At 64.5% G+C, this 56,485-nt stretch carries 53 protein-coding genes and 1 riboswitch (1 of these 54 running past the window's edge); of the genes, 27 read left to right on the top strand and 26 right to left on the bottom strand.

Going from position 1 to position 56,485, the window contains the following annotated elements:
- The 9 genes from N826_RS25865 to N826_RS25825 form a co-directional block, all read right to left on the bottom strand.
- Positions 1–140, bottom strand: partial view of a response regulator gene (locus tag N826_RS25865; protein WP_052832060.1) — the start only. The gene continues 391 nt to the left of window position 1, outside the view; 140 of the gene's 531 nt are visible here — the first part of the coding sequence; the start codon lies at positions 138–140; the stop codon falls past the left edge of the window.
- A gap of 17 nt (positions 141–157) precedes the next feature.
- The gene (locus N826_RS25860; protein WP_169789415.1) at positions 158–2,362 is read right to left on the bottom strand and encodes a histidine kinase dimerization/phosphoacceptor domain -containing protein; all 2,205 of its coding nucleotides are present in this window, start codon (positions 2,360–2,362) and stop codon (positions 158–160) included.
- Positions 2,363–2,535: 173 nt separating this feature from the next.
- Positions 2,536–3,777: a phenylacetate--CoA ligase family protein gene (locus N826_RS25855; protein ID WP_044433457.1), complete on the bottom strand. Its 1,242-nt coding sequence runs from the start codon at positions 3,775–3,777 to the stop codon at positions 2,536–2,538.
- Positions 3,778–3,824: 47 nt separating this feature from the next.
- A complete protein-coding gene (locus N826_RS25850; protein ID WP_044433456.1) occupies positions 3,825–4,670 on the bottom strand; it encodes an ABC transporter ATP-binding protein in 846 nt (281 codons plus the stop codon).
- Positions 4,671–4,761: 91 nt separating this feature from the next.
- Positions 4,762–6,042, bottom strand: a complete 1,281-nt coding sequence (locus N826_RS25845) for an ABC transporter substrate-binding protein (RefSeq protein ID WP_044433454.1) — start codon at positions 6,040–6,042, stop codon at positions 4,762–4,764.
- Positions 6,043–6,128: 86 nt separating this feature from the next.
- Positions 6,129–7,196 carry a branched-chain amino acid ABC transporter permease gene (locus tag N826_RS25840; protein ID WP_044433452.1) on the bottom strand — a complete coding sequence of 356 codons (1,068 nt, stop codon included), beginning with the start codon at positions 7,194–7,196 and terminating at the stop codon, positions 6,129–6,131.
- A gap of 16 nt (positions 7,197–7,212) precedes the next feature.
- Positions 7,213–8,106 (bottom strand): branched-chain amino acid ABC transporter permease, encoded by an 894-nt coding sequence (locus N826_RS25835; protein ID WP_044433450.1) that lies wholly within the window; start codon positions 8,104–8,106, stop codon positions 7,213–7,215.
- 334 nt (positions 8,107–8,440) lie between these two features.
- The gene (locus tag N826_RS25830; protein ID WP_044433448.1) at positions 8,441–10,390 is read right to left on the bottom strand and encodes a long-chain fatty acid--CoA ligase; all 1,950 of its coding nucleotides are present in this window, start codon (positions 10,388–10,390) and stop codon (positions 8,441–8,443) included.
- Positions 10,390–11,226: an ABC transporter ATP-binding protein gene (locus tag N826_RS25825; RefSeq protein ID WP_244619502.1), complete on the bottom strand. Its 837-nt coding sequence runs from the start codon at positions 11,224–11,226 to the stop codon at positions 10,390–10,392. Before N826_RS25825 ends, N826_RS25830 begins: the two co-directional genes overlap by 1 nt.
- A gap of 564 nt (positions 11,227–11,790) precedes the next feature.
- On the opposite strand from N826_RS25825, the gene acnA reads away from it, so the two are divergent.
- Together acnA and N826_RS25815 are read left to right on the top strand one after the other, a co-directional pair.
- Positions 11,791–14,499 carry an aconitate hydratase AcnA gene (acnA, locus tag N826_RS25820; protein ID WP_044433444.1) on the top strand — a complete coding sequence of 903 codons (2,709 nt, stop codon included), beginning with the start codon at positions 11,791–11,793 and terminating at the stop codon, positions 14,497–14,499.
- Positions 14,500–14,585: 86 nt separating this feature from the next.
- Positions 14,586–15,002: a hypothetical protein gene (locus tag N826_RS25815; RefSeq protein WP_044433442.1), complete on the top strand. Its 417-nt coding sequence runs from the start codon at positions 14,586–14,588 to the stop codon at positions 15,000–15,002.
- A 2-nt stretch (positions 15,003–15,004) separates the two neighbouring features.
- Here N826_RS25815 and N826_RS25810 read toward each other — a convergent pair whose 3' ends face one another.
- Both N826_RS25810 and N826_RS43360 read right to left on the bottom strand, forming a co-directional pair.
- Positions 15,005–15,772 (bottom strand): sulfite exporter TauE/SafE family protein, encoded by a 768-nt coding sequence (locus N826_RS25810; RefSeq protein ID WP_044433441.1) that lies wholly within the window; start codon positions 15,770–15,772, stop codon positions 15,005–15,007.
- A gap of 114 nt (positions 15,773–15,886) precedes the next feature.
- The gene (locus N826_RS43360; protein ID WP_147040401.1) at positions 15,887–16,162 is read right to left on the bottom strand and encodes a hypothetical protein; all 276 of its coding nucleotides are present in this window, start codon (positions 16,160–16,162) and stop codon (positions 15,887–15,889) included.
- A 742-nt stretch (positions 16,163–16,904) separates the two neighbouring features.
- On the opposite strand from N826_RS43360, the gene acnB reads away from it, so the two are divergent.
- The 5 genes from acnB to N826_RS25780 all read left to right on the top strand — a co-directional run bounded on the left by acnB (position 16,905) and on the right by N826_RS25780 (position 22,346).
- A complete protein-coding gene (acnB, locus tag N826_RS25800; protein ID WP_044433438.1) occupies positions 16,905–19,490 on the top strand; it encodes a bifunctional aconitate hydratase 2/2-methylisocitrate dehydratase in 2,586 nt (861 codons plus the stop codon).
- Between the two features lie 94 nt (positions 19,491–19,584).
- Positions 19,585–20,037 carry an HAD family hydrolase gene (locus N826_RS25795; protein ID WP_044433513.1) on the top strand — a complete coding sequence of 151 codons (453 nt, stop codon included), beginning with the start codon at positions 19,585–19,587 and terminating at the stop codon, positions 20,035–20,037.
- 104 nt (positions 20,038–20,141) lie between these two features.
- Entirely contained in the window at positions 20,142–21,059 is a 918-nt protein-coding gene (locus N826_RS25790; protein ID WP_044433511.1) for a sulfite exporter TauE/SafE family protein, read from the top strand.
- Positions 21,056–21,850, top strand: a complete 795-nt coding sequence (locus N826_RS25785; RefSeq protein ID WP_244619503.1) for a TIGR02186 family protein — start codon at positions 21,056–21,058, stop codon at positions 21,848–21,850. Before N826_RS25790 ends, N826_RS25785 begins: the two co-directional genes overlap by 4 nt.
- A gap of 1 nt (position 21,851) precedes the next feature.
- Positions 21,852–22,346, top strand: coding sequence for a universal stress protein (locus N826_RS25780; RefSeq protein WP_052832054.1), 495 nt, complete (start codon positions 21,852–21,854; stop codon positions 22,344–22,346).
- A 29-nt stretch (positions 22,347–22,375) separates the two neighbouring features.
- Here the strand turns inward: N826_RS25780 and N826_RS25775 are convergent, their stop codons facing one another.
- Positions 22,376–23,578: an adenylate/guanylate cyclase domain-containing protein gene (locus N826_RS25775; protein ID WP_044433436.1), complete on the bottom strand. Its 1,203-nt coding sequence runs from the start codon at positions 23,576–23,578 to the stop codon at positions 22,376–22,378.
- Between the two features lie 108 nt (positions 23,579–23,686).
- On the opposite strand from N826_RS25775, the gene N826_RS25770 reads away from it, so the two are divergent.
- The gene (locus N826_RS25770) at positions 23,687–24,241 is read left to right on the top strand and encodes a NifU family protein (protein ID WP_044433435.1); all 555 of its coding nucleotides are present in this window, start codon (positions 23,687–23,689) and stop codon (positions 24,239–24,241) included.
- Positions 24,242–24,298: 57 nt separating this feature from the next.
- Here the strand turns inward: N826_RS25770 and N826_RS25765 are convergent, their stop codons facing one another.
- The 4 genes from N826_RS25765 to ddpX all read right to left on the bottom strand — a co-directional run bounded on the left by N826_RS25765 (position 24,299) and on the right by ddpX (position 26,841).
- A complete protein-coding gene (locus N826_RS25765; RefSeq protein WP_044433433.1) occupies positions 24,299–24,808 on the bottom strand; it encodes an RES family NAD+ phosphorylase in 510 nt (169 codons plus the stop codon).
- Positions 24,805–25,095, bottom strand: a complete 291-nt coding sequence (parS, locus tag N826_RS25760; RefSeq protein WP_244619504.1) for a type II RES/Xre toxin-antitoxin system antitoxin — start codon at positions 25,093–25,095, stop codon at positions 24,805–24,807. Before parS ends, N826_RS25765 begins: the two co-directional genes overlap by 4 nt.
- A 5-nt stretch (positions 25,096–25,100) precedes the next feature.
- The gene (locus N826_RS25755; RefSeq protein WP_244619505.1) at positions 25,101–26,180 is read right to left on the bottom strand and encodes a polysaccharide deacetylase family protein; all 1,080 of its coding nucleotides are present in this window, start codon (positions 26,178–26,180) and stop codon (positions 25,101–25,103) included.
- A gap of 115 nt (positions 26,181–26,295) precedes the next feature.
- Positions 26,296–26,841 (bottom strand): D-alanyl-D-alanine dipeptidase, encoded by a 546-nt coding sequence (gene ddpX / locus N826_RS25750; RefSeq protein WP_044433432.1) that lies wholly within the window; start codon positions 26,839–26,841, stop codon positions 26,296–26,298.
- 79 nt (positions 26,842–26,920) lie between these two features.
- Here ddpX and tsaB point away from each other — a divergent pair, with 79 nt between their 5' ends.
- Both tsaB and N826_RS25740 read left to right on the top strand, forming a co-directional pair.
- Positions 26,921–27,622 carry a tRNA (adenosine(37)-N6)-threonylcarbamoyltransferase complex dimerization subunit type 1 TsaB gene (gene tsaB / locus N826_RS25745; protein ID WP_044433430.1) on the top strand — a complete coding sequence of 234 codons (702 nt, stop codon included), beginning with the start codon at positions 26,921–26,923 and terminating at the stop codon, positions 27,620–27,622.
- Positions 27,619–28,092: a GNAT family N-acetyltransferase gene (locus tag N826_RS25740; protein ID WP_044433429.1), complete on the top strand. Its 474-nt coding sequence runs from the start codon at positions 27,619–27,621 to the stop codon at positions 28,090–28,092. Before tsaB ends, N826_RS25740 begins: the two co-directional genes overlap by 4 nt.
- On the opposite strand, the gene N826_RS42035 is transcribed toward N826_RS25740, so the two are convergent.
- Positions 28,089–28,331 (bottom strand): sulfurtransferase TusA family protein, encoded by a 243-nt coding sequence (locus N826_RS42035; RefSeq protein ID WP_084721189.1) that lies wholly within the window; start codon positions 28,329–28,331, stop codon positions 28,089–28,091. The genes N826_RS25740 and N826_RS42035 overlap by 4 nt on opposite strands.
- A gap of 102 nt (positions 28,332–28,433) precedes the next feature.
- Here N826_RS42035 and N826_RS25735 point away from each other — a divergent pair, with 102 nt between their 5' ends.
- The 3 genes from N826_RS25735 to N826_RS25725 all read left to right on the top strand — a co-directional run bounded on the left by N826_RS25735 (position 28,434) and on the right by N826_RS25725 (position 30,839).
- Positions 28,434–28,850 carry a Ros/MucR family transcriptional regulator gene (locus N826_RS25735; RefSeq protein ID WP_044433427.1) on the top strand — a complete coding sequence of 139 codons (417 nt, stop codon included), beginning with the start codon at positions 28,434–28,436 and terminating at the stop codon, positions 28,848–28,850.
- A 311-nt stretch (positions 28,851–29,161) separates the two neighbouring features.
- Entirely contained in the window at positions 29,162–29,980 is an 819-nt protein-coding gene (locus tag N826_RS25730) for a GNAT family N-acetyltransferase (protein ID WP_044433425.1), read from the top strand.
- Between the two features lie 16 nt (positions 29,981–29,996).
- The gene (locus tag N826_RS25725; protein WP_044433501.1) at positions 29,997–30,839 is read left to right on the top strand and encodes a lysophospholipid acyltransferase family protein; all 843 of its coding nucleotides are present in this window, start codon (positions 29,997–29,999) and stop codon (positions 30,837–30,839) included.
- 53 nt (positions 30,840–30,892) lie between these two features.
- Here the strand turns inward: N826_RS25725 and N826_RS40515 are convergent, their stop codons facing one another.
- From N826_RS40515 to N826_RS25695, 6 genes are all read right to left on the bottom strand, one after another.
- A complete protein-coding gene (locus N826_RS40515; RefSeq protein WP_052832052.1) occupies positions 30,893–31,423 on the bottom strand; it encodes a phasin family protein in 531 nt (176 codons plus the stop codon).
- A gap of 127 nt (positions 31,424–31,550) precedes the next feature.
- Positions 31,551–32,309, bottom strand: a complete 759-nt coding sequence (locus tag N826_RS25715) for an ABC transporter ATP-binding protein (protein WP_044433423.1) — start codon at positions 32,307–32,309, stop codon at positions 31,551–31,553.
- The gene (locus N826_RS25710) at positions 32,297–33,040 is read right to left on the bottom strand and encodes an ABC transporter permease (RefSeq protein ID WP_044433421.1); all 744 of its coding nucleotides are present in this window, start codon (positions 33,038–33,040) and stop codon (positions 32,297–32,299) included. The genes N826_RS25715 and N826_RS25710 overlap by 13 nt, the downstream gene beginning before the upstream one ends.
- A 66-nt stretch (positions 33,041–33,106) precedes the next feature.
- Positions 33,107–34,129, bottom strand: coding sequence for an ABC transporter substrate-binding protein (locus N826_RS25705; protein ID WP_052832048.1), 1,023 nt, complete (start codon positions 34,127–34,129; stop codon positions 33,107–33,109).
- A gap of 210 nt (positions 34,130–34,339) precedes the next feature.
- Positions 34,340–35,560, bottom strand: coding sequence for an O-succinylhomoserine sulfhydrylase (gene metZ, locus N826_RS25700; RefSeq protein WP_044433420.1), 1,221 nt, complete (start codon positions 35,558–35,560; stop codon positions 34,340–34,342).
- Positions 35,561–35,630: 70 nt separating this feature from the next.
- A riboswitch (SAM riboswitch) is annotated at positions 35,631–35,709 on the bottom strand.
- A 74-nt stretch (positions 35,710–35,783) separates the two neighbouring features.
- On the bottom strand, positions 35,784–36,344 hold the full coding sequence (locus tag N826_RS25695; RefSeq protein ID WP_044433418.1) for a Uma2 family endonuclease: 561 nt from the start codon (positions 36,342–36,344) through the stop codon (positions 35,784–35,786).
- 139 nt (positions 36,345–36,483) lie between these two features.
- Here N826_RS25695 and ftsH point away from each other — a divergent pair, with 139 nt between their 5' ends.
- Positions 36,484–38,385: an ATP-dependent zinc metalloprotease FtsH gene (gene ftsH, locus N826_RS25690; protein WP_052832047.1), complete on the top strand. Its 1,902-nt coding sequence runs from the start codon at positions 36,484–36,486 to the stop codon at positions 38,383–38,385.
- Positions 38,386–38,435: 50 nt separating this feature from the next.
- Positions 38,436–38,819, top strand: coding sequence for an RT0821/Lpp0805 family surface protein (locus N826_RS25685; protein WP_044433416.1), 384 nt, complete (start codon positions 38,436–38,438; stop codon positions 38,817–38,819).
- An 88-nt stretch (positions 38,820–38,907) separates the two neighbouring features.
- Here the strand turns inward: N826_RS25685 and mutS are convergent, their stop codons facing one another.
- On the bottom strand, positions 38,908–41,640 hold the full coding sequence (mutS, locus tag N826_RS25680) for a DNA mismatch repair protein MutS (RefSeq protein ID WP_373866627.1): 2,733 nt from the start codon (positions 41,638–41,640) through the stop codon (positions 38,908–38,910).
- Positions 41,641–41,769: 129 nt separating this feature from the next.
- Between mutS and N826_RS25675 the strand changes: the two genes are divergently transcribed.
- From N826_RS25675 to N826_RS25660, 4 genes are all read left to right on the top strand, one after another.
- Positions 41,770–42,276, top strand: coding sequence for a hypothetical protein (locus N826_RS25675; RefSeq protein WP_044433414.1), 507 nt, complete (start codon positions 41,770–41,772; stop codon positions 42,274–42,276).
- A gap of 110 nt (positions 42,277–42,386) precedes the next feature.
- Complete coding sequence (locus tag N826_RS25670; protein ID WP_044433494.1) at positions 42,387–42,641, top strand: type II toxin-antitoxin system CcdA family antitoxin; 255 nt, start codon at positions 42,387–42,389, stop codon at positions 42,639–42,641.
- Positions 42,641–42,937 carry a CcdB family protein gene (locus tag N826_RS25665; RefSeq protein ID WP_044433412.1) on the top strand — a complete coding sequence of 99 codons (297 nt, stop codon included), beginning with the start codon at positions 42,641–42,643 and terminating at the stop codon, positions 42,935–42,937. Before N826_RS25670 ends, N826_RS25665 begins: the two co-directional genes overlap by 1 nt.
- Positions 42,938–43,095: 158 nt before the next feature.
- Positions 43,096–44,490, top strand: a complete 1,395-nt coding sequence (locus tag N826_RS25660) for an APC family permease (protein ID WP_044433410.1) — start codon at positions 43,096–43,098, stop codon at positions 44,488–44,490.
- Between the two features lie 44 nt (positions 44,491–44,534).
- Here the strand turns inward: N826_RS25660 and N826_RS25655 are convergent, their stop codons facing one another.
- Entirely contained in the window at positions 44,535–44,792 is a 258-nt protein-coding gene (locus tag N826_RS25655) for a hypothetical protein (protein ID WP_044433408.1), read from the bottom strand.
- Positions 44,793–45,043: 251 nt separating this feature from the next.
- On the opposite strand from N826_RS25655, the gene N826_RS25650 reads away from it, so the two are divergent.
- The 8 genes from N826_RS25650 to phoB all read left to right on the top strand — a co-directional run bounded on the left by N826_RS25650 (position 45,044) and on the right by phoB (position 55,309).
- Positions 45,044–47,317 carry an NADP-dependent malic enzyme gene (locus N826_RS25650; RefSeq protein ID WP_044433406.1) on the top strand — a complete coding sequence of 758 codons (2,274 nt, stop codon included), beginning with the start codon at positions 45,044–45,046 and terminating at the stop codon, positions 47,315–47,317.
- A 152-nt stretch (positions 47,318–47,469) separates the two neighbouring features.
- Complete coding sequence (locus N826_RS25645; protein WP_044433404.1) at positions 47,470–48,900, top strand: ATP-binding protein; 1,431 nt, start codon at positions 47,470–47,472, stop codon at positions 48,898–48,900.
- Positions 48,901–49,080: 180 nt separating this feature from the next.
- Positions 49,081–50,118 carry a PstS family phosphate ABC transporter substrate-binding protein gene (locus N826_RS25640; protein ID WP_147040403.1) on the top strand — a complete coding sequence of 346 codons (1,038 nt, stop codon included), beginning with the start codon at positions 49,081–49,083 and terminating at the stop codon, positions 50,116–50,118.
- A gap of 96 nt (positions 50,119–50,214) precedes the next feature.
- Positions 50,215–51,597 (top strand): phosphate ABC transporter permease subunit PstC, encoded by a 1,383-nt coding sequence (gene pstC / locus N826_RS25635; protein ID WP_044433403.1) that lies wholly within the window; start codon positions 50,215–50,217, stop codon positions 51,595–51,597.
- The gene (pstA, locus tag N826_RS25630) at positions 51,590–52,897 is read left to right on the top strand and encodes a phosphate ABC transporter permease PstA (RefSeq protein ID WP_052832045.1); all 1,308 of its coding nucleotides are present in this window, start codon (positions 51,590–51,592) and stop codon (positions 52,895–52,897) included. Before pstC ends, pstA begins: the two co-directional genes overlap by 8 nt.
- 79 nt (positions 52,898–52,976) lie before the next feature.
- Positions 52,977–53,723, top strand: coding sequence for a phosphate ABC transporter ATP-binding protein PstB (gene pstB / locus N826_RS25625; protein ID WP_244619514.1), 747 nt, complete (start codon positions 52,977–52,979; stop codon positions 53,721–53,723).
- A gap of 119 nt (positions 53,724–53,842) precedes the next feature.
- Complete coding sequence (phoU, locus tag N826_RS25620; RefSeq protein ID WP_044433399.1) at positions 53,843–54,568, top strand: phosphate signaling complex protein PhoU; 726 nt, start codon at positions 53,843–53,845, stop codon at positions 54,566–54,568.
- A gap of 27 nt (positions 54,569–54,595) precedes the next feature.
- Positions 54,596–55,309, top strand: coding sequence for a phosphate regulon transcriptional regulator PhoB (gene phoB / locus N826_RS25615; protein WP_044433397.1), 714 nt, complete (start codon positions 54,596–54,598; stop codon positions 55,307–55,309).
- Positions 55,310–55,321: 12 nt separating this feature from the next.
- Here phoB and N826_RS25610 read toward each other — a convergent pair whose 3' ends face one another.
- Complete coding sequence (locus N826_RS25610) at positions 55,322–56,482, bottom strand: pentapeptide repeat-containing protein (RefSeq protein WP_044433395.1); 1,161 nt, start codon at positions 56,480–56,482, stop codon at positions 55,322–55,324.
- Positions 56,483–56,485 lie beyond the last annotated feature (3 nt).

Below are 56,485 nucleotides of genomic sequence, written 5' to 3'. Positions count from 1 at the left end.
GCCGACATGTTTTTGCTGTCCGCGCCCGCTCCAGCAGCGGGAGGAATGAAAGCGCCGCCCTGGGCACTCCCCGCGCTAGCCAGATAGTGCAGTTCCGGATGCATCACGTCGAACTCCGTCGGAAGCGGTGCGCGTTCCAAAGATATTCTCTAACACGTTACACTGGTGGCAGGGAAACGGCAAATCTGGCGCCGCCCACATCGGTAGTGGAGCCAAAAGAAAGGCTGGCCCCCAATTGTAAGCAGAGCGACGTGACGATGGTCATGCCGAGCCCGCCCCGGGACGGCTGAAAATCCGGTTTCAGCCCTGTTCCCTGGTCAGAGACCACCAGAAGATAACCCCCATCCGTCCGGCTGGTAAACGATACCCTGATGGTCCCTTCGGATCCCGGAGGATAGGCGTATTTAAAGGCGTTCGTGACCAGTTCGTTGACGATCAGGGCCAAAGGAATGGCTCTGTCCGTCGAGAACTCTGCCGGATCGGCCTCAACTTCAAGGATGTAGTCCTCTCCTTCAGACAACATGAAGTTCGACAGATCGTTGCACAGTCCATGCAGATACTGATCGAACTCCACGCTCTGAAGCTTATCGGTCTGATAAAGGCGCTGATGAAGCTGGGCCACGGTCGAGACCCTGTTATGGGCGTCGGCAAATTGCCGCCGGGTATCCGGATCCTCGATGCCGTCACCCTGGAGCGACAGGAGGCTTGCGATCATGTGCAGGCTGTTCTTGACGCGGTGGTTGACCTCCCGCATCAGCATGTCCTTCTGCACCAGCAAACCGTCCTTTTCAGTCGCCAGGGCCTCGATTTCCCGCAGCTTGCCGCTGAGTTCGCCAAGCTTGCGCTGGTGCCGGACGATGACTTCGTCGATGGTCTGCGCAAGGCTTTGGGCAATCTCCAGAGTCCAGGGAGACCAAGGTTGCGAGTAGCAGCGCATCCTCTCGGTCCAGCGTTCGAACGAGCGCCGGGGCAGTATCCGCATTTGACCGGCTTCGAAGCTGACCGGCTTGGACGGATCGCCGCCCCAGGTGATCGTGCGCGTAACCTCCGGCCGAAACCACATGAGGGCGTCACGATGGTCCGGGCCGAAGTAGACCGCCATCACGCCGCTCGCGGTCCCGGAATGCTGGACGAAGCGGCTGGAAATGCCGGCCAAGTGCTCGGTCGTCACCGGTTCCCCTTCCTTGGACCGGGCACGAAGCGTCTCCATGATGTCCAAGACCACTTCCGCCGGCGGAGCACCCCCATCCAGCCGGACTTCGCCGTCCCGTATCACGGCGGCCCCGCCGGCGTTGAACAGGCGCGCCATCGTCACCGGGCCACTGGTAAGCGCCGGGACGAAGTCGTCGGCGCCGGCCATCTGCTCCAGCAGTCTTGCGTGGGTTGCCACATGGTCCCGCCGCTCGTCCCAATCCGCCGCCGTCTCGACTTCGGTCAGGCGCATGGCGAAGGCATCGACCAGCAAGGTGACAGCCGTACGCAAGGCGGGCGGGACCAGCAGCGGCTGCCTATGGTGGCCGATCACCAGACCCCACAGCCGGCCGTGCTTCATCACCGATACGGACATCGAGCCGTTGACGTTGAGGTTCCGATGGTACTCCAGATGGACTGGGGAGAGTGCCCGAAGCCGTGCGAAGCTAAGGTCCAGAGGTTGTGCGCCGCCATCCGCGCTTATCGACAGCAGCGATACCGGCGCTGCGTCGCGGTCGGGGACGAACCGGCTGTGGTTCCGGGCATAAAGCTCCCGTGCCTGCCGGGGAATATCTGATTCCGGGAAGTGCAGGCCCAGCAAGGACGGTTCCAGATCTGGCGTCTTATCCTCCGCGATGGCTTCACCGTTCCATTCCGCATCGAAGCGGTAGATCAATACGCGTTCGAAACCGGAAAGGGCGCGGATGGATTGAACGGTCAAGCGCCCCAACTCAGCCAATGATGAAGCATCGCGCAGCCGGACCATGGTGCGTGGCAGTGCCGCCGGAAGATCTCCAGGGGTCGTCTGTTCCGTCTCTACGATGATGATTCCGTTATGACTGTGGACCGCGAAATCCATCAGTACACCATTGCCGGGCAGGCATGCGGTCGTGCGAAACGGGTTCGCTCCGTCCAGTTCGCCCTTGGCGAAAGCCTCGCGGATTTCCGCCGCCAGGGTGTCTCCGATCAGCGTATCCAGCGGCCGCTGACCCAAGTCTCCGAGTTCGATCCCGAAGGTGGTTGACGCATTGGCGCTGTACGCCATCAATGCCCAGTCCGTGGGATGCAGCGCCAGAAGCGCTCCATGGGGCTGAATGGCGCCGGGAATATGGATCGGCTCCCGCTCGCACGGGGTAAGATCGACACCCTGGGATGCGGCCAATCGCTCCACCAGGGCTCGGGCTCCTTCACGGTCGAATTCAGGAGAAGGCTGACGGGAAGACCCGGAGGTTTCGGGGCGGTGCGAGGAATACATGCTCGTCCGGACAGAGTTCAGGCGTGATAGTGGATAACACGTTGGGAGGCGCCTTGTTCACTGCCGAAGCCCTTGTTCGGACCAAAGTTCTAGCCTTCGTATTTGCGCAGATCCTCGATCACCTTGCCATCGTTGGGCAAAGTTCCGGGGGATACGATTTCAACTCCGCCTTTCAGCTTGGTCACCGAAGTCAGGCTCGCCGCCAAAGACTCGGCAAGTCCGGTGCCGGTATCGGCCGCTTCGGCTTTCAGGACCATGGCGTCGGCGCCATCGGCCCTGTCCACGACCAGCCGGCCGCGCAGGACCTCCGGATGCCGTTTCAGGACGTCGGCGATCTGTCCGGCATGGACGAACATGCCCTTCACCTTGGTCGTCTGATCCGCCCGGCCCAGCCAGCCGCGGATGCGCCGGTTGGTTCGTCCGCAAGGACTGGATCCTGGCATGAACGCTGAAAGGTCGCCGGTCGCGAAGCGGACCAGCGGATAGTCGCGGTTCAGCACCGTTACGACGATCTCGCCGACCTCCCCGTCGGCGACCGGATCGCCGGTGCCGGGACGGACGATCTCGACGATGACGTGCTCGTCCAGGATCAGGCCTTCGCGAGCGGCGCTCTCATAGGCGACCATGCCGAGGTCGGCGGTGCCGTAGCTCTGGAAGACCTCGAGCCCACGGTTCTGGTAGAACCGCTTGACGTCCGGCATGAAGGCGCCGCCGGTGACGTGTCCTAGCCGCAGCGAGGACAGATCGGCGCCGGTCTCGTCGGCCTTTTCAAGAATGATCTTCAGGTAGTCCGGCGTCCCGGCATAGGCGGCTGGCCGTACCGCCGCGATCGCCTGTACCTGCAACTCGGTATTGCCCGTCCCGGCGGGGAAGACGGCGCAGCCCAGCGCATGGGCGCCGCTCTCGAACATCGAGCCCGCCGGGGTGAAGTGATAGGAGAAGCAGTTATGCAGCACATCGCCGGTCCGCAGGCCGGTGGCGAACAGGGCACGGGCGAAGCGCCAGTAGTCGGCCCGGCGGGCCTCCGGATCGAAGATCGGACCGGGCGACGCGAAGATGCGGGCGAGCCCTCCCGGCGGCACGGCGCTGAAGCCGCCGAACGGCGGCTCCCGGCCCTGCAACTCCGTCAGGTTCGACTTCCGGGTGACCGGCAGCGCCGCCAGGGCTTCCCGGCTGGCGATCGACATCGGGTCGATCCCCGCAAGGATGAGGCCATAGGCCGGCGTGCTGCGCTGGGCGAGATGGATCTGCTCCGGCAGGGCGGCCAGCAGCGCCGCTTCCCGCGCATCGGCCGAACGGGTTTCCAGATCGTCGTAGAAGCTGTTCGCCATGACTGTTCCCTGCATTTCCTGAAGCCGGCTTAAAGGATGGAAGAGGTTTACAGCCACCGCTTCCGGCGCTTGTAGCTCTTCAGGTTCTTGAAGCTGCGCCGTTCCTCGCCGCCGCCGCCAAGGTAGAATTCCTTGACGTCCTCGTTGTTGGCGAGTTCCTCGGCGGTGCCGTCGAGCACGACCTTGCCGGACTCCATGATATAGCCGTAGCTGGCTGCCTGGAGAGCCATGCGGGCGTTCTGCTCGACCAGCAGGATCGTTACGCCGAGGTCGCGGTTGATCTGGCGGATGATGGCGAAGACTTCCTTCACCAGCAGGGGCGACAGGCCCATGGAAGGCTCGTCCATCAGGATCAGCTTGGGCCGGGCCATCAGCGCGCGGCCGATAGCCAGCATCTGCTGCTCGCCGCCGGAGAGATACCCCGCGAGGCCGGTGCGTTCCTTGAGGCGGGGGAAGTAATCGTAGACCATCTCGATGTCCTGGCGGACATTATTGTCCCGGCGCGTGAAGGCGCCGAGCCGCAGGTTCTCCAGGCAGGTCATGTCGGAGATGATCCGACGGCCTTCCATCACCTGGAAGATGCCGCGACGGACGATCTTGTCCGGGTCGATGCCGTTGATCTTTTCCCCGGCGAAGCTGATGTCGCCACGGGTGACGGCGCCGTCTTCGGTCTTTAGCAGGCCTGAAATGGCTTTCAGCGTAGTCGATTTGCCGGCCCCGTTGGCGCCCAGCAAAGCCACGATTTCGCCTTCCGGAACCTGGAGGCTGAGGCCGCGCAGGACCAGGATCACGTCGTTGTAGACGACCTCAATGTTGTTGACCGAGAGCAGCGCTGGTTTCCGGGCCGCTACCGGCGGTGCCGGCACGGCGTTGACGTCGATGGCGGCGGTCATGACTCTATCCCGTCGTGCGGCCTGTCGTGCGGCCTGATCATGCAAAAGGATTGCCGGGACGGTCCTTGCCGTCCCGGCGGGTGGTCCGGCTTTACCAGCCGAGCCATTCCTTCTTGCGCGGCAGGTCGATGCTGGTGACCTTCTCCAGCTTGATCGTGCCGGCTTTCACCAGTTCGTCGACCGATGCCTCGGTGGCGCCCGAGACCTTGGCGCGGTAGATCGCGACGGTCGTGGTGCCGCGATGGTCGTCGGGCGTCCAGGTCGAGGGGACGCAGACGCCTTCAAGGCCAGCCGGCACCCAATCCTTCTTCTGGTACATGCCCTGCTTGATCTTCGCGCCGGAAATACCGCCGTTCTTGGCCGCCCACTCCATCGACTCCTTCATGTAGAAGGCGGAGCAGATGCCGGACATGTAGTGAACCGGGCGATAGGCATTGCCGGTGGCGTCGGAGATCTTGGAAACCTCCTTGACGATCTGCATGCCCGGCGCCTCTCCCCCCCAGACCGCGCCGGTCCGGACCGGGAAGACCACGCCATCCGCGGCCTTGCCGGCGGCCTTCATGGCGTTCTCGTCCATGCCCCAGACATTGCCCATGAACTGGACCTTGGCGCCGACCGTGTCACAGGCCCGCAGCACCGAGATGTTGGAGCCCGCCGTATTGCCAAGATAGGCGTAGTTGGCGCCGCTGTCCTTCAGCGTCAGGCACTGCGCTGTGTAATCGCCGGGGGTCAAGGCGAACTGGACGGCCGGCAGCACGTCGAAGCCCAGTTCCTTCGCCAGCTCCTCGCCGGCTTCCTTCGGCGCGTTGGGGTAGGGGTGGTTGGCGCCCATGTGGACGTATTTGGGCTTGCCCGAACCGCCCTTGGTCTTCCAGTCCTCCGCCGCCCATTGCAGCATGGCGCGCAGCGAGTCCGAATACGAGGGGCCGTAGAAGAAGTTGAACGGAGCCGCCTTGGTCGATTTCTCGCCCGAGCCGTTGGGATCGGTCAACTGACCGGCGTAGGAGCCGGAGAAATAGGGGATCTCGTCCTTGGCGATGAAGGTGATCAGCGCTTCGGTGTCCGCCGTGCCCCAGCCCTGGATCGCGACCACCTTGTCGCGGCCCGACCATTTCTTGTACTGCGAGATCGCCCGCGGCACCTGATAGCCGTAGTCGAAGGTCTCGACCCCCATCTGGGAACCGCCGACGCCGCCCGTCTTGTTGATATAGGCCAGCGCGTCGGCGACGCCCTGCCCGAACGGCACGCCGACGTCCGACGTGGCGCCGCTATAGTCGGCCAGATGCCCGACCGGGACCTTGGTCTGGGCCGACACGGGCGCGGTCAGGGCGATCACCGCTGATGCTGCCAGCATTACGCTCTTCACACTCATCGAAAGCATCCTCCGGATATTCTTATTGTGGTTAGTCGGCTTGTTGTTTCGGTCTGTTGTTCGGATTGCCGGTCGTTCCAGCGTCCTCAGTGGGAGAACGGGTAGAGCTTCCAGTATGCCTTGATCTGCTTCCAGCGATGGGCCAACCCGTCGGGTTCGAAGATCAGGAACAGGATGATGACGGCGCCGATCGCCATCTCGCGCAGGAAGGCGAGGCTGTTGCTGAGGTCGAGCGCCCGGTCGATGGCGCCTCCCGCCAAGCTATCGGTCAGCCATTGCATGCTTTCCGGCAGCAGGACCATGAAGGCGGTCCCCATCAGCGACCCCATGATCGAGCCCAGTCCGCCGATGATGATCATGCCGAGGAACTGGATCGAGAACAGGATCGTGAAGCCCTCGACCGAGACGAACTGAAGGTAGTGGGCGTAGAGCGCGCCGCCGATGCCGGCGTAGAAGGCCGAGATGCCGAACGACAGTGTCCGGTACTTCGTCAGGTTGATGCCCATCATCTCGGCCGACAGGTAATGGTCGCGGACCGCGACCAGCGCCCTGCCGTCGCGCGAGCGCATCAGGTTGGTGCCGAGGATGTACATGACGACGACATAGGCCAGCACGACGTAGAAGTAGCGCTCGTCGGTGTCGAAGACGAAGCCGAAGATCGAGAACGGCTCGGTCAGCGTGCCGGCGACGCCGCCTGAGAACCAGGAGGCGCGGGCGAAGAAGTCCTGAAGGATGACCTGGGCCGCCAGCGTGGCGATCGCCAGATAGAGCCCCTTCAGGCGGGCGGCGGGCAGGCCGAAGATCATGCCGACCGCCGTGGTCAGGACGCCGGCCAGCGGGATCGCGAAGAAGACCGGGACGTGGAGGTTCGAAACCAGCCACGCCGAGGTGAAGGCGCCGAAGCCGAAGAAGGCGGCGTGCCCAATCGAGATCTGGCCGGTGAACCCGACCAGGATGTTCAGCCCGAGCGCCGCGATGCCGAGATAGCCGATCTGGATCAGCAGGCTGAGCGCGTATTTGTCCATCACCAGCGGGGCGAGGCACAGCACCGCGATCCCGAAGATCACCATGTTGCGGCTGGTCGTGGTCGGGAAGATGGTGGTGTCGGCGGAATACCCGGTCTTGAAGTCGCCGCAGGGGATCATGCTCGTCATGGTATGGCGGCTCCGGTCAGACGCGTTCGATGGTCTTGGTGCCGAACAGCCCGTACGGCTTGATCATCAGGATGACGATCAGGACGTAGAAGGGGGCGATCTCGTACATGTTTCCCCAGTTGAGGAACTGGCTGTCGAAGAAGTGCGCGACGTTCTCCAGCAATCCGACGATCAGGCCGCCGATCACGGCGCCCAGGATGCTGTCCAGCCCGCCCAGGATCACGGCCGGGAAGACCTTGATGCCGAAGAAGGACAGGGCAGAGGACACGCCGTTGACCGTTCCGACCACCACGCCCGCCACCGACGACACCATGGCGGAGATCGCCCAGCTCAGCGCGAAGACGGTGCGGACGGAGATGCCGAGCGACTGCGCCACCTGCTGGTCGAAGGCGGTCGCCCGCATCGCCAGACCCATCTTCGAATATTTGAAGAACCAGCCGAAGCCGGCCATGATGAACAGCGAGATGCCCAGGCTCATCAGGTAGACGCTTTGCACCTGAAGCCCGAAGACACTGACCGACTGGGTTTCGAAGATCGGCGGGAAGGGCTTGGCGAAGACGCCGAACATCCACTTCATCAGGGCCTGGAAGAAGATCGACAGCCCGATCGTGACCATGATGACCGAGATGATCGGCTCCCCGATCATCGGCCGCAACACGACGATCTGGAGAATGACACCGAATGTCATCATGAAGGCCAGCGTGATCAGGAAGCCCCAGACGAAAGGGATCTGGTACGTCGTCAAGAGCCACCAGCAGGCCCAGGCCCCGATCAGCAGGAATTCGCCCTGGGCAAAGTTGACGACTTGGCTTGCCTTGTAGATCAGCACGAACGACATGGCCACGACGCCGTAGAGGGCGCCGACGATGATGCCATTGACGACGAGCTGGAACAGCAGGTTCCAGTTCATGGCGAGGTTCCCTCCCAGGCCGCGTTCTTGTTCTTGGCTCTGCTTTTGAATCCGGATGCCGGCGGTTGCGACACTATCGCCACGCGCGGTCGTTCGAAGAATTCTATCGTATGGGGTGTGGTCCGGGTCGCCGGCCGGGAATTGGCCCGACCGTCTAACCGAGGAGCGAATGGATGCGAAAACCATCCACCCTCCTGTGGCTCGATCTCAAAGTCTGGCGGATTTGCATTCGCCTGCTTGTGACCAGGGCCTAGGAGGTGCCGGGGGGCGCTCAGAACGTCCCTCAGCAGCTCTCTTCTACCCCAACTCCCCCGAAATTGCAATGCGCTCGCCATCACGCCGCTCGCTTCGGAAAGGCCGGGGCCGTGTCGCCCGGTGCGAGATCGACCACCTTCAGGACCGTCCGGATGCGCTGTTTCGTGCCGTCCTGGTAGGCGATGGTGGTGTCCACGTCGATGCTGGGACGCCCGCCGTAGATGGCGTCTATGATGGTGCCATATTTCTCGGCGATCACGCTCCGGCGGACTTTCCGGGTCCGGGTCAACTCGCCGTCGTCGGCGTCCAGCTCCTTGTAGAGCAGCAGGAACTTCCGGATGCGCTGGGCGTCGGGCAGGGTCTTGTTGACCGTCTCGACCTCGCACCGGATCATTTCGTAGACCTCGGGGCGGCTTGCCAGATCGGTGTAGGTCGTGAAGGAGATCCGGTTCTTTTCCGCCCATTTCGAGACGATCGGGAAGCGGATGCAGATCATCGCCGCCAGATGTTCGCGCTGGTCGCCCAGAATGACGGCTTCGGCGACATAGGGGCTGAACTTCAGCTTGTTCTCGATGTACTGGGGCGAGAACCGGTCGCCGAGGCTGGTCGTCGCGATGTCCTTGATCCGGTCGATCACGACGAGATGGCCCGACTTGTCGAAATAGCCGGCGTCGCCGGTATGCATCCAGCCGTCCCGCAGGTCGGCGGAGGCGGCTTCGGTCCCGAAATAGCCCGCGAACATGTTGGGGTGGCGGGTCACGATCTCGCCGACGCCGTTGTGGTCGGGGTTGTCGATCTTGACCTCGACAGCACTGTCGAACGGCTTGCCGACCGTGTCGAAGTTCACGTCTCCCGCCGCGTGGATGGTATAGGCCCCCAGCGTCTCGGTCTGGCCGTAGAGCTGGCGCAGCGGCACGCCCATCGCCATGAAGAAACGGAAAGTTTCGGGACCCAGCGCCGCACCGCCGGTAGCGGCCGACCGCAGGTTGGTGAAGCCCAGGCGGTCGCGCAGCGCCTTGAACAGCAGCAGGTCGGCCAGCCAGGACCGCTTGCCCTTGTCCAGCGCGTCGAGCCCGAGCTTCATGCCGTAGTCGTAGAGGCGGCGCTTGAGCGGCGAGGCATCCATGATGCGGGCGCGGACATCGGCGGCGATCTGTTCCCATACGCGCGGAGCGAACAGCACGAAAGTCGGCCCGACTTCGCGGAAGTCGCTCATCATCGTCTCGGTTTCCTCGACGAAGTTGACGGTCATCCGGCTCAGCAGCGCCTTGCCCAGCACATAGACCTGCTCCATGATCCAGGGCAGCGGCAGCACGGAGACGTATTCGTCGCGCGGTCCCTTGGGATCGACGCCGAGATAGCTGGCGCAATGGCGGATGATCCGGCCGGCAGGGAGCATCGCCAGCTTAGGATTGGCCGTCGTGCCCGACGTCGTGCACAGGACGGCCACGTCCTCGCCCTTCGTCGCCGCGACCAGCTCGTCGTAGAGGGCGGGGTATTCGGACGCGACGGCGTCGCCGTGATGCATCAGCTCGGTCACGGAGATCAGGCGCGGGTCCGTGTGCTTCCGCATGCCGCGCGGGTCGCTGTAGACGATCAGCTTGACGGTGCCGATGCGGTCGCCCAGCGCCAGCAGCTTGTCGACCTGCTCCTCGTCCTCGGCGAAGACCGCGCGGGCGCCGCTATAGGTGATGAGGAACGCCAGTTCCTCATCCAGGGCGTCGCGGTACATGCCCAGGCTCATGGCGCCGACCGCGTGGGCGGCGATCTCCCCGCAGACCCAGTCCGGCCGGTTGTCGCCGATCAGGGCGACCACGGCGCCCCGGCCGATGCCGAAATGGTGCAGCCCCAGGGCGAAGGTCTTGACGCGCGTCTGGTACTCCCGCCAGTTCAGGCTGTGCCAGATGCCCAGGTCCTTGACGCGGAGCGCCACCTCGTCCGGATGGTTACGGGCATGGAGCTGGAGCAGCTTCGGGAAGGTGTCGAAAAGCGACAGGTCGGGCAAATCGTTGACGGTTGCGGCGTCCATCACGCCACCTTTCCGGCCGGAGCGGTGACGGTGACGTCGTCCTCGTCGCTCAGCACGTCGTCGGCTTCGCCCAGATAGGCCCGCTTGACATGGGCGTTCGCCAGCACTTCCTCGGGATAGCCCTCGGCGATCTTCTTGCCGAAATCCAGAACCATGATCCGGTGTGAGATATCCATGACCACGCCCATGTCGTGCTCGATCATCACGACGGTCATGCCGTATTCCTCGTTCAGGTCCACTATGTAGCGGGCCATGTCCTCCTTCTCTTCTAGGTTCATGCCGGCCATCGGTTCGTCCAGCAGGATCAGGTCCGGCTTCAGCGCCATGGCGCGAGCCAGTTCGACCCGCTTGCGGAGGCCGTAGGACAGCGTGCCGGCGATCGATTTGCGGACATGCTGGATGTCGAGGAAGTCGATGATCTCCTCGATCTCGCGCCGGTGCGCCAGCTCTTCGGTGCGCGCGCCGGTGAACCAGTAGAGGGCGCCGGTCAGGAAATTGTTCTTCAGCAGGTGGTGGCGGCCGACCATGATGTTGTCGAGCACGGTCATGTGCCCGAACAGCGCCAGATTCTGGAAGGTCCTGCCGATGCCGATTTCCGCCCGGTTGTTGGGCGTCATGCCCGTCACATCCTGGCCCTTGAAGAATATCTGGCCTTCGGTCGGGGTATAGCGGCCGGAAATGCAATTGACCATCGAAGTCTTGCCGGCGCCGTTGGGACCGATGATCGAGAACAGCTCGCCCTTGTCGATACTGAAGCTCACATCGGTCAGCGCTCGCACGCCGCCGAACCTCAGCGATACATGCCGGGCTTCAAAAATGGGCGTATCGGCCTTCACCGTGCGTCCTCCCTGAACCATTATTATTGGTCATACCATTTGAGCGGTATGTCCCTTGCGCCTCATCGGGCGTGTCCAATCCTTAAATACAAGACGAATGGGCTGCAACAGATTTCGGCGTTTTAGAAAACAATCGTTTGTAAAATTCCTGTCCGATGCCGTGTCGCCTTGGCGTCAGCGAGTTCCGGCATGCGATCGTATCGATCCGGCACCGGCGGCATGCCGATATCGGAGCCGAATCGGCACTAGGCCAGGAGTACCTATTGTGTGACATCGAAAACGGTAATATAATACGAAGGTAATATGAAAGTGAGTAAGACTCCCTGTTGCACAGTCTATGGTGCGCTGCGGTAAGCGCCGCCGCGCAACAGGTGGAAAATCACTTGGAAAGTTCTCGCATCTTTGCGAAACCTTTGAAAATACTTCCCATTGGTATGACCACTTGCATCATGCTCGTGTTTGCCTACATGCCAATTCTGCGCTACACCACGACTGTACAAAAAAGGTTTCGGTCACTTCGCGATCCAAACCTCCGCTGGTTGCTGATGCAATGGAGGAGTTCCTGTGACAACGTTCACCGGTCATGACACGCTCAAGGCTCGCCGTACCCTCGAAGTGGGTGGCAAGTCCTATGATTACTTCAGCCTGAAGGCGGCCGAGCAGGCCGGTCTGGGTGATGTATCCACCTTGCCGTTCTCCCTGAAGGTACTGCTGGAAAACCTTCTGCGTTTCGAAGACGGACGCACGGTTTCGGTCGATGATGTCAAGGCGCTCGGTCAGTGGCTGAAGGATCGCAGAAGCGACACCGAGATCGCCTACCGTCCCGCCCGCGTCCTGATGCAGGACTTCACCGGCGTTCCCGCCGTGGCCGACTTGGCCGCGATGCGTGAGGCCGTCAAGTCGCTGGGCGGCGAAGTGTCGAAGATCAACCCGCTGTGCGCGGTCGATCTGGTGATCGACCACTCGGTCATGGTCGACGAATTCGGCAATGCCGGTGCATTCAAGAAGAACGTCGACCTGGAGTTCGAGCGCAACCAGGAGCGTTACGCCTTCCTACGCTGGGGCCAGACCGCATTCGACAACTTCCGCGTCGTGCCGCCCGGCACCGGCATCTGCCACCAGGTCAACGTCGAGTATCTGGCCCAGACCGTCTGGACCGACACCGATCAGGCGACCGGCAAGACCATCGCCTATCCCGACACCCTCGTCGGCACCGACAGCCACACCACCATGGTCAACGGTTTGGCCGTGCTGGGCTGGGGCGTCGGCGGCATCGAGGCCGAGGCGGCCATGCTAGGCCAGCCGATCTCCATGCTGATCCCGGAAGTCGTCGGCTTCAAGCTGGTCGGCAAGCTGAAGGAAGGCGCCACCGCGACCGACCTCGTCCTGACCGTCACCCAGATGCTGCGCAAGCGCGGCGTGGTCGGCAAGTTCGTCGAGTTCTTCGGCCCCGGCCTCGCGGCCCTGCCGCTGGCCGACCGCGCGACGATCGCCAACATGGCTCCGGAATACGGCGCCACCTGCGGTATCTTCCCGATCGACGCCGAGACCATCAAGTTCCTGACCTTCACCGGCCGCGATCCCGAGCGGGTGGCGCTGGTCGAGGCCTATGCCAAGGCGCAGGGCATGTGGGCCGAGCCGGGCTCGCCCGAGCCGGTCTTCACCGACGTGCTGGAACTGGACCTTTCGACCGTCGAGCCCGCCCTTGCCGGCCCGAAGCGCCCGCAGGACAAGGTCCTGCTGTCAGCCCTGTCGCAGGCGTTCACCAGCGACCTGACCTCCTCGTTCAAGGTTCCCGCCGGCGACGAGAGCAAGGCGGTGCCGGTCAAGGGCGCCGACTACAGCCTGAAGCAGGGTGATGTGGTCATCGCCGCGATCACGTCGTGCACCAACACCTCCAATCCGAGCGTGCTGGTCGCGGCCGGCCTGCTTGCCAAGAAGGCGGTCGAGAAGGGCCTGACCTCGCAGCCATGGGTCAAGACCTCGCTGGCTCCGGGCAGTCAGGTGGTGACCGACTATCTCGCCGCCGCCGGCCTGGACACTTATCTGGACAAGCTGGGCTTCAATCTGGTCGGCTACGGCTGCACCACCTGCATCGGCAACTCCGGCCCGCTGCCGGAGCCGATCTCCGCCGCGGTCGAGGAGGGCGATCTGGTCGTCGCCGCTGTGCTGTCGGGCAACCGCAACTTCGAAGGCCGCGTCAACCCGCACACCCGCGCCAACTATCTGGCGTCGCCGCCGCTCTGTGTCGCCTATGCCCTGGCGGGCAACATCAAGGTCGATCTGATCAACGATCCGATCGGCACCGGCAGCGACGGTCAGCCAGTCTACCTGAAGGACATCTGGCCGACCAACCAGGAGATCGCCGACACGATCCAGGCATCCCTGACGCCCGAGATGTTCCGCCGGCGCTACAGCAACGTGTTCGCCGGCCCGGCGGAGTGGCAGTCGATCGAGACCGCGACCGGCCAGACCTACAACTGGGTGGAGGGTTCGACCTACGTCAAGCTGCCGCCGCTGTTCGAGGACATGAAGCCGGAACCGGCGCCGGTCTCCGACGTCCATGGCGCCCGCCCGCTTGCCATCCTGGGCGACTCGATCACGACCGACCACATCTCCCCGGCCGGTTCGATCAAGAAGAACAGCCCGGCCGGCGAGTACCTGCTGGGCTATCAGGTTCGTCCGGACGACTTCAACTCCTACGGCGCCCGCCGCGGCAACCACGAAGTCATGATGCGCGGCACCTTCGCCAACATCCGCATCAAGAACGAGATGGTGGCCGGCGTCGAGGGCGGCGTCACCAAGTACATCCCGACGGGCGAGGTCCTGCCGATCTACACCGCCGCCATGCGCTACGCCGACCAGGGCACCCCGCTGGTCATCGTGGCCGGCAAGGAGTACGGCACGGGATCGTCGCGTGACTGGGCCGCCAAGGGCACCCGCCTGCTGGGCGTCAAGGCCGTCCTCGCCGAGAGCTTCGAGCGTATCCACCGCTCGAACCTGATCGGGATGGGCATCCTGGCGCTCCAGTTCAAGGACGGCATGTCGCGCCAGAGCCTGAAGCTGGACGGCACGGAGACCTTCGACATCACCGGTGTCGAGTCGGGTCTGACCCCGCGCAAGGACATCGATGTCAAGATCACCCGCGCCGACGGCTCGTCGGAGACGATCCAGGTGATGCTGCGCATCGATACCCTGGACGAGGTCGAGTACTACAAGAACGGCGGCATCCTGCAATACGTGCTCCGCAGCATGATCAAGCAGGCCGCGTAAAACTTCCGGCTTTGTCCGAAGCAATGGTGAGATCGAGCCCCGCAGTGGTAAGCTGCGGGGCTTTTTCTTTAAAAGGAATTTCACCGATGGCTCTGGTACTGGACGGCATGCCTGCGGAGGAGAAACGCCGCCGGTTCGCGGAGATGGTGAGCCAGCTGGTGGCGGAGCGTTTTCCCGAAGGCGGCGTCTTCGCGGTGGTCGCCGTCGGCGCCCTGGCCGGCAGCCGCTTCTTCGGCGTCCGCTACAAGGCGGAGGCCGCCGGTGACCGTGCCTGGGTCGCGCGTCCGCATGGACCGGAGCGGACGGAGGTCTGGGACCCTACCGGCGAAGGCTTCACCTGGGCCTATTCCGATACTCTGCCCGGCGGCGCCGCGACCTACCTGCCCGACGACGAAGGCATGAAGCGCCTGCATGGGCTGTTCGACGCCGAAGGAACCGGCCTGACGGCGCTGGGCCGCCGCATCCACGCGTTGCTGACGGGAACGGAGCCTGACGACGATTGACGTCAGATCGCTCCCAGTCCCGTCATGCCGTCGTACAGCAGCTTCACGCCGGCCAAAAACAGCATGAAGAAGCTGACGCGGTAGAATAACTTTTCGCTGACGCGCTTGGTCAGCCACACACCCATCCAGATCCCGATGGGAGCCAGCGGCGCCAGTGCCAGCGATGTCGAGACGTTCGCCATATTGAGCTGTCCCAGCCAGAAATACGGGATCAGCTTGACGTAATTCACCACGCCGAAGAACATCACCGTCGTCCCCGCCAGCAGCATCTTCTCCATGCGCAGGGGCAGCAGGTATATGAGCACCGGCGGCCCGCCCGCATGGGCGACGAAGCTGGTGAATCCAGCCACGCCGGACCAGAACAACCCCTTGGCGCCGGATGGCGGCGAAGCCTCCAGCAACTGCTGCTGCAACAGCGGCTTCAGCCATTGGTTGATCGAGAACAGGACGGCGATCAGCCCGATCAGCACCCGAACCGCATCGTCGTTCAGATGGCCGAACGCCAGCACGCCGATGCCGATACCCATAAGCGATCCCGGCAGCAGCACGCGCATCTGGCTGCGGCTCCAGGTCTTGCGGTACGCCCACAGCCCGAACAGGTCCATCAGGCACAGGATCGGCAGCATCAGTCCCGCCGCCTGGGCGGGTGAAATGACCAGCGCCATCATGGGCACCGCCAGGGCTCCCAGCCCTGAAAGTCCTCCCTTGCTGATGCCGGAAAGCAAGACTGCGGGGATGGCGATCGCGTAGAAGACGGCATCGGTGATCATGCCGGCCTTCAGACACCTTCTTCAGGCGCTTGGCAAGGTGTTTCCGGTGGCGGTCAGATCATCGGCGCAACGGATCGGCGCGATCGGTCCGAAAGCTTATTCATGCGGCTTCGGCTACTCCGCCGCAGTATGGGAACGGACACCAACAAGATATTCGTACTGTCGTGTCAATTGTTCCACATGTCCGACCATGATTTGATGGGTCGCTCCAAATATCTGCTCCAGCGACTCCTGTTCTCGCGTAAGATGCGCTATATCATCTTTGGTCGCCACATTTGGCAGTATCTTCTTGATAGCACTAACTTCAAGGGACAAGTTGTCGATTTTATCATTAAGGACGTCAACTTTGCCCAATAGCAAAGACAGCATCGATTTGAATTCCTGGTCCATAAGCTGCCTCCTGCTGCATGCGCAAAAAAGTATAATGAATGCTATCGCATTTGTCGAGAAACTGCTGCATGACAGAAATACAAAGTTTAATAATGCATTTAATTACAACTTATGACTGCAAAATAGGGGGCTCAAATCTCATTTGTCGTGATGGAGGCCTGAAAGAATCAGCACTGAACCTTACAGCCTCGAACTCGTAAGGAACCGGCGCACGAGCGCACCACGGTAGAAAAGATCATCGCATAGCAGGGAGCGACATTTTGTTCCATGTGCATCTCGTACAGCGTACCGAAAACACCGGTTTTCCGCCCAGCAAGCGGTGCAATCTTGCGCCGCAGAAATTCTGCAAGCTTCCCACAATTTTTAAAATGAGCTAAGTTTTAGCCGCTTTTGGGGCGGGTATCTGCGTGTTCTGCAGGCACTCCATCATGCAGGGGGAGGCGGCGTCAGCGAAACATGGCTCGATTGCCATTCAGTCCGGCACCCGGGAATGGGGCCTGCCTGAAGCGGGACAATGAGGGGCAGCGACAAAGAGCCTAATCGCGCATCCAGGAAGAGCCCGGCAGAATGGGCCGGAGCGATCGGTACCAGGAATCGAAGTCCTGCAACAACCTTACTGGAGCTTCCCGTCCGACCAGGCTGACGCAGTATATGGCATTAAAATTGAATTTTAAAAACCATAGATTGTGCCTAATTGGGCGGACCGGAACCTTCGGATAATCTTAGACGAGAGGATCTAGCCGTGCTTGAAGCCTACCGCCAGCATGTCGCTGAGCGCGCCGCACTCGGGATTTCGCCCCTGCCGCTGTCCGCCAAGCAGACCGAGGAACTCATTGGCCTGTTGCAGGCGCCGCCCGCGGGCGAGGAGCAGTTCCTGGTCGAGCTGCTGACGCACCGCGTCCCGGCGGGCGTCGACGACGCCGCCAAGGTCAAGGCCGCGTTCCTGGCCAAGGTCGCGAAGGGCGAGGAGTCCTGCGCGCTGGTTTCCAAGGTCAAGGCCACGGAACTGCTCGGCACCATGCTCGGTGGCTTCAACATCAAGGCGCTGATCGACCTGCTGGCCAGCGACGAATGCGGCGCCGCCGCTGTCGCGGGCCTGAAGACGACGCTGCTGATGTTCGACTATTTCCATGACGTCAAGGATCTGGCCGACAAGGGCAATGCCAACGCCAAGGCCGTACTGCAATCCTGGGCCGATGCCGAGTGGTTCACGTCGCGTCCGGAAGTACCGGAAAGCCTGACCATCACCATCTTCAAGGTGACCGGCGAAACCAATACCGACGACCTGTCGCCGGCGCCGGATGCCTGGTCGCGCCCGGATATCCCGCTGCATGCCCTGGCCATGCTGAAGAACGCCCGTCCCGGCATCGAACCCGACGAAGCCGGCAATCGCGGCCCGATGAAGCAGCTGGAAGAGCTGAAGGACAAGGGCAACCTGATCGCCTATGTCGGCGACGTGGTCGGCACCGGATCGTCGCGCAAATCCGCCACCAATTCCGTGCTGTGGTGGACCGGCGAGGACATCCCCTTCGTCCCGAACAAGCGTTTCGGCGGAGTCTGCCTCGGCACCAAGATCGCGCCGATCTTCTACAACACCATGGAAGACGCTGGCGCGCTGCCGATCGAATTGGACGTGTCCAAGATGGACATGGGCGACGTCGTCGAACTGCGCCCCTATGACGGCAAGGCCTTGAAGAACGGCGAAACGATCGCCGAATTCACCATCAAGTCCGACGTGATCTTCGACGAGGTCCGCGCCGGCGGCCGTATTCCGCTGATCATCGGCCGTGGCCTGACCGGCCGCGCCCGCGAGGCGCTGGGCCTGCCGCCGTCCACCCTGTTTCGCCTGCCCGCCGTCCCGGCCGACAGCGGCAAGGGCTTCACGCTGGCCCAGAAGATGGTCGGCCGCGCCTGCGGTCTGCCGGAAGGCACCGGCATCCGTCCGGGCACCTATTGCGAACCGAAGATGACCACCGTCGGCTCGCAGGACACCACCGGTCCGATGACCCGCGACGAACTGAAGGATCTGGCCTGCCTCGGCTTCTCCGCCGACCTCGTCATGCAGTCGTTCTGCCACACTGCCGCTTATCCCAAGCTGGTGGACGTCAAGACGCACCAGGAGCTGCCCGCCTTCATCTCCACCCGTGGCGGCGTATCCCTGCGGCCCGGCGACGGCGTCATCCATTCCTGGCTGAACCGCCTGCTGCTGCCCGACACCGTCGGCACCGGCGGCGACAGCCACACCCGCTTCCCGATCGGCATCTCGTTCCCGGCCGGTTCCGGTCTGGTCGCCTTCGCCGCCGCGACCGGCGTCATGCCGCTGGACATGCCGGAAAGCGTGCTGGTGCGCTTCAAGGGCACCATGCAGCCGGGCGTGACGCTCCGTGATTTGGTCAATGCGATCCCGCTCTACGCGATTCGCCAGGGCATGCTGACGGTCGAGAAGAAGGGCAAGAAGAACATCTTCTCCGGCCGCATCCTTGAGATCGAGGGGCTGCCCGACCTGAAGGTCGAACAGGCCTTCGAGCTGTCGGACGCCTCGGCCGAGCGTTCCGCCGCCGCCTGCACGGTCCGGCTCAGCGAAGCGCCGATCATCGAGTACATGCGCTCCAACATCACGCTGATGCGCTGGATGATCGCCAGCGGCTACGCCGATCGCCGCACGCTGGAGCGCCGCATCGCGTCGATGGAAGCCTGGATCGCCGATCCGCAGCTTCTGGCTCCTGATGCCGACGCCGAATACGCGACGGTCATCGAGATCGATCTGGCCGACATCAGCGAGCCGATCGTCGCCTGCCCGAACGACCCGGACGACGTCAAGCTGCTGTCGGAAGTCGCCGGCGACACGATCGACGAAGTGTTCATCGGTTCGTGCATGACCAACATCGGCCACTTCCGCGCCGCCGCCAAGGTGCTGGACGGCAAGTCGGACATCCCGACCCGGCTGTGGATCGCTCCGCCGACCAAGATGGACGCCATGATTCTGAACGAGGAAGGCTATTACAGCGTCCTCGGCAAGTCGGGCGCCCGCATGGAGATGCCGGGCTGCTCGCTGTGCATGGGCAATCAGGCGCAGGTCCGCAAGGGCTCGACGGCGATGTCCACTTCGACCCGGAACTTCCCGAACCGGCTCGGCATCGACACCCGCGTCTATCTCGGCTCGGCCGAGCTGGCTGCGGTCTGTGCGCTGATGGGCAAGATCCCGACCGTGGCCGAGTACATGGAGCAGGTCAGCGTCGTCAACAAGAAGGCTGCCGACATCTACCGCTACATGAACTTCGACCAGATCCCGGCCTTCCGCGAACTCGCGGACACTGTCGTCGCCTGATCGGGTTCACGCTTGAACGGAGAACCCCCGCCGGGAGACCGGCGGGGGTTTTTCTTTGTTGGAGACCGTCAACAGAATGGAGGATCAGACAGCCATGAAGCTCTTTCTCGATCTCGACGGCGTCCTGGCCGATTTCGATCGCGGCGTGGAGGCCGTAACGGGCAAGCGGCCGGACCAGTTGCCGGTCCGGCGGATGTGGCAAGCGCTTGCCAAGGCGCAGGATTTCTACGGTACCCTCGAGATGATGCACGATGCCCAGGTGCTATGGGAGTTCTGCGAACCCCATGAGCCGACCATTCTGACCGGCCTGCCGATGGGCGACTGGGCGCCCGATCAGAAGCGGCGCTGGGTCGCCGCGATGCTGGGAGCCCATGTGCCGGTCGTCACCTGCATGACGCGGGACAAGCACCGGTACGCCGGTCCCGGTCATGTGCTGGTCGACGACCGCGCCGTCACCAGGGAGGCATGGGAGAAAGCCGGCGGCATCTTCATCCTCCACACCCAGGCTGTCAGGTCGATCGATGAATTGAAACGGCTCGGCTTCTGATCTGCCGTGAACCTTCCGGCGTCGGTCCGAAAGGGCTTTGCCGGTCCGCCGCCTCAGGGGTAATGTACCGGCCTATTCTCCGGACCGGTCTGATCTCCCAATCCATGCAGATCTATCTCCCCATCGCCGAAATGTCCGTCAACGGGCTGCTCGTCCTCATCATGGGCGGCGTCGTCGGCTTCCTGTCGGGGATGTTCGGCGTCGGCGGCGGGTTCCTGATGACGCCTCTGCTGATCTTCATCGGCGTCCCGCCGGCCATCGCGGTCGGCACCCAGGCGAACCAGCTCGTCGCCGCCAGCGTGTCGGGCGTGCTCGCCCATTGGCGGCGCAAGAACGTCGACGTCAAGCTGGGTCTGGTGATGCTGATCGGTGGCGCCGGGGGAACGGCGCTGGGCGTCTGGATCTTCGGCATCCTCCAGACGCTCGGCCAGATCGACCTCGTTATCGCCCTGTCCTACGTCCTGTTCCTGGGCGGTATTGGCGGGCTGATGCTGGTCGAAAGCGTCGGCGCCATGATCCGGGGCCGCAAGCAGGGCGCGCGGCGCAAGCTCCACAAGCATATCTGGCTGCACGGCCTGCCGTTCAAGATGCGGTTCCAGCGCTCCCGCCTGTTCATCAGCGCGCTGCTGCCGGCCGGGATCGGCTTCGTCGGCGGCCTGATGGTCGCCATCATGGGTATCGGCGGCGGCTTCCTGCTGGTGCCGGCGATGATCTACCTGCTCGGCATGCCGACGGCGCTGGTGGCCGGGACCTCGCTGTTCCAGATCATCTTCACCACGGCCATCGCGACCTTCCTCCAGGCGGCGTTGAACAACACCGTCGACGTCATGCTGGCGCTGCTCCTGCTGGTGGGCGGCGTCGTCGGCGCCCAGTTCGGCACCAAGGCCAGCGGCTTCCTGCGGGGCGAGCAGGCACGGGCGCTGCTGGCCCTCCTGGTCGTCGGCGTGGCGCTCCGGCTGGCGGTCGAACTTGTGGTGCCTCCGCCCAACCTTTACTCCATCGCCATCCCGGTGGACCGTTGAAACCTTGGCTTAATCTCAGGTCAACGCGGAAGCGGGAGACTTTCGCGGCGGCACTTCTGCTGATCGCGGCCGCCATGACGTGCGCCGGCGCCATCCGCCCCGCCTGGGCGCAGTCCCTGGTGGCCGATCTGTCCAACCACCTGATCGCCATCAATACCGGCTTCGTCGGGACAGAGGTCGTGCTGTTCGGCGCCACCGACGGGCCGGGGGATGTCGCCGTCGTCGTTCAGGGACCGCCGACCGAAGTCATGGTCCGCCGTAAATCGCGAGTCGCCGGTATCTGGATCAACACCGCCAGCATGGAGTTCCAGCAGGCTCCCAGCTTCTACAGCGTCGCGACCAACCGGCCGCTGGATCAGATCATCGGCGACGCCGTGCTGGCCCGGCACGAGATCGGCCTTGCCCATCTGCGTCTGCCGCCCTTGACTCCCGCCCGCGCATCGCCCGAGCGCGTCCGGGAATTCCGAGAAGCCTTGATCCGCAACAAGCAGGAAGAGGGGCTTTACGGGAAGACCCATGGTCAGGTGGCCTTCCTTGGCGAGCGCCTGTTCCGGACCAATGTCTATTTTCCTGCCAACGTACCGACCGGGGCGTATACCGTCAGCGTATTCCTGATCCGCGACGGCGACGTGGTCAGCGCCCAGACCACGCCGCTGGCCGTCAGCAAGGTCGGCTTCAGCGCCGAGATTTTCGAGTTCGCCATGAGACAATCCACATTTTATGGCATTTCGGCGATAATCTTCGCGGTGGCGGCCGGGTGGCTTGCCGGTGCGATCTTCCGAAAGGTGTGACATGAGCGATTCCGAAACCGCAGTTCCGGCGACGCACCAGCGCATCTTCCTGGTGGTGGTCGATGACAGCGAGGAGCTGAACATCGCCCTGACCTACGCCTGCCTGCGTGCCCGCAACAGCGGCGGCCGGGTGGCGCTGCTCTACGTCATCGAGCCAAGCGATTTCCAGCACTGGATCGCTGTCGAGGACATCATGCGGGAGGAGCGCCGGACCGAGGCGGAGCAAATCCTTCAGCGCCACGCCAAGCAGGTCAACGAGATCACCGGCACCCTGCCGATCCTCTATGTCCGGGAAGGCGAGCGCCGCGACGAGCTGCTGTCCCTGATCAACGAGGAGCCGTCGATCTCCATCCTGGTGCTGGCCGCCGGCACCGGGCCGGAAGGCCCTGGCCCTCTTGTCACGCACCTTGCCGGCAAGGGGCTTGGCAAGCTCCGCATCCCCCTGACGCTGGTGCCCGGCAGCCTGAAGCGCGAACAGCTCGACCTGATTTCCTGAGCGCTTGAGGGCTTTAAGGCACAGAAGTCTTAAGATAGGCCGAATACCTGGATCGGCTCCTTCAGCCCCTTTACCGGGTGCAGCCCTTCGGACACCAGCCGCTCGGCGCATTGGGCGGCGAAGGCTTCCGATGTCAGGACGGGCCGCATCAGCTCGCTCGACAGGCCCTGGATCCGGCTGACCAGATTGACTGCCGGGCCGATCACGGTGAAGTCCAGCCGGTCCGGCGCCCCGATATTGCCGTACATGACGTCGCCGACATGGAGCGCGATGCCAGCTTTCAGGACCGGCAATCCCCAGGCCTGAAGCTCCCGGTTGCGCAGTTCCATCGCCTTGATGGCGTCGGCCGCCGCGTCCAGCGCGTCGTTGACCTTGACGCGGACATAGGCTTCGCCTTCTTCCCCATCCGGCAGCGGAAAGATCGCCAGCATCGCATCGCCGATGAACTTCAGGATTTCGCCCTCGCGCGCCTGGACGGCGCCGCCCATGATCTCGAAATAACCGTTCAGCAGGCCGATCAGGTCGGCCAGCGGCAGCCGGTCGGCAAGGCTGGTGAAGCCCCTGAGGTCGCAGTACCACAACACGGCGCGAAGGGTGGCGCCGGTGCCGCGCCGGATGTCACCGGACAGGATGCGGGCGCCGGCGTCGCGTCCGACATAGGTGTCCAGCACGTTCACCGCCAGACGGCGCAGCACCATGGTTTCCAAGACCGTGGAGAGAGCCGGCATGACGTCGTAGATCAGGGTGAGCTGCGGGCCGGTGAAGCCGCCGGCCCGGTCGGACGACCAGCTCGCGACGTTGACCCTGCCGGTCGAGAAGCGCATCGGCATGGCGACATAGTCGGTGCCGCCCTGCTCCTTGAGGTCCTGGAGGATCTCATAGGCATAGGGCGGCTCCAGCTGTTCGATCCGGTACCGCATGGCGTCGGCGCCGGCCTCGACGATGGCGCCGATCGGGCTGTTGAGATATTCCGGCCTCAGTTCCGTCCCATGCTCCCGCTCGATCTCCTCGACGCCGTCCATGTTGGTGCGCCAGTAGAAGGTGATGCCCCGGATCTGCGGGTGGAGCATCCGGATATGCCAGTTCGCCCTAAACAGCGGCACGCCGCCCACGATCAGCCGGCGGCAGAAGGCTTCCATCAGGGCCGCGATACTTTCCGCCCGCCGGCCGTCCTCCATCAGCCAGTCGATGGTCTCCGCCTTGGACAGGTCTTCGGACTGTTCATTCGTCATGGCGGTATTGCGGCTCCGGTTGCCGGTGCTGGCAAGGCTTGATCTGAGGGGTGATTCTGCCCACTTTCCGTTAAGCTCGCCAGTGATGATGGTGGGAAGGAGAGATACATGTTTATTCAGACCGAGCAGACGCCCAACCCGGCTACCTTGAAGTTCCTGCCCGGACGCGATGTCCTGGGGCACGGCACGGCCGATTTCCCGACGGTGGAGACTGCGGTCCGCTCGCCCCTGGCGCAACGGTTGTTCGAAATCGAAGGAGTCGCCGGCGTCTTCCTCGGTGCGGACTTCGTGACGATCACCAAGGAAGGCGACCGTGACTGGTACCTGCTGAAGCCCTCGATCCTGGGCGTCATCATGGAGCACTTCACCGCCGGCCGGCCTGTCGTCAACGAGACGGCAGTCGACGACAACGCCGCCCACGAGGACGATGACGAGATCGTCGCCCAGATCAAGGAACTGCTGGACACCCGCGTCCGTCCGGCGGTCGCCCAGGACGGCGGCGACATCACGTTCCAGGGCTTCGAGAACGGTATCGTCTACCTGAACATGAAGGGTTCGTGCGCCGGCTGCCCCAGCTCGACCGCGACCCTGAAGGCCGGTATCGAGAACATGCTGCGCCACTACATCCCCGAAGTCGTCGAAGTACGCCAGAACGCCGCCTGACGGGCTTCGCGATCGCATTCAAAAAAAGCCGGCGGCAAGCGATTGCCGCCGGGTTTTTTAATGGATTAGTGGCGGATGAAGCCGGGTATCGAGTGCGAACGGCTCCTGGGACCTTAATCTGCAAGCTCCAGCCGCGACCGTATTGACGAAAATGAGGTTCCAGCTATGGGTCGAAACGGCACTGGGAAGCAGAACGAACTTGTGCCGGGCAAGAAGGTCGTCGCCAAAGCTTTGCTGTCCGGCGCTCGGAATGCCTGGGGATAGCCGGTTCGAGTTTGGAATCGATGCCGGATCGACAATATGGACGCTGTCAGGTTCGATTATCGTCAGCCCCGTCAAGACGTGCGGCGCGGTATCGAGCGCCTTGAACCTTTTGTGTACTGCAACTTCCAGGATAGCGGTCGCCGGGTCGATCGAGCAGTACACCGCCCTGACCCGCCTGCTGTTCCAGCGTCCGCCGACCCTGTAGGCAGCTTCTCCGCTGTCCCGGCTTTCACCGAAATCAGCTTGGTCAACGTGCCATGCTACCAACTCGCCGCTGCCGAGTTGCGCCGGAAGAGGCGTCATACATAGACGCCGTATTCAAGCCGCTCCAGGAGGTTTTCGACCATCTCCACGCCGGCGGGTGTCGAGAGAAGGTCGATCGGTCGCCGTTGATCGAGGCCGATGGCAGGCCGTTCCAACCATCGCTCCGCTTCCTCCTGCGACCCGAGCACCGCCGCCGCTTTCGCCAGAGTCTCGGCAAACTTACAAGTTCTTCCGCTCTGCTCGGAATTGCGCGGCTTTTTGCAGGCAGCTTTACGCCGCAGGAGGGTACGCAGGCTCATTCCAATAGCCCTTTCGATGAAAGCCAAGTTAGTCACGGCTCCGGCACGAAGAACTGCATGCCGAACCAGCGCCAGCGGCCTTCGCCGGCGGGGAGGGTGCAGTTGAGGCGGGTGCGGCCGGGGGGGAACTCCTCCGGTATGCGCAGTTCGATCCGGTTGCCGTCCAGGCGCTCCAGGCCGGTGCGGCCCTGGCCGGCCACGAAGCAGGCCAGCCGGTCGAGGTCGCCGGTACCGGCCGCCACCGTGAAGCCGATGCTCGGCGGATTCTGGGTAAGCACGGGGTCGGCCGGGGTGACGTCGGCGACCGGCAGCGGCAATGCATTGGCCGCCAGCCGGAAGCGGTCGATCCCGCCGAACGACTCGTTCATGACGAAGCGCGGCAGCGCCAGCCGGTCGGAGCGGCCGTGGACGACGCCGGACGATTGGGTGAAGGCGGCGGCGAAGCCTTGCCGCTGTGCCAGTTCGCGGATCGCGGACCCGTAACTGCCGAACGGATAGGCCAGCAGGGCCGGCTTGACGCCCAGTTCCTCCTCCACCCGCTGGACCGCCCGCGCAAGGTCCGAGGCGTTCTGCTGGACCGTCCGCTGGGGCATCGACAGTCCTGCCGCGGGCAGCACGCCTATGGTGACGCCGGAACGGGCGACTTCCCGTACCTGTGCCCACGTCATGTGGCTTTCGGCGCCGTTGTCGATAGGGTCGGGTGCCACGAAGAGGGTAAAGGGCACCCCGGCTGCCTTCAGGCGCGGAAAGGCTTCCGCATAGACCGAACGATGGGCGTCGTCGATCGTCAGCGCCACCGCGCGATCGGGAAGGGGCGTCCCGTCGCGCAGTTTTTCCAGCAGGACGAGGAGGGGCAGGACGGTGTGGCCGCCGTCGGCAAGTTCGGCGATGTGGGCGTCGAACTGGTCCAGGGGAATGCTGCCGGGACCGTACTGGTCCTCGCCGAAGCGGGCATAGGCGAAGATGACGGCGCCGCGCTCGGCCTCGTCCACGGGGTTTTCCGCCACGGCGGAGCCGGCCACGCACTGCATGGCAAGGCCAAGCGCCAAGCCCGGCAAGGAGCGGGTCAGCCGCCGGAGCGACGGGGTCCCAAGGAACATGTTCAAGCCCATGCGCTTTCCCCAGGCCCTTTTCCTGCAAGCATCCCTTCCGTGACGCTGACCTTCGGTGTCCCAAAAATCCTTCTGTGACACAAAAAGCCGGATTCAACAAGATTTGCGCGAAGTTTCAGAGAATGCGGCCGCCGGCCGCAGCATCCCACAGCAGAGGATACCGCTTCGGGGCGGGCAATTGGTAGTGCCACCATTCGGACGGGTAATGATCCCAACCGGCTGCCGCCATGATGCCGAGCAAGCGGCTGCGGTTGGCCTGTGCCGTAGCGTTGATCGCGGTACTGCCGTGATGCGACAGGGCCGTCATGTCGTCGAACGGCGTGCCCATGTCCAGCGGAAGGCCGTCGGCATCAGCCAGGGTCAGGTCCACCGCGACCCCTCGGGCATGGTTCGAACCCTCCCTCGGATCGGCGACGAACTCTGGATCCGGGCAGGCTTCCCAAAGGCGCCACTGCGCTTCGATCGGACGGAACGCGTCATAAACCCGCAGGCGGCAGCCCTGTGCCCCGGCGATACCGGCTGCGGTGCGAAGGGCCGCGGCTGCGTCGGCGTGCAGCAGGCAAACCATATTGGTATAGATCGTCCGTCCGGTAATGTTGGCAGGTGTCGCGTAGATCAGGTCGATATCGACATTCGGCAGCGCGATCTCGAGCAAAGGCATGGAAAGTCCTGAATGCTGGGGCAGTCATGAAAGAAGGTTCGAAGGTGTTCAGTAGCACGGTTTGCATAAAGGAACGGTCATGAAGATCCTAGCCCTCGACAGCGCTACCGGGGCCTGCTCGGTCGCCCTGTGGCGCGACGGCGCCATCGTGGCGCAACGTTTCGCCGTCATGGATCGGGGCCAGTCCGAAGTTCTGATTCCGATGGTGCAGGAAGTGCTGACCGAAGCCGGCGCGGATTTTCTCTCCATCGACGTCTTCGCCGTCACCACCGGCCCGGGAGCGTTCACCGGATTGCGGATCGGATTGGCCGCCGCCAAGGGGATGGCGCTGGCGTCCGGCCGTCCGCTGATCGGAGTCACGACATTCGAGGCAGTCGCCCACGGCGTGCCGGCCGAGGAGCGGCGCGGATGCCCGGTATTGGTCGCGGTCGAGTCGAGGCGAGAAGATATTTTCGTCCAATCATTCGATAGCGAACTTATTCCAACGAGCGAAGCCCGTTCGGTCCGGCCGGAAGACCTTGCCCTGGCCGGGACGCCTCTGCTTGTGGCGGGCGACGGCGCTGCCCGCGTGCGTCTGGCTTTCGAAGCTGCCGGAGGTTCCGTATCCGCCGGCCGGCCCGATGTCAGGTTCGCTTCCGGAGCGGGCTTCCCCCATGCCGCCGACGTGGCGCGGATCGTGGCGTTGCGCGGTGCCGGTTCCGGCCTGGAAAAGGCTGCGCCGCCGCAGCCGTTCTACCTGCGGCCGCCCGATGTCACGATGCCCGTGGAAAAACGGCGATGAACCTGCGCCGGGCGAGCCTCGCCGACTGTGAAATCCTCGAATTCCTCCACGGCTCCTGCTTCCCGCACGAGCCGTGGAGTGCCGCCGCATTCGCCGGACTGCTGGCCAGCCCGGGCATGTTCGCGCTGATCGCGCCGGTGGACGGGCAGGGCGAACCAGCCGGCTTCGTCCTTGCGCGCGCCATTGCCGGCGAGGCCGAAATCGTCGCCATCGGGGTCGCTCCGGACCGTCGGGGTGCCGGGCTTGGCGCAACGTTGCTGGAGGGCGCGCTGGAACTCTCCCGTATGGCGGGCGCCGAGGCGGTGTTCCTGGAAGTGGCCGAAAACAACAATCGGGCATGCCAATTATATACCGGGCGCGGTTTTATAAAAATTGGCCGCAGGCCTAACTATTACCGACAAAAGGACGCAGCAGTAGCGGCACTGGTCATGAAGTTAGAACTATTCCAATCCTCAATCGATCGTAGTTAACGCCTAGTCACCCAAAGGCGGTAGACGCCCTCGGGAGATGCCGGGATTTCGGGTTCCGGTCCATGCACTTCATGACCCAGTTCTATCAACGATCTCGGTACGTTTTCCAAGGGTTCCCCAGCGTTCAGGCGGACTTCCAGCGTCTCTCCGGGCGCCATTCGTTCGACACGCAACTTGGTGCGAACAAAGGTTAACGGGCAGACTGCCGTTGTGATATCCAGGAAGTAATCTGCTGACATTGGTAAGGTCAAAATGTCCTCTTCATTTTCAGTAATTCGTTATTGCGTTGCTCGCAGAGAAGACTTATATCGATGCTTGTCGGTCCCCTGGAGCAAAGATAGATGAGCAACGGATCCCCATCTAACGAGCTGTTGTCTCTGACGACAGAGATCGTGGCTGCGCATGTTTCCAACAATACAGTTACGGTTACAGACCTGCCGCAACTCATTGAGCAGGTCTACAGGACCCTTGCCAATGTTGGAGTGGAACCCGCTCCCACGGTGGAACGGCCACAGCCGGCTGTGCCTATCAAAAAGTCGGTTACTCCCGACTATATTATCTGTTTGGAGGACGGTAAGAAACTGAAGATGCTGAAACGGCATCTCAAGACCGCCTACGACATGACGCCCGAAGAATATCGGGACCGCTGGCAGTTGCCGCCCGACTATCCCATGGTCGCCCCCAACTACGCCAAGCAGCGCAGCAAGCTGGCCAAACAGATCGGTCTTGGGACCCGCGCCCGTCGCGGTGTCGCGTAAATCCACAGGGGATAGGCCTGCCGGTCCCAGGCATGGGATACGGAATGCTCCATCAGTCCGGAATTCACGAGTACGCCACGAATTCCGGACGGTGCTTGTCTTGGTAATCGCTTGCGCAGATTGAAGCGACGTCTTGCCGCGCCTGTTCCCTTGGGCAAATAAGCCACACTTACTGGTTACATTTAAATGACTCGGTTGACCCGAGACTAGCGCTATGTGGTATGCCTGTTGAACGATGAAACCGTGCCGCCGTCTGACGGTGAATGACGTCTGGCCGGGATTGTGCAACAACCAGGACCGCAAGCGATAGCATGGCCGACCTCATGATCGATCAGCTTGCTCAGGGCGATCTCCGCTCCGGCAATCTGGAAGTGCGACTGGCCGAGTCATCGGCCGAGGTTGATGCAGCCCAGGCGCTGCGTTACCGGGTGTTCTATACGGAAATGGCTGCCCGGCCGAGCGCGGAAATGGCGGCGCGGCGCCGCGATTTCGACAGCTTCGATCGGGTCTGCGACCATCTGCTGGTGATCGACCACAACCTGGGCTCGGGTCCGGAAGGTGTCGTCGGAACCTACCGGCTGATCCGCCGCTCGGCCGCGCGCTCGGTCGGGCGCTTCTATTCAAGCGACGAATACGACATCTCGCCGCTGGTCGAGTTTCCTGGCGAAGTGCTGGAACTGGGGCGCTCCTGCGTCGATGCCGGATACCGCTCCCGGCCCTCCATGCAGCTGCTGTGGCGCGGCATCGCCGCCTATGTCTTCCAGTACGATATCGCGCTGATGTTCGGATGCGCCAGCCTTCCCGGCACCGACCCCGCGGGTTTGGCGCTGCCGCTCTCCTATCTTCATCATTACCATATTGCCCCGACGAACCTGCGGCCGATTGCCGTGCCGCAGCGCTACGCCAATATGAACCTGCTCGACAGGGATCAGGTCGATGCCCGGGCGGCGCTGGGCATGCTGCCGCCGCTCATAAAGGGCTATCTGCGTCTTGGCGGTTTCGTCGGCGACGGCGCCGTGATCGACGAGCAGTTCAACACCACCGATGTCTGCATCGTGGTCAAGACGGACCAGATCACCGACAAATACTTCAAGCATTATGAACGCCGCCGGGATACGCCGGCAGCGTGACGGCAGGATCTTGACGATGGGGTCCTCTTTTCTCGGCTTTGCCCGCCTCATGGCCTATGCGGCATTCACGGTGCCGCTGATGCCCATACAGGCGCTTCTGGTATGGCTGAACTCTCCTCTGCGCCATCGCCTGCCGCGCGCCTATCACGCGGTCTGCGCGCGCATCCTGGGGTTCCAGGTGGATGTCGCCGGGCAACCCGCCGCCGAGGGGCCGACGCTGGTCGTTTCCAACCATTCCTCATACCTGGACATCATCGTCCTGGGATCGCTGATCCGGGGTTCGTTCGTCGCCAAGACGGAGGTCGGCGGATGGCCCTTCTTCGGCCTGCTGGCGAAGCTTCAGCACACCGTCTTCGTGGACCGCAAGGTGCGGAACGCCGGTGTCCACCGGGACGACATCAAGAGCCGGCTGGAGGCGGGCGATACCCTGATCCTGTTCCCCGAGGGCACCTCGTCGGACGGCAACCGCACGCTGCCGTTCAAGACGGCGCTGTTCAGCGTCGCGTCGCTCAAGGTGGATGGCAGGCCGGTCATGGTCCAGCCGGTATCGGTAACCGCCGTCGACCTCGACGGCATACCGCTCGGGCGTTCGATGCGGCCCTTCTATGCCTGGTACGGCGATATGGAACTGGCGCCGCATCTTTGGCAGATGGTCAGGCTGGGACGCATCACGATCCGCGTGGAATTCCATGAGCCGGTCACGGTCGAGCGGTTCGGCAGCCGCAAGGCGCTGGCGGAACATTGCTGGCGCGTCGTCGCGGCGGGGGTCGACCGCGCGGTCGCCGGCCGGCAGCGCCGGGCCGTGGCGCCGCCCGAAGCCCAGGCGGAACTTCCGATCGCGGACGGCGCGCCGTCATGAAAAAACCCGGCATGAGCCGGGTCTTTTGCCGATCGATCCGTTCTCCGGCGAGCTTACTGGCCGTTCTGCTCCGACAGCCGCTTGGCGTTGGCCGATGCCACTTTGTGGACCGGGATCAATCCTGCGTCGGTGATGCGGACCATGGCCTGCGCCAGTTTGGCGGCGGCGGTGCTGGCGTTGATCCAGGAGGATTGCAGGTAGTGCTGCTGCACGCCGAAGACGTCGGTCGGATTACGGCAGGTCGCCAACTCGGTAAAGGCCTTGGCGTTCGTCCGGGCTTGGCCGAAGGCCCAGCTTGTCCAGGATTCGAACAAGTATTGCGTGCTTTCCATCATGGCGCGCTGCGACTCGACGGCGGCCTCGACCTTCTCGTGGCCCATCAGGGTGAATTCCGGATTGGACATCGCCACCGGGTCGCCGAAGGCCTGAAGCAACATCGCCGTGCGATAGCCGATCGTCTGGGCCGAGGCCAGGGCCATTTCCTGGGTTTTGCCGGCTGTCCGGGCAAGGTCCTGCCCGACGCTGACCAGATGGTCGACGTTGCGGCGATGGGCATCTAAGGCACGGGTCGCATTGAGGGGCATCGAGTTCACATTTTTACCGCGGGCGTGGGGGGCATGCGCACGCTACTAGGCGCTGCCTCTGAGAATTCCAACGTACCGCAAATGCCTGAGCTGCGCACTCAAAATGCTGCACTGCACAAAAAATGTTTCAGATCCCGGCACCGTCGTTGACGGACTCCGATAGCGCTGCCCTGATTTCCCGCACCGCGTCGGAGAAGTTCGCCGTATCCCGCTCGCGCGGGCGCGCCAGATCGACCGGGAAGTCGCGGACGATGCCGGCAGGCTTGCCGCCCAGCAGCACGACCCGGTCGGCCAGATACACCGCCTCGTCAAGGTCGTGGGTCACGAACAGCATCGTCGTCCGCGTCTCGTGCCAGAGCCGCAGCAACTCGTCCTGGAGCGATTGCCGCGTGATCGCGTCGAGAGCGGAGAACGGTTCGTCCAGCAGCAGGAGGTCGGGGCGAACCGACAGCGCCCGCGCCAGATTGATCCGTTGGCGCTGCCCGCCGGAAAGCTGGTGCGGCCAGCGGCCTGCCATCTGCCCGAGCCCAACGAGATCGAGCGTTTCCTGAGCGCGTGCCGTTCGCTCCACCTTGGACAGGCCTGTTCCTTCCAGGCCGAAGGAGACGTTCTCCAGTACCCGGCGCCAGGGCAGCAGGCGCGCTTCCTGGAAGACGAGGGCCACCGGACGGCGGCCCTTTTCCGGCTGCATGGGCATATCGACGGTACCGGCCGCCGGAGCCGTCAGTCCGGACAGTACGCGCAGCAGGGTGGACTTGCCGACGCCGGACGGTCCCACGACGGCCGTGAAGGAGCCACGCTCCAAGGCTGCGGTGAAGCCGGCGAGGACGGGAGGCGCCTTGCCATAGGCGATGGCAAGGTCCTTGATATCGACTAGCGTTGCCATCTGAGCAACCGGTCCCTGAGCTGGACGAACAGCGCGTCGGTCAGCCCGTACAGCGCTGCGATCGTGATCATGTAGACGACGACCACTTCGGTCGCCAGAAGGCTGGATGCCTGCATCATGCGCTGGCCCAAGCCGGGCACACCGAACAGCTCGGCCGCGACCACGGCCATCCAGGCCTGTCCCAGACCGGTGCGCGCTCCCGCCAGGATACCGGCGGTGGAGCCGGGCAGGACGATCTTGAACAACTTGGCGAGCGTGCCGCGGTGCCCGAAGGCGTCCGCCACCTCCAGCAGATCCTTGTCGACCGCCTTGGCGGCGCCGTAGGCGGCGTAGAAGTTGATCCAGAAGACGCCGATGATGATGATGAAGGTGGCGGCCGTCTCGCTGATGCCGAACCAGACGATGGCGAACGGGACCCATGCCAGACCCGGTACGGGGCGCAGCAGCCGGACCACCCAGGACAGCGCCGCGTCCAGGCCGTCATACAGGGCGGTGGCGATGCCCAGCGCCACGCCGAGACCTGTTCCCAGCGCCAGCCCCAGGGCGTAGTGACGCAGGCTGGCCAGCACGGCGCTGACCCAGTATCCCGCCTGGATCTCGCGCAGGAACGCGGACGGCAGGCCGCTGGGCGGCGGCACGAACAGCGGAGAGACGAATCCGAAGCGCGGCGCCGCCTCCCACAGCAGCACGAAGGCGATCAGGCCGAGGGCGGCCAGCAGGGTTCTATGCATTATCGGCTTTTGCTTCCGGCTTTTGCTCTCTGGCCTGGGCTCTTCGGCGGGGAATGCTGCGGAGCGTCAGCGTGCCGCAGCGGCGGCCCGGTAGAAGCTGTCGTCGAACAGCACGTTCAGGTCTGCCGCCTTCTCCAGCGTGCCGGCCTTGAGCTGGAAGTCCTGCATGACCTTGGTCGCATCCTTGATGACCATCGGATCGGCGACGAACTTGCTGGCCGGCGACACCACCGCCTTCTCGAAGGTGGCGAGATCGGTCAGGCCCTTGCCCAGGCCCGACTGAAGGTGCTTGGCCGCACGGTTCGGCTCATCCTTGAGCAGGGTCGTGGCGCGATCGTGCAGCGACACGATCGTCTTGGCGGCTTGTTCGTTGGCCTTGACGAAGGCGCCGGTCAGCGCCAGCACGGAGCCCGGCTGGTTGGGCAGCATCTCGCCGCCGACCGCCAGCAGCTTGGACTTGGGATCGCGGGCGAGCACGACGGTCAACGTCGGCTCCCGGATCGTCGCGGCATCGACGGCGCCGGCCAGCAGAGCCTGCTGGGTCGCCTCGATGCCCATCGCGGTGATCTGGTAGGCCGCGGGGTCCGCCTTGATCACGTTCTGGAGCCAGTAGCGCAAGACGGTATCCGGCACCGAGCCGGGCGGCTGGGTGGCGATCTTCAGCGGGCGGCCCTGGCTTTCGGAGAAGGCCTTGAAGCCGGCGGCGGTCGCGGCCTGCGGCTGCGCCGCGAAATCGGCGCGGCCGACGAAGGTCATCTCCTCGATCGCGGTGGCGGCGTAGACCTTGACCTCGATGCCCCTGGCGCTGGCCACCATGATCGGACCGATGCCGCCGTAATAGGCGTCGAGCGTGCCCGACGCCAGCGCGCTGATCATCGCCGGCCCGGACTCGAACTGGGTCAGTTTCAGGTTCAGCCCGGCGTCGCGCGCCCAGCCCTCGCCGTCGATCACGAAGAGCTGCCCTGCACCGACCACGGGAATGAACCCGACGCGGACATCGGTGGCGGCGCTGGCTGAAGCGCCCCAGAACAGCACGGTTGCGGCGGCCGCGACCGCGAGGCGGCGCGCTTTGGACAGCAGATGCGACATGATGGAGGGACTCCTTGCCTTCGATCCAGGCTGCCGGGAGCCTGTGGGCCGTCTATGACCGGGATTTACAAAATATTCAGGTGAAAGCTGCGGCCCGATGGACCGCAGCCGTATATAAGCAGGATTCGGCAGGCGTGCAAGCGACTGTGTAAAATGCAGGATTTCACACAGTCGCTGGGGAATGATTTTTCCCAAACGTGATCTTCGGCCTCAGACGCCGGCCAGTGCCTGTTCCAGATCCTCGATCAGGTCGGCGGGGTCTTCCAGCCCGACGGACAGGCGGACGCTGCCGGGGCTGATGCCGACGGCCGCCCGCTCGGCGTCGCTAAGCCGCTGGTGAGTGCTGGTGGCGGGATGGGTGATCAGGCTCTTGCTGTCGCCCAGATTGTTGGAAATCCGAACGATGCGCAGGCCGTTCATCAGACGGAACGCCTCCGCCTTGCCGCCCGCGACGTCGAAGGCGACCAGCGTGCTGCCGCCCTTCATCTGGCGCTGCGCCAACTCGTACTGCGGATGGCTCTTCAGGCCGGGATACAGGGCCTTGGCGATCTTGGCGTGCCCTTCTAGGAACTCGGCGACCTGCTGCGCCGACTGGACCTGGGCCGCGATGCGGATGTCCATCGTTTCCAGCCCCTTCAGCAGCAGCCAAGCATTGAACGGGCTGAGCGCGGGGCCGGTGTGGCGCAGGAAGGGCGCCAGCGTCTCGGCGAACTTGTTGTCGCACAGGATGGCGCCGCCCAGGCTGCGGCCTTGGCCGTCGATGTGCTTGGTCGCCGAATAGACCACGACGTCGGCGCCGAACTCCAGCGGGCGCTGAAGGGCAGGGGTCGCGAACACGTTGTCCACGACGACGCGCGCACCCGCCGCATGGGCCAGTTCGCTGACCAGCGCCAGATCGACCACGTCGAGCATCGGGTTCGACGGCGTCTCCAGGAAGACGATGTTGGCCGGGCGGCTCAGCGCCGCGCGCCACTCATCGGCGTCGGTGCCGTTGACCAGCGTGGTCTCGATGCCGAACTGCGGGGCAAGGTTCTTGACGATGTGCAGACAGGAGCCGAACAGCGCATGCGGCGCCACGATCCGGTCGCCCGCCTTCAACTGGCTCATCAGCGCCGCGAACACCGCCGCCATGCCGCTGGCGGTGGCGAAGCAGCGCTCGGCGCCCTCGTAGGCTGCAAGCCGGTCCTCGAACATGGAGACGGTCGGGTTGCGGAAGCGCGAATAGACGAACCGGGAGCCGTCGTTGGCGAAGGCGGATTCCGCTTCCTCCGCCGTGCCGTAGACGAAGCCGGAGGTCATGAAGATCGCTTCGCAGGTCTCGTCGAAGCCGCTCCGCGCGGTGCCCGCATGAACCATCCGGGTGCGCGGACGCAGGCTCGCCGGGTTTTTGGGAGCCGGATCCTTAGGGGAAGGAGTGTTCGTCTTGTCCATTTTCGTCGCCGCTCCGCCCGCTTCCGCAGGCTCAAATGAGAATAGCCCCGACCGACAAGGGATCGAGGCGCGGACGCGACTCCAAACCTTTTTAGCAGCTTATTTTACGTGGCCTGCAAGCCGGTCGCCAAATCACCACGTTGGACGCGTTTTAGCGGCGCGTGGCCCGGCCCGTCAAGGCGGATGTCGAATTTCAGGACACGGCTTTCCGTGTCCGGCCGACTCAGAACGTTAAGAACGTATTTCGGTAGAGGTCGTCGAGGGAAAGGGTGAGCCCGACGGAGGCGAGATCGAACATGCCCTCGTCGCTGATCTGCTCCACGGTCCAGCCGTCGCGGTCGCGCCGGTACAGCTCGATCCAGCGTCGGTCCTGGGCCACCAGCAGGATTTCCTGAATGGATGCGACGGTCTGGTAGTTCAGCCGCTTCTCGCGCTGATCGGTCCGCTCGGTCGAGGGTGACAGCACTTCCACGATCAGGACAGGGTTTGCCATCACGTAGGGGTCGGGCTGACTCTCGGCGCAACTGGCGACGACATCCGGGTAGTAGTAGGCGTTGGCGGCTTCGACGTGGACCTTCATGTCGGACACCGCCGCCCAGCACGGCGGACTCAGCGCTTCGTTCAGCTTGGAGCCGATATTCAGCTTGATCCGCGCGTGGTTGCGGCTCGCCCCGACTATGGCGAAGACCTCGCCGTTGACGTACTCGCGCTTCACCTCCGCATCGCGCTCGAGGGCGAGATACTCGTCGGCGGGCAGATAGGTCAGGCGGCGGGCTGTACGCATGACGGCATGATATCAGGAACTCCGATTTCCGGTGCGGGAGTTTTCCCGCATACGTCTTTCCGCACACGTCTTGTTAACCATGTTGCGGTACTCCTCACCTGCTTTTGTCCCAATTCTGTCCAGACATTGCGGGTCGCTGATGAAATCCTTCCTGAAACGGCATGCACGGGTAATCACGCTGGTCGCGGCATTGGTCATGATCGCCACGGGAGGATTAACATACGTCTTCGCCTCTGGCGCCGGTACCTTCGGCGCGCTGATCGGCAGGATGGACCGCACCGAAGTCGGGCAGAGCGTCTTTGCCGACCGGCTGGCGGCGGGCGGTATCGCCTCCCTCCATGTCATGGGCAACCGGATCGAGTTCACCGACCGCGACGGCGTGAACGGGGTGACGACGGTCCTGTGGACCGACGCCCTGCGTCAGGCTGTCGCGGCTCCCGGCATCGAGATGAACGTCGAGCCGGTCGAGGGCGGAGCGCTGCTCGCGACCAACCGCTGGCTGGACGTCCTGCTGAAGCTGAACATGGTGGGCTTCCTGGCCTTCGCGCTGGTCTTCATGGCCGGCATGATGCGCTCGCCGGTCAAGAAGTCGGGGACGGCGTCCTCCGACGTCCGTTTCGCCGATGTCGCCGGGGTGGACGAGGCGCGGGCGGAACTGGTCGAGTTGGTCGATTTCCTCAAGGCGCCGGACCGCTTCGCCCAACTGGGCGCCGGCATCCCCAAGGGGGTCCTGCTGGTCGGACCTCCCGGTACCGGCAAGACCCTGCTGGCCCGCGCCGTAGCGGGGGAGGCGGGCGTGCCGTTCTTCCCGGTCACCGGCTCCGACTTCGTCGAGATGTATGTCGGCGTGGGTGCCGCCCGCATCCGCAAGCTGTTCCGCGACGCCCGCAAGCGCGCCCCCTGCATCCTGTTCATCGACGAGATCGACGCGCTGGCCCGCGCCCGCGGCGCCACCTCGCCGTCGGGCGGCCAGATCGAGACCGAGAACACGCTGAACCAGTTGCTGGCCGAGATGGACGGCTTCGCCCGCGCCAGCGGCCTGATCGTGATCGCGGCCACCAACCGGGTCGATGTGCTGGACCCGGCCATCCTCCGCCCCGGCCGGTTCGACCGCCACGTCTTCGTCGGCAACCCCGACATCAAGGGCCGCGCCGCCATCCTGGCGGTCCATGCTGCCAAGGTGGCGCTGGAGGCCGATGTCGACCTGACGGTAGTGGCGCGCGGCACTCCCGGCATGTCGGGCGCCGATCTCGCCAATTTGGTGAACGAGGCGGCGCTGCGGGCGGCCCGCGCCCGGCGCTTCCAGGTGTCGATGGCCGATTTCGAGCAGGCGCGGGACAAGATCGTCATGGGCGGCGAGAAGGTCACCGTCATGTCGGAGGACGAGCGCCGCCTGACGGCGTTCCACGAAGCCGGCCACGCCCTGGTCGCGTGGCGCTCCGCCCATTCCGATCCGGTGCACAAGGTGACCATCGTCCCGCGCGGAAGGTCGCTCGGCATGATGGTCCGGCTGCCTTTGGAAGACCGCTTCTGCCTGTCGAGGGCACGGCTGGAAGCCGAACTGGACGTGACGATGGGCGGCAGGGCCGCCGAGGAGATCGTGTTCGGCAAGGAGTTCGTCACGACGGGAGCCGCCGGCGATATCCAGATGGCGACAGACATCGCGACAAAGATGGTCACGACCTGGGGCATGTCCGACCGATTCGGCATGGTCGCCTATGGCCGGGGAGCCGCACCGGCGGCCGCAACAGCCGCGCGGACGCCTCAAGGCGAGGCTGGCGCCCTGTCGCCCCAGATCGCCGAGGAAGTGCGCGGCATCATCGACGCGGCATACCGCCGCGCACACGACCTCCTGACCGCCGATCTGGCGCGCCTTTACGAACTGGCGGACGGCCTGCTGCGGGAAGAAACGCTGGACGCCGCCGCCGTTCGCACCATCTTCGAGCGCCCGGCGTATCGGGCCGGAGAAACCGGCGTCGAGGCGGAGGCGATCAAGCCGCCGCTTGTCGGGGCCGATCCGGAACATTATGAGTTAGCCTGACCGGCGCCGCTTGGTAAGGCGCCCCAGGGTCTACAATCAAGGTGTCGTGAATGAAGAAGTTTCTCCTGGTGGCCGCCGCCGGCCTCGCATTGGCCGGGTGCGCCACCGATCAGACCAAAGGTCCTTCAACGACGGCCGAAGCCGCTGCCGTTCCCGCCATCGCCCTGGACGACAGCGACAAGGCGATCATCGACGCGACGCTGCAAACGGCGTCGAAGACCATGGTCGGCAAGCCGGTGGCCTGGACCAACCCGGCCAACGGCAAGAACGGCGCCGTGACCATCATCCGCCAGGGCTACACGCGCGACGGCAAGCTCTGCCAGGAATTCCATCTGGTCGCCAACACCAGCGCCGCCCGCGCCCAGCAGGTCGGCAAGGCTTGCCGCAGCAACGGCAAATGGACGCCGGAAGGCGGCTTCACGCTGGGAAGCTGAGGCTGTGTTGGGCCACCTCCCACCCTGCGGGAGACGCAACGTGTAGGTTGGGCCGTGGCCCAACAGACCTCACCAGCGCCGGCACGTCCTACGACAGCAGGCCGCGCAGCCGGTACAGCTCTTCCAGCGCCGCCTTCGGCGTCAGGTCGTCCGGGTTTATCGCCGCCAGGGCCTGTTCTACCGCCGACGGCCCGGTGGGCGCTGCCGCGGCCTCCGGCTCCTTGCGGCGCAGTGCGACGCTGAACAGCGGCAGGTCGTCGGCCAGACGGGCGACGCTGCCGGCCTGATCGCCTTTCTCCAGGATCTCCAGCACCTGTTCGGCCCGCGCGATCACGGCTTCCGGCAGGCCTGCCAGCCGTGCGACATGGATGCCGTAGCTGCGGTCGGCGGAGCCGGCGGCGACTTCGTGCAGGAAGACGACCTCGCCCCGCCACTCCTTGATGCGCATGGTGTGGCAGGACAACCGCGGGAGCTTCGCCGCCAGCGCCGTCAATTCATGGTAGTGGGTGGCGAACAGGGCGCGGCAGCGGGTCGCCTCGTGCAGGTGCTCGACGCAGGCCCAGGCGATCGACAGCCCGTCGAAGGTCGCGGTTCCCCGCCCGATCTCGTCCAGGATCACCAGCGCCCGAGGGCCGGCCTGATTGAGGATGGCCGCCGTCTCGACCATTTCGACCATGAAGGTCGAGCGGCCGCGCGCCAGATCGTCAGCCGCCCCGACGCGGCTGAACAGCCGGTCGACGACGCCGATCCGGCAATGATCCGCCGGGACGAAGCTGCCGATCTGCGCCATCACGGCGATCAGCGCGTTTTGGCGCAGGAAGGTGGACTTACCCGCCATGTTGGGTCCGGTCAGCAGCCACAGCCGGTCGTCCGGCGCCAGATTGCTGTCGTTGGCGACGAAGCGGGCACCTTCGGAAGCGGCGAGCACCGCTTCGACGACGGGATGGCGTCCGGCCCTGATGTCGAACTCCAGGCTGTCGTCCACCACAGGGCGGCAGTAGCGGCGCTCTTCCGCCAATTCGGCCAGCCCGGTCACGACATCGAGCAGCGCCAGCGCCTGCGACGCCTCGCAGATGGCGTCGGCTCGGGCCGTCACGTCGGTCACCAGCTCGTCGAACAGCGTCAGTTCGACCGCCAGGGCCTTGTCGGCGGCCTCGGCGATCCTGCGTTCCAGCTCGTTCAGCTCGACCGTCGTGAAGCGGACGGCGCTGGCGAGCGTCTGGCGGTGGATGAAGGTCTCCGCCGCCTTGCCGGTCATCAGCTTGTCGGCGTGGGTCGGCGTCACCTCGATATAGTAGCCCAGCACGTTGTTGTGCCGGATCTTCAGGCCCGACACTCCGGCCAGATCGGCATAGCGCGCCTGCATGGCGGCGATCAGCCGGCGGCTCTCATCGCGCAGCGTCACCAGATCGTCCAGCTGGAGCGCGTATCCCGCCGCGATGAAGCCGCCGTCGCGGCTCAGCAGGGGCAGTTCCGGCGCCAGCGCCCGCATCAGCTGGTCGATCAGGGCGGAATGCTCACCCAGCGCCGTGGTGGCTTTCTTGATGCCGGCGGGGCCTGGGGTCGTCCCGGCATTGGCGAGCACGCGGCGCATCTCCGCCGCCCGCACCAGCCCGTCGCGGATGCAGGCAAGATCGCGCGGCCCGCCGCGCCCCAGCGTCAGGCGCGAGAGCGACCGTTCCATGTCGGGGCATTGGCGCAGCAGCGCCCGCGCCTCGGTCCGCGTCCGGTCCTCGGCGACGCAGAACTCCACCATGTCCAGCCGTCCGCCGATCTCTCCGGGATTGGTCGAGGGCGCCGCCAGCCAGCCCGCCAGCAGACGGGCGCCGGGGCCGGTAACGGTGCGGTCGATGGCGGCCAGCAGGCTGCCCTTGCGCTCGCCGGTCAGGGTACGGGTCAGTTCCAGGTTGCGCCGCGTCGCGGCGTCGATCTCCATGACCGAACCCTGCGCCATCTGGCGCGGCGGGTTGAGCCGGGGCACACGGCCTTTCTGGGTCAGTTCGACATAGTCGACCAGAGCACCGGCCGCCGCGATCTCCGCCCGGCTGAAATTGCCGAAGGCGTCGAGCGTTCCGACACCGAAAAGATCGAGCAGGCGCTTCCGGCCGTTCTCGCTGTCGAAGCGGCTGTTGAGCTGGACCGTCAGCCGGCTCTTCCACTCGCCGAACAGCTCGAACAGGTCGGGCTGCTGGACCAGCCGTTCCGGCAGCACCAGCTCCTGCGGATCGAGCCGCTGGAGCGCCGCCGGCAAGGCCTCGCGCGTGACGGGCTGCAAGGTCATTTCGCCGGTTGAAAGGTCCAGCCAGGCGAGGCCGACGCCGCCCGCCGTCTCCGCCAACGCGCTCAGGAAGTTGTTGGAGCGGGCGTCGAGCAGGCTGTCTTCGGTCAGCGTGCCGGGGGTCACGACCCGGACGACCGCGCGCTTCACCACCGACTTGCCGCCGCGCTTCTTCGCCTCGGCCGGGTCTTCCATCTGCTCGCAGATGGCGACGCGGTGGCCATGGCGGATCAGGCGCAGCAGGTAATTCTCGTGACTGTGGACGGGGACGCCGCACATCGGGATGTCTTCCCCGTTGTGCTGGCCGCGCCGGGTCAGCGTGATGTCCAGCGTCGCGGCCGCCGCCACGGCGTCGTCGAAGAAAAGCTCGTAGAAGTCGCCCATCCGGTAGAACAGTAGGCAGTTGGGATGGGCCTGCTTGATCTCCAGGTACTGGACCATCATCGGAGTCGACGAGGCCGGCACCGAGGAAGGTTCGGACGGGGCTGAATTGGCAAGTGTGGTATCGGGCACGGCAACCGGTTCGCTGTCGGAAACTGTCATGGCGGCGCCACCCTAGCACGTGCGATGCATCATGGCCTAGGCACGAGGCATCCCGGCGGGTAGACTGACTTCCGGTGGAGCAGGCTTGAGCATGCTAAAATAACCACAAAACCACGGGATTGCACGGTCATGGCCCAAAACAAAAAAGTGCGCGAAATCGTGGCATTGTTCGAGAACCGGGTAGACTTCGACCGTGCCGTGGCGGCCTTGGTCCGGGCGGGCTTCGGGCGCGCCGACCTCAGCGTGCTCTCCAGCCACCAGTCGATCGACGCCGCCGGCCGCAAGGGCAAGCCCTATGACGAGGCGCTGACCGGCCTGCTGGGCGAATTGAACTACGCTTTCCCCCTGACCACCGCCGGCCTGATCGCCATCGTCGGCGGCCCGATCGCCGGTCCGATCGCGGCCCTGGTGGCAGCCGGCGTCGGCGGAGCCGCCGTCAAGGAGTACCTGGACGAGGTGACCTCCCATCCCCAGACCGACGAATTCGCCCGCGCCCTGGAAGCCGGCGGCGTCATCTTGTGGGTCTGCATCGACGACGACCGGGTCAAGGAGTTGAAGGCGCAGGAAGCCCTGGCCGCAGCCGGCGGCCGCAACGTCCACGTGGCGGAACGCGAGCAGTTGCCGGGGGAGGAGTGAGCAGAACCCTGCTGCGCCGTCGAACTGTGTTTCCAACAGAAGATCAGGGCAGTTATTGCTAATGCCCATGGTCATGCGCATAATGAATGTGCATGACCATGGAGAAACCGATGCCCGATATCCGCCGTCAGTTCGATGCCTCCGCTCCGAAACGGCCGACCAACGTCAGTCTCAACAGTGATCTGCTGGAGCAGGCCAAGACCTTGGGCATCAATGTGTCGCGAGCTTGCGAACGCGGTCTGGCGGAGCAGATTGCCGAGTTGCGCGACAAGCGCTGGCTGGAGGAGAACCGCGAGGCTATCGAGTCTTCGAACGCCTACGTCGAGGCCCATGGCCTTCCGCTAGCCAAGCACCGGCCTTATTGATGGGTCGTTTCGACGTTCACCGCCGCCTTGACGGTCCCGGTTATCTGCTCGACCTGCAAGCCAACATCCTGCGCGACCTCAACACGCGCTTCGTAGCACCCTTGCTGCCGCCGAATGATGCGCCACGGCCCGCCGGCAGCCTCAATCCGATCTTCACCATCGAGGGCCAGCCGCACATCATGGTCACCCAGTTCGCCGGGGCGGTCCGGATTTCCGAACTCGGCCCTTGTGTCGGTAACCTGCAACCGGAGGACACCGCCATCGTGGCGGCCCTGGACATGCTGACCGGCGCCTGATCCTGCTCATACTCTGCATCTTCATAAAGTAGAGGTCCCCGCTGCTTTCGCGCCGCTATACCACCTGAGCTTTTTCCTTGTTCCTGCTGTTGAACCATCTTCAGTAGCGCCGATCAGGCGCCGGGCACAGTGGTTTCACCGACAGCGGGGGGCTGACCATGACATCATCGAACTCGGGAACCGAGGCTGGCACGGGTACGGACGGGCCACCGCTTCAGCGGTCGATCGGCATGGTGCAGATGGCGTTCTATGGGCTGGGCAGCATGCTTGGCGCCGGCATCTACGGCCTGATCGGCAAGGCGGCGGGCGAGATGGGCAATGCGATCTGGCTGGCCTTCCTGGTCAGCATGGTCGCGGCGATGCTCACCGGGCTGTCCTATGCCTCGATCGCATCCCGCTATCCGAAGGCGGCGGGTGCCGCCTATGTTACGCAGCGGGCGTACCGGCAGTCGATGCTGACCTATGTGGTCGGGCTGGCGGTGATGTGCTCCGGCCTCACCTCCGTCGCGACGCAGTCGCGGGTGGTCGCCGCCAACCTTCAGCAGTTGACCTTCCTGGACGGCGTGCCGGTCACCCTGATCGCCCTGGGGTTCCTGCTGCTGCTGGCCGGCATCGTCTTCCGGGGCATCCGGGAGTGCATGTGGCTGAACATCGTCTGCACGACCGTCGAAGCGTTCGGCTTGATCCTCGTGATAGCGGTCGGCATGAGCTACTGGGGTTCTACAGATCTGCTGGAAACTCCCCCTCCGACCGATGGAGGCGTCGGCGGCATCACGGCCCTGCTGCTGATGCAGGGCGCCGTCCTGACCTTCTTCTCCTTCATCGGGTTCGAGGACACGCTGAACGTCGCGGAAGAGGTCAAGAACCCGCGCAAGGTGCTGCCCTGGGGCATCATCCTGGCGATGGTCGCGGCGACGCTGATCTATATCGCCGTCTCCATCACCGCCGTCTCGGTCGTCCCCTGGCAGGAGCTGTCCTCGGCCGCCGGTCCGCTGACCGAAGTGGTGGTGCGCGCCGCACCCTGGTTCCCGCCGGTGGCGTTCCTCGCCATCACGATCTTCGCCGTCACCAACACGGCGCTGCTCAACTACGTCACCGCGTCCAGGCTGGCCTACGGCATGGCGCAGCAGGGATTGCTGCCGCGCTTCCTGCGGAAGGTCCACTCGACCCGGCGCACGCCGCACATGGCGGTGCTGGTGCTGCTGGCGCTGATCACGGGGCTGGCGCTGATGGGCGACATCACGCAACTGGCGTCCGCCACCGTGCTGCTCCTGCTGCTTGTCTTCGCCATCGTCAACAGCGCCCTGGTCATCCTGAAGCTTCGTCCGGGCGAGCCGACCGGCGGGTTCGAGGTTCCGGTCTTCGTGCCTGTTATGGGCGCCATCGTCTGCTCCGTCCTGCTGGTCAACCGCTTCGTCACCGGCGACTGGCAGGCCCCGCTGATCGCGGCAGGTATCCTTGGCGGCATCCTCGGCCTTTACGCTCTGATGCGCCCCGAGCATGTCGAGGAAGACGACCTGGCGGCCGTACAGCAGGCGGAACCGGCCGAATAGCCGGAGCACTGAACTGAAACGTCAGGCGCCGTCCCGACCCGCCTTCACTCCTCCTGATACCCTTTGTCGCGCATGCATTTTGCGAAGATTTCGCGACGATAGGAGAACTGGGGTGTTTCCGGACTGGGACGGCGCGGGTATCCGCGCAGCTGCATCTTGATGTCCACCTGCTCGCCGCATTCGCTTTCGGCAACGGCCTGCGTCCCGGCGGTCGGTTCCCACCGCGGCTGATTGTCGCTGCCGGAGCAGGATGAGAGTAGAATCAGGGTTGCCAAGGCGGGTACGGCGGTTCTCAAAGACATTCCTGGCGCCCTTCAAATGCAGATTGCCGCAGCCATTAACGCATTAACGGTTAATTGCTGCTTTGCACAAGCCAGTCATGCGAATACAAGCGGGTTGCGCGGCCAATTCACTATGCTACCGTCCACCCTAACATAACGGGTTTCTCCGACCCACCCCGCTCTTCGGTCGAGGTGGCAGGACAAGGAACCCCCACCACCGATTTCCCGCCGTCGCCCGATAGCCGGTTCGCGGGTCATCCAAGAGGAAACGTATGGCCGACCAAGATAAGCGCGTCACTGACGAAGAGGCACTCCTTTTCCATTCGAGCGGACGCCCCGGCAAGCTGGAAATCGCCCCCACCAAGCCGCTGACCACCCAGCGCGATCTGGCGCTGGCCTATTCTCCCGGCGTCGCGGCGCCATGCCTGCGCATTCAGGAAGAGCCCTCGACCGTCTACGACTACACCGCCAAGGGCAACGTCGTCGCGATCATCTCCAACGGCACGGCGGTCCTCGGCCTCGGCAACCTGGGCGCACTGGCGTCGAAGCCGGTCATGGAGGGCAAGGCCGTCCTGTTCAAGCGCTTCGCCGACGTCGACGGCATCGACCTTGAAGTCGATACACAGGACGTCGAGGAGTTCATCAACTGCGTGCGCTTCCTGGGGCCGTCCTTCGGCGGCATCAACCTGGAAGACATCAAGGCGCCGGACTGCTTCATCATCGAGCAGCGCCTGCGCGAGATCATGGACATCCCCGTCTTCCATGACGACCAGCACGGTACCGCGATCATCGCCGCCGCCGGCCTGATCAACGCGATGCACCTGACCGGCCGCCGGATCGAAGACATCAAGATGGTTGTCAACGGCGCCGGCGCCGCCGCCATCGCCTGCGTCGAGCTGTTCAAGTCCATGGGCTTGCCCCATGAGAACGTCATCCTGTGCGACACCAAGGGCGTGATCTACCAGGGCCGCACCAACAGCATGAACCAGTGGAAATCCGCCCACGCCGTCAGGACGGAGGCGCGGACGCTGGCCGAGGCGCTGGAAGGCGCCGACGTGTTCATCGGGCTGTCGGCTAAGGGCGCCGTCACCCAGGACATGGTCCGGTCAATGGGGCCGAAGCCGATGATCTTCGCGCTGGCCAACCCCGATCCGGAAATCACGCCGGAAGAGGTGCGCGCCGTCCGCTCCGACGCCATCATCGCGACCGGCCGGTCCGACTACCCGAACCAGATCAACAACGTCCTGGGCTTCCCGTATATCTTCCGGGGCGCACTCGACGTCCGGGCGTCCACCATCAACGACGCGATGAAGATCGCCGCCGCCCGCGCCATCGCGGTGCTGGCGCGCGAGGACGTCCCGGACGAGGTCGATGCGGCCTATGCCGGCCGCCGGCTCCGCTACGGTCCCGACTACATCATCCCGGTGCCGTTCGACCCCCGCCTGATCGTCACGATCCCGGCGGCGGTTGCCCAGGCCGCGATGGAAAGCGGCGTCGCACGGAAGCCGATCATCGACGTTGCCGGCTACCGCAACTGCCTGCGCACCCGGCTCGACCCGACCGCCGACAGCCTCCAGCTCATCTTCGAGAAGGTCAAGGCCAACCCCCGGCGCGTCGTCTTCGCCGAGGGCGAGGAAGACCGCTCGATCCGGGCGGCCCTGGCTTATCGCGCCGCCGGCTACGGCACGCCGATCCTGATCGGCCGGGAGGAGATCATCCGGGAGCAGCTGACGGCGCTCGGGCTCAAGCCGGACCAGGACGGGCTGGAAATCCATAATGCCCGCCTGTCCGACGCCAACCACCGCTACACCGACTACCTCTACCGCCGGCTCCAGCGCCGAGGCACGCTCCAGCGCGACTGCCAGCGCATGGTCAACCAGGACCGCAACGTCTTCGCGGCGCTGATGGTGGCGCAGGGCGACGCGGACGCCATGGTGACCGGACTGACCCGCAGCTTCGCCACCTGCTACAAGGACATCACGACCGTCATCGACACGCGCAACAACCAGCGCGCCTTCGGAGTCTCGGTCGTGGTGACGCGCAAGCGGACCGTCTTCATCGCCGATACGACGGTGAACGAGTTGCCGACCTCGGAAGAGCTGGTCGAGATCGCGATCCAGACGGCGGCCAAGGCGCGGCAGATGGGCCACGAGCCGCGCGTGGCGTTCCTGTCCTTCTCCAATTTCGGGCAGTACATGCGCGGCCGGGCGGAACACGTCCGCGACGCGGTGGCGCTGCTCGATCAGCGCCGGATCGACTTCGAATACGACGGCGAGATGTCGGCCGACGTGGCGCTCGACCATGACCTGATGAAGCGGCTCTACCCGTTCTGCCGTCTGTCGGGACCGGCCAACGTGCTGATCATGCCGGCGCTGCACGCCGCCAACATCGGCGCCAAGCTGCTTCAGAAAATGGGCGGCGGCCAGTTGATCGGCCCGCTGCTGATCGGCCTGGACAAGCCGGCGCAGGTCGTCCAGATGGGCGCTTCCGTGTCCGACATCGTCAACGCGGCGGCGCTGGCGGCGCACGACTCGCTCCAGTGGTGATCCGGGGGAGCCTTTCGCCGTCATGGCGGAGGGCTCTCCATCCCTTCCCGCATTAATGTTTTGTGACGCCTGCCGGAACGGGGCGGAACTGGTGTAGTGTCGGTCGGATAAGAAGCCGACAATGACCAGGAAACGATCTTGCTTGTACGACCATGCAATCAAAGGTAGTTCCAGCCACGACGCCCTTCCTGCTCGGCAGCCCGTTCCTCCTGGCGCTCGCCGTCATTCTGGGTACGCTCGCGGTACTCGGCCTCATCACCGCCGGAGCGGCCGTGACCGGCGTTCTTGCCTCACTGGCGGCAGCCGTGCTGGCAACGAGGATCTACCGGCGCGACGTGACGGCGGTCGCGTCCTATATCGAGTCGCTGAAGGAATCCGAACAGAACCACAGCCTGCCGTTCGATGCATCGCCGACGGCCCGCCTGCTCGCGGCCGGCGTAGCCCGGATCCATACGGACTGGCTGGATAAGAACGGCCAACTGCGTAGCGGCCTGGAAGCGAACGAGCAGATCCTGGAGGCGCTGCACGACCCGCTGATCCTGCTGGCGCAGGATCGGGGCGTCATCAAGGCCAATGCCGCCGCGCGTGGGCTGTTCGGCGACCGCATGGCGGAGCGGGATTTGGCCGCGACGCTCCGCAACCCCCATCTGCTGGGCGCCGTCGATGCGGTGCTGGGCGGCGCTTCGTCGCGGAGCGTCGAGTTCAGCCTGCCGGTTCCCGTCGAGCGGGTATTCGAAGCGCGGGTGACGCCGTACCGGGGGCAAGGGCGCAAGAGCACCGGCACGGTCGCGATCCTGACCTTCCACGACATGACGGCGATCAAGCGGTCGGAACAGATGCGCGCCGATTTCGTCGCCAATGCCAGCCATGAACTGCGGACGCCGCTGGCGACGCTGCTCGGCTTCATCGAAACGCTGCGGGGGCCGGCGCGCGACGATCCTGACGCTCGCGACCGCTTCCTGACGATCATGCACGACCAGTCCGGCCGCATGGCGCGTCTGGTCAACGACCTGCTTTCGCTCTCCAAGATCGAGCTGGACGAGCATACCCCGCCGACCGGCCGGGCCAATCCCTTGATGATCGCGCGCAGCGCCGTCGCGGCGCTGGAGCTGAAGGCCGCTGCCCGGAAGATCCGGCTGGTCCTGACAGCGCCGGAACGGCTTCCCGCCGTGATCGGGGACGACGACCAGCTCGCCCAGGTCTTCCAGAACCTGATCGACAACGCGATCAAGTACACCCGCGACAATACCGAAGTACGGGTCACCCTGGCATCGACCGGAGGACGGCGGAGCAAGCCCATGGTCTCGATAGCGGTCGCGGACTGTGGCGAGGGCATCGCCCGGACCCATCTGCCCCGGCTGACCGAACGCTTCTACCGGGTCGATCCCGCCCGCAGCCGGGCGCTCGGCGGCACTGGCCTCGGACTTGCCATCGTCAAGCACATCGTCAACCGGCACCGGGGCCAGATGACGATCGAGAGCGACGTCGGCAAGGGCAGCACCTTCACCGTCCTTTTGCCCGTCGCTGCCGACGAGACGCTCGAGGCGGACGATTCGTTGCGGGCCGGCGGTTCGGCGGCGTAACGCCGGTAACGAAGGGCTTTGCGGCACAATCGGCCTGTGTCACGAAACTGTCATCTCCCTGTAGTAATTGTATCGCCGTTGAACGCTATGGTCCGCCGCAAGCCCGCCGGTCAGTTGCAAGGCCGCGGCAAATTCAGGCTTTTGGCCCGTATTTTGGCGAATTCGTCGGAGGACTATATCGTGATCAACAAGAAGCTCGCCGTAGCGGCACTGGCCGCTTTCGCTTCGACCGCCGCACTGATGGGCGGAGCGCAGGCTCAGGGCCGTGACCAGATCCGCATCGTCGGCTCGTCCACGGTATTCCCGTTCACCAGCGCGGTTGCCGAAACCTTCGGCCGGGGCGGCAAGTTCAAGACGCCGGTCGTCGAGTCCACCGGCACCGGCGGCGGCATCAAGCAGTTCTGCGCCGGCGTCGGCGTCGGCCATCCCGACCTGACCAATGCGTCACGCCGGATCAAGAAGTCGGAACTTGAAGGCTGCGCCGCCAACGGCGTAACCGCCGTCAGCGAGCTGGAAGTCGGCTTCGACGGCATCGTCTTCGCCAGCTCCAAGGGCGCCACCCACACCGACTATACGATCAAGCAGATCTGGCAGGCGCTCGCCAAGCAGGTCGTCGTCAATGGTCAGGTCGTGGCGAACCCCTACAAGAAGTGGAGCGACATCGACCCGGCGCTGCCGAACAAGGAGATCGAGGTCCTCGGTCCGCCCCCGACCTCCGGCACCCGCGACGCCTTCGTCGAACTGGTGATGGATGTCGGCTGCACCCAGTTCCCGGAAGTGAAGGCCCTGCCGGCCGATCAAGCCAAGGCGGTGTGCAGCCAGATCCGCGAGGACGGCGGCTATGTCGAAGCCGGTGAGAACGACAACCTGATCGTCCAGAAGCTGGTCGCCAACAAGGATGCCTACGGCGTGTTTGGCTACAGCTTCCTCGAACAGAACCTCGACAAGCTTCAGGGCGCCAAGATCAACGGCGTCGCCCCCGATCTGGACACCATCGCCAGCGCCAAGTACCCGGTCGCCCGGTCGATGTTCGTCTACGTCAAGAGCCAGCACGTCGATGTCATCCCCGGCATCAAGGAGTTCCTGGCCGAGTACACCAGCGAGCGCGCATTCGGCGAGGAAGGCTATCTGGAAGCCAAGGGACTGATCCCGCTGCCCAAGGCCAAGCGCGAAAAGGTCCGGACCGACATCCTGAACCTGACCCCCGTCACGATGTAATCGCCACGGGGCCGGGCGGAGCGTCTGTCGCTCCGCCCGGCCCCGACGGGCGATTCCCTGTCCCTTAGCTTCGTCCCGACATACCGAACGGTCCCGATGCCAGTCACAACATTCCTTTTGGTGCTTCTGCTCCTGTCGTTCGCTGGATTCCAGCTCGGCAGGACGACGGCGGTATCTTCCGCCGGCGGCAGGCTTTCCAGGCTGCATTCGGTGCCGTCCTACTACGGGCTCTATGTGGCGATGTGGGTAGGGCTGCCGGCGCTGATCCTGTTCGCCCTGTGGACCGGGCTGGAGGGGATCGTCGTCAACAACATGGTCCGGGCCAGCCTGCCGGCTTCGATCACGTCGCTGTCGGCGCAGGAAATCAACCTGATCATGGTCGACATCCACAATCTGGCCTACGGCAACATCACCAGCCGAGTTCCGGAACCGGCCCTGACGGCAGCCGCCGACTACTACAACCACCTGCGCGGCATCGGCAACGGGGCGCTGGCCGTCGTCATGCTGGCCCTGGCCTGCGCCGGCCTGTTCTTCGCCAAAGGCCGCATCCATCCGAAACTGCGGGCACGCAACCAAGTCGAGCAGGTCGTCAACGTCATCCTGATCCTGTGCTCGCTGGTGGCGATCCTGACCACCGTGGGGATCGTGCTGTCCCTGCTGTTCGAAGCGATCCGGTTCTTCACCAAGGTCCCGCCGGCCGAATTTCTGCTGGGCCTGCACTGGAGCCCGCAGACGGCCATCCGCGCCGATCAGGTGGCGTCCGACGGCGCGTTCGGCGCGGTGCCGCTTTTCACCGGCACCCTGCTGATCGCCGCCATCGCGATGGCCGTCGCCGTGCCGCTGGGCCTGATGAGCGCCATCTACATGTCGGAATACGCGCCCTCCAAGGTGCGCGGCACCGTCAAGCCCATCCTGGAAATCCTGGCCGGCATCCCGACCGTCGTCTACGGCTTCTTCGCGGCGCTGACCATGGCGCCCTTCGTCCGCGACGTCGGCCAGAGCCTCGGCTTCGGCGTCAGTTCGGAATCGGCGCTGGCCGCCGGCGTGGTCATGGGCATCATGATCATCCCCTTCGTCAGTTCGCTGTCGGACGACATCATCAACGCGGTGCCCCAGTCGCTGCGCGACGGCTCCTACGGCCTCGGCGCCACCAAGTCTGAAACCATCCGCAACGTCGTCCTGCCGGCCGCCCTTCCCGGCATCGTCGGCGCCGTGCTGCTGGCGGTCAGCCGGGCGATCGGCGAGACCATGATCGTCGTGATGGCCGCCGGCCTTGCTGCCAACCTGACCGGCAATCCGCTGGACGCCGTCAGCACGGTCACCGTGCAGATCGCGACGCTCCTGGTCGGCGACCAGGAGTTCGACAGCGCCAAGACGCTGTCGGCCTTCGGCCTCGGCCTCGTTCTCTTCACCGTCACCCTCACCCTGAACATCATCGCCCTCCGGGTGGTGCGGAAGTATCGGGAAAAATATGACTGATATCATCAGCACTCCGCGCGCGGCGCCGTATCAGTCCGACGACTTCGCCGCCCGCCTGCGCAAGCGCTACGCCGCGGAACGCCGCTTCAAGATGTACGGCATCGCCGCCATCGCCATAGCGCTCGGCATGCTGGCCGTCCTGCTCGCCAGCATCGTGTCGCAGGGCTACACCGCCTTCGCCCAGCACGACCTGTCGTTGGAAATCTACTTCGACCCGGCGGAAATCGACCCCCAGGGCACCCGCGACGAGGCCACCCTGTCGGGCGCCAACTACGCGGCCCTCGCCCGGCAGTCGCTTCAGGCGGCATTCCCCGAGGTCGAAAGCCGCACCGAGCGGCGGCGGCTGAACGCCATCGTCAGCAACGGCGCCGGTTTCGAGCTGCGCCAGATGGTGATGGACAATCCCGATCTGATCGGCACCCGCCAGACCGTCCGCTTGGCCCTGGCGAGCGACTACGACCAGTTGCTGAAGGGCAATATTGACCGCGACGTTCCGGAGGCCAACCGCAAGGTAAGCGATCAGCAGATCCAGTGGATCGACAAGCTGGTCTCCAACGGCAACATCGTGAACGGCTGGAACTGGCGCCTGTTCATGAACGGCGACAGTCGCGACCCCGAACTGGCCGGCCTCAAGGCGGGCATCGTCGGCTCGCTGCTGACGCTGGCCGTGACCCTCGGGCTCGCCATCCCGATCGGGATCTCGGCGGCGGTCTATCTCGAGGAATTCGCTCCGAAGAACAAGCTGACCGACCTGATCGAGGTCAACATCAACAACCTCGCCGCCGTCCCGTCGATCGTCTTCGGCCTGCTGGGACTGGCGGTCTTCCTCAACGCCTTCAACATGCCCCGTTCCGCCCCGGTAGTCGGCGGCATCGTGCTGGCGCTGATGACGCTGCCGACCATCATCATAGCAAGCCGCGCCGCCCTGAAGGCGGTCCCGCCGTCGATCCGGGAAGCGGCGCTGGGTGTCGGCGCCTCGCCGCTTCAGGTGGTGACCCATCACGTGCTGCCGCTGGCGATGCCCGGCATCATGACCGGCATCATCATCGGCATGGCCCATGCGCTGGGCGAGACGGCGCCGTTGCTGATGATCGGCATGATCGCCTTCATCGTCGATACCCCAGGCGGCTTCGGCGACGCGGCGACCGTCCTGCCGGTGCAGATCTTCATGTGGGCCGACAGCCCGGAGCGCGGCTTCGTCGAGCGGACCTCCGCCGCGATCATGGTGCTCCTGGCTTTCCTGATCGCGATGAATGCGATCGCCGTTGTCCTGCGCAAGCGATTCGAAAGGCGTTGGTAGTATGACCGCACACACTCAGACGATGGCCGGCATCGCCGTCCGCCCCCAGGCCGGCACGCTGACCGGCACGGTTCCCAAGATGGATGCGCGGGGCGTCAAGGTGTACTACGGCGCCAAGCAGGCGCTGAAGGGCATCGACCTGGAGATCCCCGAGCGTCAGGTGACGGCCCTGATCGGCCCGTCCGGCTGCGGCAAGTCGACGTTCCTGCGCTGCCTCAACCGGATGAACGACACGATCGACATCGCCCGGATCGAAGGGCTGATCACGCTCGACGGTCAGGACATCTACGACCGGGAAATCGACCCGGTGCAGCTCCGCGCCCGCGTCGGGATGGTTTTCCAGAAGCCGAACCCGTTCCCCAAGTCGATCTACGACAACATTTCTTACGGCCCGCGCATCCACGGCCTCGCCAGCCGGCGGGAGGAGATGGACGAGATCGTCACGAAGAGCCTTCAGCGCGCCGGTCTGTGGAACGAGGTCAAGGACCGCTTGAAGGAGCCGGGCACCGGCCTGTCCGGCGGGCAGCAGCAGCGCCTGTGCATCGCCCGCGCCATCGCGGTCAGCCCCGAAGTGATCCTGATGGACGAACCCTGCTCGGCGCTCGATCCCATCGCGACCGCGCATATCGAGGAACTGATCGACGAACTGCGCGAGAACTACACGATCGTCATCGTCACCCATAACATGCAGCAGGCCGCCCGCGTGTCCCAGCGCACCGCCTTCTTCCACCTGGGCGAGATGGTCGAGGTCGGCGACACCGAAGAGATCTTCACGACGCCGCGCGACGAGCGGACCCAGGGCTACATCACCGGCCGCTACGGCTGATCCATCCCGGTACAGTGGCGGCGCCGGTGTTGGGCCACGGCCCAACCTCCCAGGAATCGGCCCGTAGGTTGGGCCATGGCCCAACGAACTCGGCATAGTGTCTTTCAGGAAAGCGGCGCATGAGCAACGAGCATATCGTCAAGTCGTTCGCGCAGGAACTCCAGCGCCTGTCGAACCTGATCACGCAGATGGGCGGCGTGGCGGAAGCCCAGGTGGAGGCCGCCGTCCAGGCGCTCGTCCGGCGGGATACGGCCATCGCCGCCCAGGTGATCCAGTCGGACCTCCGCATCGATACCTATGAGCGGGAGATCGACAACGAGACGCTGCGCCTGCTGGCGCTGCGCCAGCCGATGGCGTCCGACCTGCGGGAGATCGTCTCGGCGCTCAAGATCGCATCCGACATCGAGCGGATCGGCGACTACGCGGCGAACATCGCCAAACGGTCGCTGGCGCTGGCCCAGTTGCCCGCCGTCCGTCCGGCCGGCGCCATCCCGCGCATGGGCCGCTTGGTCCAGGAAATCATGAAGGAAGTGCTCGACGCGTTCATCGAGCGCGATGTCGACAAGGCGGTGGCGGCGCGCCGCCGGGACGAGGAACTGGACGATCTCTATACCAGCCTGTTCCGCGAAGTCCTGACCTACATGATGGAAGACCCGCGCAACATCACCCCCTGTACGCACCTCCTGTTCATCGCCAAGAACCTTGAGCGGATCGGCGACCATGCGACCAACATTGCCGAAACGATCCATTTTCTGGTAATCGGTCATCCGCTGACTACGGAACGGCCAAAGGGCGACGAAAGCAGCTTCACGGTCGTGACGCCGCAGCCGGAGCTACAGGGTTAACAAGCCAGCCTTGGAACGAACGAACACATGAATTCGGCGCTCAAACCCCTCGTCCTGATCGTCGAGGACGAGGCGGACCTCGTAACCCTCCTCAAGTACAATCTTGAAAAGGAAAACTTCCGCACGCTCTCCGCAGGCGACGGCGAGGAAGCCTTGCTGCTGGCATCGGAGCAGGTGCCCAGCCTCGTCCTGCTCGATTGGATGCTGCCGCTGATGTCGGGCCTGGAAGTCTGCCGCCAGATGCGGCGCAACCCCAAGACCCGCGACATCCCGATCATCATGCTGACCGCCAGGGGGGAGGAGGCCGATAAGGTCCGGGGCCTCAATTCCGGTGCGGACGACTATATCGCCAAGCCGTTCTCCCCGACGGAACTGGTCGCCCGCATGCGCGCCGTGCTGCGCCGGTCGAGCCCCGGTTTGGCGGAGGAGCTGCTGAGCTTCGGCGACGTCATCATGGATCTGGCGGCCCACCGCGTCCGCCGCCAGGGCCGCGACGTGCATCTGGGACCGACCGAGTTCCGCCTGCTGCGCCACTTCATGCAGCACCCAGGCCGCGTCTTCTCGCGCGAACAGCTGCTAGATCTGGTCTGGGGCCACGACGTCTATGTCGAGCCGCGCACGGTCGACGTCCATATCCGCCGCCTGCGGAAAGCGCTGAACGAGGTCAACGACAACGACATCATCCGGACGGTGCGGTCGGCCGGCTACGCGCTGGACGAGAAGGGCGGCATCAGCGCCTGACGGAAACCTTGGTCACGGCTTGACCGGATTGAAGTCGCAGTCCTTGCAGACGGCGGCATCGTCCGGGCAGGCCGTCAGGCCCAGGCCGCACAGGTTGCTGTTCCGGATCGTCGCCCCGCTGAACCGGGTCGGCAGACCGCCGCCGCTCCGCAATTCGAGCGGCGAGAAGTCGGCTCCGGAAAAGTCGGAGAAGACGATCGACGCGTTGGTGAAGTTGGCGCCCCGCAGGTCGGCGCCGGAAAAGTCGGCGTACTGGATAATGGCGCCGGTGAAGTCGCTGGCGCTCAGGACCGCCCTCGCCAGCTTCGCACCGGACAGATCCGCGCCGGCGAACGACATGGCCGCCAGGTTCTTGCCGGTGAGATCGACACCGCGCAAGGAACGGCCGGCAAGGTCCAGCCGCTGGCCGTCGCCCCCACGGGAATTGACCCATTTCTCATGAGCTCGCAGGGAGTTGTTGATCTCCCGCACGCTATCGACATGGCGGACGAAATCGTCGTTGAAGCGTAGGATGTCGAAGACCTCGGGCGTCAGGTCGAGGACGGCATCCTTGACTTTCACATTCATCAGGTTGGCGCCCTTCAGCAGGGCGCCCTGGAGGTTGGCTCCTTCGAGGTCGGCGCCCTTCAGGTTCGCATTGGTCAGGTCGACGTTCCGCAGGTTGGCATTGCGCAGGATGCAGTTGGACATGTGCGCACCCTTGAGCGAAGCGCCCTCGAAGTTGGAATTGGACAGGTCGGTGACCTGGACCACCGTCTTCGCCTGCTGGCTGACCGGTGTGCCGCCGGCCTCGCTCTTCGGGAAGATCATCATCGAGCCCTGGCGCATGGTCGAGCCGTCGAGCTTCGCATCCCGTGCATCGGTGAAGTGGAACTTCACGCCATCCAGGGTGGCGCCGGAGAAATCCGCGTTGGCCAGATTGCTGCGGACGAAAAGGCTGTTGGTCAGGTCGGCATCGCGAAAGCGTGCCTTCTGAAGATTCGAGTATGAAAGATTGCAGAACAACAGCGAAGCCTTGGAGAAATTAAACCCCTCCAGGACAAAGTTGGACATGTTGTTCGCCATCAAATTCAATCGCTTGCCACCTTTGCCGGCAGTGAAGAGAAGGTGATTGCGCAATGCCTGGCGAATCTGCGCCAGCTTTTCCTCACTCAGGTCCGCCGAACCTGTCATGCG

Source organism: Skermanella aerolata KACC 11604 (assembly GCF_000936425.1).
Taxonomy (GTDB): Bacteria; Pseudomonadota; Alphaproteobacteria; order Azospirillales; family Azospirillaceae; genus Skermanella; species Skermanella aerolata.
This window is presented reverse-complemented; position numbering and strand designations above follow the sequence as displayed.

Excerpts from the sequence above, each read along its gene's own strand:
- N826_RS25855 (WP_044433457.1), bottom strand. The coding sequence starts at position 3,777 with ATGGCGAACAGCTTCTACGACGATCTGGAAACCCGTTCGGCCGATGCG.
- N826_RS25850 (WP_044433456.1), bottom strand. The coding sequence starts at position 4,670 with ATGACCGCCGCCATCGACGTCAACGCCGTGCCGGCACCGCCGGTAGCG.
- N826_RS25845 (WP_044433454.1), bottom strand. The coding sequence starts at position 6,042 with ATGAGTGTGAAGAGCGTAATGCTGGCAGCATCAGCGGTGATCGCCCTG.
- N826_RS25840 (WP_044433452.1), bottom strand. The coding sequence starts at position 7,196 with ATGACGAGCATGATCCCCTGCGGCGACTTCAAGACCGGGTATTCCGCC.
- N826_RS25835 (WP_044433450.1), bottom strand. The coding sequence starts at position 8,106 with ATGAACTGGAACCTGCTGTTCCAGCTCGTCGTCAATGGCATCATCGTC.
- N826_RS25830 (WP_044433448.1), bottom strand. The coding sequence starts at position 10,390 with ATGGACGCCGCAACCGTCAACGATTTGCCCGACCTGTCGCTTTTCGAC.
- N826_RS25815 (WP_044433442.1), top strand. The coding sequence starts at position 14,586 with ATGGCTCTGGTACTGGACGGCATGCCTGCGGAGGAGAAACGCCGCCGG.
- N826_RS25810 (WP_044433441.1), bottom strand. The coding sequence starts at position 15,772 with ATGATCACCGATGCCGTCTTCTACGCGATCGCCATCCCCGCAGTCTTG.
- N826_RS43360 (WP_147040401.1), bottom strand. The coding sequence starts at position 16,162 with ATGGACCAGGAATTCAAATCGATGCTGTCTTTGCTATTGGGCAAAGTT.
- N826_RS25795 (WP_044433513.1), top strand. The coding sequence starts at position 19,585 with ATGAAGCTCTTTCTCGATCTCGACGGCGTCCTGGCCGATTTCGATCGC.
- N826_RS25790 (WP_044433511.1), top strand. The coding sequence starts at position 20,142 with ATGCAGATCTATCTCCCCATCGCCGAAATGTCCGTCAACGGGCTGCTC.
- N826_RS25780 (WP_052832054.1), top strand. The coding sequence starts at position 21,852 with ATGAGCGATTCCGAAACCGCAGTTCCGGCGACGCACCAGCGCATCTTC.
- N826_RS25775 (WP_044433436.1), bottom strand. The coding sequence starts at position 23,578 with ATGACGAATGAACAGTCCGAAGACCTGTCCAAGGCGGAGACCATCGAC.
- N826_RS25770 (WP_044433435.1), top strand. The coding sequence starts at position 23,687 with ATGTTTATTCAGACCGAGCAGACGCCCAACCCGGCTACCTTGAAGTTC.
- N826_RS25765 (WP_044433433.1), bottom strand. The coding sequence starts at position 24,808 with ATGACGCCTCTTCCGGCGCAACTCGGCAGCGGCGAGTTGGTAGCATGG.
- N826_RS25755 (WP_244619505.1), bottom strand. The coding sequence starts at position 26,180 with ATGGGCTTGAACATGTTCCTTGGGACCCCGTCGCTCCGGCGGCTGACC.
- ddpX (WP_044433432.1), bottom strand. The coding sequence starts at position 26,841 with ATGCCTTTGCTCGAGATCGCGCTGCCGAATGTCGATATCGACCTGATC.
- tsaB (WP_044433430.1), top strand. The coding sequence starts at position 26,921 with ATGAAGATCCTAGCCCTCGACAGCGCTACCGGGGCCTGCTCGGTCGCC.
- N826_RS25740 (WP_044433429.1), top strand. The coding sequence starts at position 27,619 with ATGAACCTGCGCCGGGCGAGCCTCGCCGACTGTGAAATCCTCGAATTC.
- N826_RS42035 (WP_084721189.1), bottom strand. The coding sequence starts at position 28,331 with ATGTCAGCAGATTACTTCCTGGATATCACAACGGCAGTCTGCCCGTTA.
- N826_RS25735 (WP_044433427.1), top strand. The coding sequence starts at position 28,434 with ATGAGCAACGGATCCCCATCTAACGAGCTGTTGTCTCTGACGACAGAG.
- N826_RS25730 (WP_044433425.1), top strand. The coding sequence starts at position 29,162 with ATGGCCGACCTCATGATCGATCAGCTTGCTCAGGGCGATCTCCGCTCC.
- N826_RS25725 (WP_044433501.1), top strand. The coding sequence starts at position 29,997 with ATGGGGTCCTCTTTTCTCGGCTTTGCCCGCCTCATGGCCTATGCGGCA.
- N826_RS40515 (WP_052832052.1), bottom strand. The coding sequence starts at position 31,423 with ATGCCCCTCAATGCGACCCGTGCCTTAGATGCCCATCGCCGCAACGTC.
- N826_RS25715 (WP_044433423.1), bottom strand. The coding sequence starts at position 32,309 with ATGGCAACGCTAGTCGATATCAAGGACCTTGCCATCGCCTATGGCAAG.
- N826_RS25710 (WP_044433421.1), bottom strand. The coding sequence starts at position 33,040 with ATGCATAGAACCCTGCTGGCCGCCCTCGGCCTGATCGCCTTCGTGCTG.
- N826_RS25705 (WP_052832048.1), bottom strand. The coding sequence starts at position 34,129 with ATGTCGCATCTGCTGTCCAAAGCGCGCCGCCTCGCGGTCGCGGCCGCC.
- metZ (WP_044433420.1), bottom strand. The coding sequence starts at position 35,560 with ATGGACAAGACGAACACTCCTTCCCCTAAGGATCCGGCTCCCAAAAAC.
- N826_RS25695 (WP_044433418.1), bottom strand. The coding sequence starts at position 36,344 with ATGCGTACAGCCCGCCGCCTGACCTATCTGCCCGCCGACGAGTATCTC.
- ftsH (WP_052832047.1), top strand. The coding sequence starts at position 36,484 with ATGAAATCCTTCCTGAAACGGCATGCACGGGTAATCACGCTGGTCGCG.
- N826_RS25685 (WP_044433416.1), top strand. The coding sequence starts at position 38,436 with ATGAAGAAGTTTCTCCTGGTGGCCGCCGCCGGCCTCGCATTGGCCGGG.
- mutS (WP_373866627.1), bottom strand. The coding sequence starts at position 41,640 with ATGACAGTTTCCGACAGCGAACCGGTTGCCGTGCCCGATACCACACTT.
- N826_RS25675 (WP_044433414.1), top strand. The coding sequence starts at position 41,770 with ATGGCCCAAAACAAAAAAGTGCGCGAAATCGTGGCATTGTTCGAGAAC.
- N826_RS25670 (WP_044433494.1), top strand. The coding sequence starts at position 42,387 with ATGCCCGATATCCGCCGTCAGTTCGATGCCTCCGCTCCGAAACGGCCG.
- N826_RS25665 (WP_044433412.1), top strand. The coding sequence starts at position 42,641 with ATGGGTCGTTTCGACGTTCACCGCCGCCTTGACGGTCCCGGTTATCTG.
- N826_RS25660 (WP_044433410.1), top strand. The coding sequence starts at position 43,096 with ATGACATCATCGAACTCGGGAACCGAGGCTGGCACGGGTACGGACGGG.
- N826_RS25655 (WP_044433408.1), bottom strand. The coding sequence starts at position 44,792 with ATGTCTTTGAGAACCGCCGTACCCGCCTTGGCAACCCTGATTCTACTC.
- N826_RS25650 (WP_044433406.1), top strand. The coding sequence starts at position 45,044 with ATGGCCGACCAAGATAAGCGCGTCACTGACGAAGAGGCACTCCTTTTC.
- N826_RS25645 (WP_044433404.1), top strand. The coding sequence starts at position 47,470 with ATGCAATCAAAGGTAGTTCCAGCCACGACGCCCTTCCTGCTCGGCAGC.
- pstC (WP_044433403.1), top strand. The coding sequence starts at position 50,215 with ATGCCAGTCACAACATTCCTTTTGGTGCTTCTGCTCCTGTCGTTCGCT.
- pstA (WP_052832045.1), top strand. The coding sequence starts at position 51,590 with ATGACTGATATCATCAGCACTCCGCGCGCGGCGCCGTATCAGTCCGAC.
- pstB (WP_244619514.1), top strand. The coding sequence starts at position 52,977 with ATGGATGCGCGGGGCGTCAAGGTGTACTACGGCGCCAAGCAGGCGCTG.
- phoU (WP_044433399.1), top strand. The coding sequence starts at position 53,843 with ATGAGCAACGAGCATATCGTCAAGTCGTTCGCGCAGGAACTCCAGCGC.
- phoB (WP_044433397.1), top strand. The coding sequence starts at position 54,596 with ATGAATTCGGCGCTCAAACCCCTCGTCCTGATCGTCGAGGACGAGGCG.
- N826_RS25610 (WP_044433395.1), bottom strand. The coding sequence starts at position 56,482 with ATGACAGGTTCGGCGGACCTGAGTGAGGAAAAGCTGGCGCAGATTCGC.